Source organism: Kitasatospora sp. NPDC048540 (assembly GCF_040651175.1).
Lineage (GTDB): Bacteria > Actinomycetota > Actinomycetes > Streptomycetales > Streptomycetaceae > Kitasatospora.
In genome coordinates, this window is the sequence record NZ_JBEZIR010000025.1 from 1 (window position 1) to 57,671 (window position 57,671).

Here is a 57,671-nt window from a genome sequence, read left to right on the forward strand (position 1 = left end):
TCTGCGGGGAGCCCTCGACGACCTGCCGGGTCGCCTCGATCCCGTCGGTCCCGGCGGTCCCGCGCCCTCAGGCGGTCAGCCGCTCCACCGCCGCGGCCACCCGCTCGTCGGTGGCGGTGAACGCCACCCGCACGAAGCGGTCCCCGGCCGGACCGTAGAAGTCGCCGGGCGCCACCAGGATGCCGAGCGCCGCCAGCTCCGCGACGCTCTCCCAGCACGGCCGGTCCTGGGTCGCCCACAGGTACAGGCTGGCCTCCGAGTGCTCGATCCGGAAGCCGTACGCCTCCAGTGCGGCCCGCAGCGCGGAGCGCCGGGCCGCGTAGCGGGCCCGCTGCTCGGCCACGTGCGCGTCGTCCGCCAGCGCGGCGACGGTGGCCGCCTGCACCGGGGCCGGCACGATCATGCCGCCGTGCTTGCGGATCTCCAGCAGCTCCTTGACCACCACCGGGTCACCGGCCACGAAGGAGGCCCGGTAGCCGGCCAGGTTGGACCGCTTGGACAGCGAGTGGACCACCAGCAGGCCCTCGTGGTCGTCGCCGCACACCTCGGGGTGCAGCACCGACACCGGCTCGGCCTCCCAGCCGAGCTCCAGGTAGCACTCGTCGCTGACCAGCAGCACCCGGTGCTCGCGCGCCCACGCCACGGCGTGGCGCAGCTCGGCGGCGGGCAGCACCCGGCCGGTCGGGTTGGACGGCGAGTTCAGCCACAGCAGCCGGACCCTGGCCGGGTCCAGCTCGTCGACCGACTCGTACGCCACCGGCTCGGCCCCGCACAGCCGGGCGCCGACCTCGTAGGTCGGGTAGGCCAGCCGCGGGTACGCCACCTGGTCGCCGGGGCCGAGGCCGAGCTGCCCGGGCAGCCAGGCCACCAGCTCCTTGGAGCCGATGGTCGGCAGGACCGCCTGCGGGCCGATCCTGGCGCCCAGCCGGCGGCCGAGCCAGCCGGCGATCGCCTCGCGCAGCTCCAGCGGTCCCCAGACGGTCGGGTAGCCGGGCGTGTCGGTGCTGGCGGCCAGCGCCTTCTGGATCAGCTCGGGGACCGGGTCCACCGGGGTGCCCACGGAGAAGTCGCACAGGCCGCCGGGGTGGGCGAGCGCCGTCTGCTTGTACGGCTCCAGCCGGTCCCAGGGGAAGACCGGCAGCAGGTCGGACACGCGGCGCGCCGCCCCCGGGTGGCCCGGGAGCGGCGCGCGCTTGCTGTTCTCGATGCTCACAGCTGTGCTGCCACCGATCAGTGCTCGGCGTTCTGCGGCGGCAGAGCGGCGATGAACGGGTGGTCAGAGTCGATCACACCGAGCTTCGAGGCCCCGCCCGGCGAGCCGAGGTCGTCGAAGAACTCGACGTTCGCCTTGTAGTAGTCCTTCCACTCCTCCGGAGTGTCGTCCTCGTAGAAGATCGCCTCGACCGGGCAGACCGGCTCGCACGCACCACAGTCGACACACTCATCCGGGTGGATGTAAAGAGAGCGCTTGCCCTCGTAGATGCAGTCAACCGGGCACTCTTCGATGCACGCCTTGTCCTTGACGTCGACACAAGGCTGCGCGATGACGTAGGTCACGCTGTCGTTCCTCCTCGGAAGGGCTGCCGCCCTACTGTTTACTCGGTCGCGCGGGTGAGCGCGGCGTCGTCGATGCCCGCACCTAGTATCGCGGGTCAGAGACCACAAATGCACAGGAGGTGCCCCTGATGACAGGTGGAATCCCGGCCACGGACCGTCCGGAGGTCCGGATAGACCGTTCTGACGTGGGCCGACGGGTGTCCGTCCGCCGCCTGTCGGAGCCGGTCGGCGGCCGTCCGGTGTTCCGCGATGTGATCGGGGTGCTCGAATCCTGGAACGATCATGGACTGACCGTGGTTCCGCGCAGCGGCGACCCGGTGGGCTTCCCGGAGGACCTGCTGGTCGCGGGCAGGACCGTGCCGCCGTTCCCGGCCCGCCGGACCCCGCTGCCCGAGGCCACGCCCGTCGAGCTGCAGCGGATCGCCGCGGCCGGCTGGCCCGCCGTCGAGCAGGAGGCGCTCGGGGAGTGGACGCTACGCGCGTCGGCCGGCTTCACCCGCCGGGCCAACTCGGTCCAGGCGCTCGGCGACCCGGGGCTGCCGCTGCCGGACGCCCTGGAGCGGGTGGGCGCCTGGTACGCCGCCCGCGGTCTGCCCGCGTACGTCGAGGTGGTCGACCCCGGTTCGCCGCCGGAGCTGGCGGCGGAACTCGGTCGTGCCGGCGCCGCACTGGCGGCCACCGAGGTCCGGGTCGCGCCGCTCGGTGAGCTGGCCCGCCTCGCCCGCGAGCCGCAGGCCGTCCGGCTGGCACGGACCGCCGATTCCGGCTGGATGTCGCTCTACCGGCGAGTGACGGCCGACCCCGCGGTGGAGCGTGCCGCCCGGCAGGTGATCCACGGCGGGCCGTCGGTCTGGTTCGCCACCGTCCCCGGCCCCGGGCCGGACGCGCCGCCGCTCGCCATCGGGCGGCTCGCCGTGGACGGCGACTGGGCCTGCTTCAGCGCGATCGAGGTCGCCCCCGACGCCCGCCGGCGCGGGCTGGCGACCACGGTGACCGGCGTACTCGCCGCCCGGGCCGCCGAGGAGGGCGCGCGCGGCGGCTACCTCCAGGTCGAGGCCGACAACCACGGCGCCCTGGCGCTCTACGACCGGCTGGGCTTCGCGACCAGTCACACTTACCACTACGCCCGCCTCTCCCCGCGGGGGCACAGCTGAGTTCCGCCCCGACCATCCCGTACCGACGAAGGCTGCTGTGACCGAGCAGAGCAGATCCCGCTTCCGTGCCGCGGCCAGGGCCGAGCACCCCGACCCGGTGCTGCTCTGCCTGCTGGCCGCCGCCGAGCACACCCTGGGCGACCTCGGCCGCCCCGACGGCCCCGAGGAACCGCCGACCCTGGACGAGCTGCTCTCGGCCTGCCACGCTGCGCTCGACCGGCACGCCGCGGCGATCCGCCGCGCCGTCGCCGAGCGCTGCCCCGGCGGGCCGGAGGAGACCGCGGCGCTGCTGGCCGCCGTCCTCGGCGGGCGCGAGCGCTTCCACGGACGGCAGGCGGACTACCGGCGGCTGGAGTCCTCGCTGCTGCCGGACGTGCTGCGGCGCCGGCGCGGACTGCCGATCATGCTGTCGCTGGTCTGGACGGCGGTCGCCGACCGGGCCGGCCTCACCGTCCACGGGATCGCCCTGCCGGGGCACTTCATCGTCGCGGTGGGCGGTCCGGGCGGCGGCGACGACTTCGTCCTGGCCGATCCGTTCCACGGCGGGCGGCTGCTCGACCTGGCCGACGCGGCCAAGCTGGTGCACGCCGCCGGCCAGCGGTTCAGCACCGAACTGCTCACCCCGGCCCAGCCGTTGGACCTGGTGCTGCGGGTACTCGGGAACATCCGCAGCTGGGCCGCGGAGCGTCCCGAGCACGCCCGTACCCAGCTGTGGGCCACCGAGCTCGCCCTGCTGCTCCCCCGGCACCCGGCCCAGCTGCGCCTGGAACGCGCCGAACTCCTGGTCCGCACCGGCGACTTCCTGGCCGGCGCGGGTGAGATGGACGCCTACGCGCAGATCCTGGACGCCTTCGACCCGGACGCCGCCGCCCGGGCCCGCCAGGAGGCCAGGTCGGCCCGGCACCGGCTCAACTGACCTGCGGGAGAAGGGCTTCCGGGTCAGCGGAAGCGGTCAGAGCCAGCCCTTCTCACGGGCGACCCGGACCGCCTCGGTGCGGTTGCGGGCGGCGGTCTTCTGGATCGCCATCGACAGGTAGTTGCGCACGGTGCCCTCCGACAGGTGCAGCCGCCTGGCGATGTCCGCGTTGACCGAGCCGTCGGCGGCCGCCGCCAGCACGTCGCGCTCGCGCCCGGTCAGCGGGTTGGCGCCCTCGGCCAGCGCGGCCGCGGCCAGCGTCGGGTCGATCACCCGCTCGCCGCGCAGCACCCGGCGGATCGCCTCGGCCAGTTCGGCCGCGGGCGCGTCCTTGACCAGGAAGGCGTCCGCGCCGGACTCCATCGCGCGGCGCAGGTAGCCCGGCCGGCCGAAGGTGGTGGCGATCACGATCTTGGTGGCGGGCCGCTGCCGGCGCAGCTCGGCGGCGGCCTCGATGCCGGTCATCCCGGGCATCTCGATGTCGAGCACGGCCACCTCGACCTCGTGCGCGACGGCCGCGGCCACCACCTCGTCGCCGCGGGACACCTGGGCGACCACGTCGATGTCACCCTCGAGCCCGAGCAGCGCGGCGAGCGCCTCCCGGACCATCCCCTGATCCTCCGCCAGCAGAACTCTGATCATTTCGGCAGACTATCGGCCGTGCCCGCCGCCACGGTGCGCAACGGCACCAGCGCCCGCAGCCTGAATCCCCTGCCCCGCTCCCCGGCACCGCTCTCCAGCCGGCCGCCGACCAGCTGCAGCCGCTCGCCGAGCCCCGAAAGCCCGTTCCCGGGACCGGACTTGCCGGGACCGCGGCCGTCGTCGGTGATCTCCAGGACGACGAAGCGCTCGCCGTCCCCCTCCCACACCTCGTCCAGCGTCACGGTGCAGCGGCTCGCCCCGGCGCCGTGCCGGACGATGTTGGTCACCGACTCGCGCAGCGCCCAGGCCAGTGCCCCCGCCTCCTCGGCGCCCAGCGCCGGATGGCCCTCGGCCACCGCCGGGGCCGCCTCCAGGGTGATCTGCGAGGTCGCCAGCGCCGTCCGGGCGGCGGCCAGTTCGACCGCCAGGGTGGGCCGCCGGAAACCGCTGACCGCCTCCCGGACGTCGATCAGCGACTGCCGGGCGACCTTCTCGATGTCGGCGACCTGGGTCCGCGCCTCCTCCTGCTTGTCCTGGTCCATGAAGCGGCCCGCCAGCTCGCTCTTGATGGTGATCAGCGAGAGCGAGTGCCCGAGCAGGTCGTGCAGGTCACGGGCGAGCCGCAGCCGCTCCTCGGAGGCCGCCAGATGGGCCACGGTCGCCCGCGCCTCCCGCAGCTCCTTCATCGTGGACACCAGCCGCTGCAGGCCGGTCATCGCCAGACCGCTGAGGAAGCAGGGCAGCAGGATCGCAAACAGGGTGTCGCCGTCGGCGTGCGTCAGCAGCGCGATCACCAGCGCCAGCACGGTCACGCCGGCCACCCCGCGCAGCGCCAGCGGGGTCGGCAGCACGACCGCCACGCACACCGAGGCGTACGTGAACAGCGTCAGCCACGCCTGCCCCAGCGTGATCGAGGTCACCACCGCGATCACCAGCATCGCCGCGACCACCCCGTACTTGCCGGACCACTCGTCGGGCTTGGTGGTGCGGATCGCCACCAGCGCCAGGTACGAGGTGACGAAGGCCGCCAGCGCCACCGAGCCGGCCACCACGGCCGCGGTGCCGTGGCCGCCCCGGACGAGGTCCTGGACCGGGTAGACCAGGTAGACCATCCACAGCGACATCCAGCTGAGCTTGACCACCAGCTGGCGCCGGCCGTCCACCGGCGCCCCGGGCATGGTCGCGAACGCACCGCCGCCCCGCCCCTCCTCCCCGTGCTCGACGGGACGGTGGGACGGGATCGGCTTCGGCATGGTGGCCATCATGCCGCCTTGCTGTCCCTGCGGTACAGGACGGCCGCGGCGGCCACGAACACCACCAGGAACCCGGCCAGCCCCGCCACCGCCCCGGTGTCCAGCGACTGCCCGGGCCGGGTGAAGCCCGCCAGCTGGTTGTACAGGTACACCGGGTTGAACCGGGCGAAGGCCTTCAGCGAGTCGGAGACCGGGAACCAGGTGCCGCCGAACAGCGCCATCAGCATGTAGACGATCATCACCGCCGGCTGCACCGCGTCCGGCTCGGCCGCGTACCCGAGCGCCACGCCCAGCGCCGCGAAGACGAAGCTGCCGAGCCACAGCGCCAGCGCCAGCCCCAGCCACTGGGCGGCCGGCAGCCGGACGCCCTCGACCGCGCCGATCGCGAAGACCACCGCGATGGCCGGCAGCGTGGTCACCGCGCAGGAGGCGATCTTGCCCAGGGTGTACGCCCGCCCGGGCAGCGCGGTCAGCCGCAGCTGGCGGACCCAGCCGCTCTTGCGCTCCAGCGAGATCCGCTGGGCGGAGCCGGTCAGAACCGCGCCGACCGCGCCGAAGGTGGCCATCGAGACCATGAAGTACGACTTCGCCGGGACCCCGCCCGCCACCGTGCCGCCGCTGTAGGCGCTGATGAAGAAGACGTACAGCAGCGCCGGGTAGAGCAGCGTGAACATCAGGTACCGCTTGTTGCGCAGGGTGCGCAGGATCTCCAGCCGGATCAGGGTGGTCATCGCGCGCTCTCCTTCGCGAACTCGCTGCGCCCGGCGGCGTCGTGCTCGCCGGTGATGGTCAGGAAGGCCTGCTCCAGGCCCAGGCCGGTGACCTCCAGGCCGCGCGGGTACAGCCCCGCCCGGTAGAGGGCGGCGACGTCGGCGTCCGCGTCGGTGGAGCGGATCCGCACCGTCCGCACGCCGTCCGGCCGGCCGGTGACGTCCAGGCCCACGGTGCCCGGCAGGGAGCGCAGCAGGCGCTCCTCGACCGGGCCGTCCGAGGGGTGCAGCTCGAACGCGATCCGGCGGGCGCCCGCCTTGGCCTTGATCTCGGCGGAGGTGCCGTCTGCGATCAGCCGCCCCTTGTGCAGCACCAGCACCCGGTCGGCGATGGAGTCCGCCTCCTCCAGGTAGTGGGTGGCGAACAGCACCGTGCGCCCGGCGTCCGCCTGGGCCCGCATGGTGGCCCAGAAGGCCTGCCGCACCGAGACGTCCATCCCGGTGGTGGGCTCGTCCAGCACGATCAGGTCGTTGGCCCCGGCCACCGCCAGCGCGAACCGGACCCGCTGTTCCTGGCCGCCGGAGAGCCGGTCGACCCGGCGGCCGGCCAGTTCGGTGATGCCCGCATCGGCCAGCACCTGCTCCGGGCGGTGGCCGCGCGGGTGGATCGCGCAGGCGAAGGCCACCAGCTCGGCCACCTTGACGTCGTTCATCAGCCCGCCGCTCTGCAGCATCGCGCCGACCCGGCCGGCCTCGATCGCGGCCCGCGGCGGACCGCCGAACAGCTCGACGCTGCCCCGGTCGGGCTCGCGCAGCCCGAGCAGCAGGTCGAGGCTGCTGGACTTGCCCGCCCCGTTCGGGCCGAGCAGCGCGACCGTCTCGCCGGGCCGCAGCACCAGGTCGAGCCCGCTGACCGCGTCGACCGTGCCGTAGCTCTTGCTGACGCCCCGGAAGGCGGCCACCTCGTCCGTGCCTGTCCTCGTCCTCATCCCACCCGCGTCCTCTCCACCGTGCTTGCGACCACTCCAGGGTCCCCGGCGGGGCGGGTGGCCCGGCAGTGTCCGCGCTCGTGCGTGCGGCATGACGGATGTCACGGGTACGGCCGGGACCCGGGCGGGTCCCGGCCGTGGGAGGGCGGCGGCCGGTCAGCCGGCCAGCGCGCTCCTGAGGAAGTCCACCTGGAGCAGCAGCAGGTTCTCGGCGACCTGCTCCTGCGGCGTCATGTGGGTGACCCCGGACAGCGGCAGCACGGTGTGCTGGCGCCCGGCGGCCAGCAGCGCCGAGGAGAGCCGCAGGGTGTGCGCGGCCACCACGTTGTCGTCGGCCAGGCCGTGCACGAGCATCAGCGGGCGCTCCAGCTTCGCCGCGTCCTCGATCAGCGAGTTGGACCGGTACACCTCGGGCCGCTCGCCCGGGTGGCCGAGGTAGCGCTCGGTGTAGTGGGTGTCGTACAGCTCCCAGTCCGTCACCGGCGCGCCCGAGACGGCCGCGTGGAAGACGTCGGGACGGCGCAGTACCGCCAGCGCCGCCAGGTAGCCGCCGTACGACCAGCCGCGGATCGCCACCCGCCCGAGGTCGAGCGGGAACTCCTCGGCCAGCGCCTGCACCGCCGCCACCTGGTCGTCCAGGGTGACGGTGGCGACGTCGAAGGCGATCGCCTTCTCCCAGGCGGGGCTGCGCCCGGGGGTGCCGCGCCCGTCGGCGACCACCACGGCGAAGCCCTGGTCGGCGAACCACTGCGAGGTCAGGTGCGGGTTGTGCGCCCGGACCACCCGCTGGCCGTGCGGGCCGCCGTACGGGTCCATCAGGACCGGCAGCGGACCGTCGCGTCCGGCGTCGTAGCCGGTGGGCAGGAACACCGCCGCCGGGATCCGCCGCTCGCCCGCGAAGCGGAACAGCGGCCGCGCGGTGAGCAGCGGCGTCTCGGCGTACGAGGCGATGGTGGCGAGCTCGGTGTCGCCGCGCAGCACCCGGACGGTGGTGCCGGGGCGCTCGGTGGAGGCGGTGGCGAGCACGGTCACGCCGCCGGCGTGCACGGCGCTGGCCGCGCCGTCGGCGCCCGCGACGAGCGGGCGCACGCCGTCGGCGCCGGCCCGGAACAGGCCCTGCCAGCCGGGCGGCAGCTCCTGGTCGGCGGCCCCGGCCGAGGCGCTGAACAGCACCGACTCCTCGGTGACCGAGACGACCGAGCGCAGGTGCAGCGCGGCGTCGGTGACCGGCTGGTCGCCGACCAGCAGCGCCCGAACGCCGTCCTGGTCGGCGATCCGCACCAGCCGGCCGTCCGGGGTCCAGGCGGGGACGCCGGGGAACAGGTCGAGCCAGACCTCGTCCTGCTCCGCGACCAGCAGCTCGGTGGCGCCGGTCGCGGGGTCCACCGTGCGGATCTGCTGGCTGCGCTGGTCCCGGGCCTGGACCAGGAGCAGCGGCGGGCTGCCGGCCGACCAGTGCACCCGGGCGAGGTACGGGAAGGCCTCGCGGTCCCAGCCCACCTCGGTGCGGGTGCCGTCCAGGCCGACCAGCCAGAGGGTGACCTCGGCGTTGGCGGTGCCGGCGGCGGGGTACGCGACCTCGGCGGGGGTGCTGGCGGGGTTGGCCGGGTCGGCGATCCACCAGCGCTGGACGGGCGCGTCGTCGGCCCGGGCGACCAGCAGCCGGTCGCTGCCCGGGGACCACCAGAAGCCGCGGTCGCGGTCCATCTCCTCCTGCGCGATGAACTCGGCCTGGCCCCAGGTCACACCGGGCCGCTCGGGGGTGGCCAGCGCCCGGTCGCCGCTGCCGTCGGTCCGGGTGATCCGCAGCTCGCCTGCGGTGTTGGCGTACGCGACGTGGCTGCCGTCCGGCGCGGGGCGGGGGTCGAGCAGCGGGCCCGCGGCGGGCAGTTCGCGGGCGGTGCCGGCCGCCAGGTCGGCGGCGAACAGCCGTCCGGAGAGCGCGAAGGCGGCGAGCGCGGCGGCGCCGTCCAGGGCGTAGCCGACGATTCCGGCCGAGCCCTCGCGGCTGCGCTCGCGGCGGGCCTTCTCGGCGGCCGAGAGGTGCTCCTCGCCGCCGCCGAGCAGCGCGGCCGGGTCGGCCGCAACCCGCTCCTCACCGGTGGCGGTGTCCAGCGTCCAGAGCAGGTTGGCCCGGCCGGAGCCGGGGCCGGACCGGAGGAAGGCGACCCGGGAACCGTCGGGTGCGACGGTGAAGGAGCGGGGCGCGCCGACGGTGTAGCGCAGGGTGCGCGCGTACTGCCGGGGGAAGGTGTCCGCGGGGTTCTCGGTGGTCATGGCACCAGACCCTATGCGGTACGTCCCCGGTGATCACTCGTTCGGAGCAGCGCGCCGAAACCTCGGCGGGAGGGTGCCCGGCCCCGGTGCCACCGGGCCGAACGCCCCGCCCGGGCGGCTCCGCCACGCCCGGCGCGCCTCACGGAGCGTGATGCGGCACTCACCGATCGGGTATGAGTTGTCCCATCGGCCCGGAGCCGGAACGTCCCGTTCCTCCCGGCACCGGGCCGGACGCAGGTCCCCGCAGGTCCCGACCGCCGCCCCGCCCGCGGGCGGCGCACCCGAGAAGGGGTGTGAGCCGCAATGGCTTTGTCCATCTCCGCCGCCGTCCTGATGCTCGTCATCGTCTGGCTGTTGATCCGCCGGTCCGGTCTGAAGCTCGCGCACGCGATCATCTGCTCGCTGCTCGGCTTCTACCTCGCGTCCAGCTCGATCGCGCCTTCGATCCAGCAGGTGACCAGCAACGTCGCAGGGATGATCAATGACCTGAAACTCTGACCCCGCCCCGCTCGATAGGCTGCCGGGCATGACCGCTGCCGACGACCAGCCGCTCCGGCGCCTGCTGCTGGTGCACGCCCACCCCGACGACGAGTCGATCGTCTCGGGTGCCACCATGGCGCGCTACGCCGCCGAGGGTGCCCGCGTCACGCTGGTGACCTGCACCCTCGGCGAGGGCGGTGAGGTGATCGGGCCCGAGCTGGCCCACCTCACCGCCGACCGGGACGACTCCCTCGGCGAGTACCGGATCGGGGAGCTGGCCGCGGCGATGGCCGAGCTCGGCGTCACCGACTTCCGCTTCCTCGGCGGCCCGGGCCGCTACCGCGACTCCGGGATGATGGGGGTCGCCGAGAACGACGTCCCCGGCTGCTTCTGGCGGGCCGAGGTCGACGAGGCCGCCGGCCGGCTGGCCGCGGTGGTCCGCGAGGTCCGCCCGCAGGTGCTGGTCACCTACGACGAGAACGGCGGCTACGGCCACCCGGACCACATCCAGGCCCACCGGGTCGCGCTGCGCGCCCACGAGCTGGCGGCCGACCCGGAGTTCCGGCCCGGGCTCGGCCCGGCCTGGCGGATCGCCAAGGTCTACTACTGCCGGATGCCCCGCTCGGTGATCGAGCAGGGCCTGCGGGAGACCGCCGCCAAGGCGCCCTTCCCCGGGGTCGCCGAGCCCGCGGACGTCCCGGGCGTGGTGGACGACGCGGTGGTGACCACCGTGCTGGACGGGACGGCGTACGCGGGCGCGAAGGCCGCCGCGATGCGGGCGCACGCCACGCAGATCACCGTCGACGGCCCGTTCTTCGCCCTCAGCAACGGCCTCGGCCAGCCGCTGATCGCGACCGAGTACTACCAGCTGGCGCGCGGTGAGGCCGGGCCGGGCCGGCCCGAGACCGACCTGTTCGCCGGCCTCGACCTGGAGGAGCTGCGGTGATCAGGCGTTTCGTACGGGCCCTGCTCGGGAGCCGGGCCGAGCGGCTGGCCGAGCCGCAGCCGCCGCGGGGCGGACGGATCGCCCTCTACCTGCTGTTCTTCGTCCTGGGCGCCCTGGTGTCGCTGTGCGGAGCATTTGTGCAGGCATTGTGGGCGCCCGCCGGGCTGCTGCTGGCGCTGGCCGGCACCTTCGCGGTCTTCTACGCGGGCCTGCGGGTGACCGGGACGAAGCTGGGCGCGGGCATCCCGCTGGCGGGCTGGTTCGCGGTGCTGCTGGTCCTGATGACTCCCCGCCCGGAGGGGGATCTGGTCATCTCCACCGCGGTGACCTCCTATCTCTACCTGTTCTTCGGCTCGGTCGGCGGTGTGGTCTGCGCGACCCTGCCGACCTCGTCGGGGTACGGCTTCGGGGTGCCCCCGGTGGAGCGGCGACAGCCGGTCAGAACGCCCCGGCCGTAGTCCCATACCGGAGCATTCGGGCGTATCGGGTTCATTCCGATCCAGGTCGCCGGGGATCGCTTCCCAGTAAGGTGGTGCCGCACGGCGGCCCCGGTGGCCTCGGGAGCAGGGCGGAAAGGTACCTTCGAGCTCATTCCTGCGGTGGCCGAGCGCCGCTGCCGCAGCCAACACGTGAAGAAGCTGGTGTCGGAGGGGTCACTCCACTCCATCGCGCGGCGGCAGTCGCCGTTCGGCAGGGCGGACACCCCACAACCCGCGATCGGCGCCCCGGCCCGAGCGCGAACCCGGAGCAGAGCAGCATTGAGCAGCCGCGAATCTGACAGCGCCAACCCGCAGCCCCGTCGCCCGGGCCCGGACGCCTACCCGTCGGGCACCCCGCCGTACGGCGTCGGGGTTCCCGGCGGCTTCGGTGCCGACCAGTTCGGTCCGCCCGGGCGGAGCGCCGCCGCGGCCGAGGTCCCGGCCGACGACGACGTTCCGAAGACCGAGACCACGCTGACCACCCGGGTGCGGATCAACATCCCCGGTTCCCGGCCGATCCCCCCGGTCGTGGTGCGCTCGCCCATGAAGAACGAGGACTCCCCTGCCGAGCCGCCCGCGGGCCCGCCCGGGCCCCGGCACCGCTCCGACGCGGGCGGATCGCCGGTGCTCGGTGTGATGGACCAGGGCGCCCGGTCCGCTCCCCCGGCCAACCTGCCGCCCGAGTGGCAGGACGACCCGCAGGCCCCTGCCGCGGCCGCTCCGGCCCCCGCCCCGGCGGCCAGCGAGTCCGAGTCGACCGGTGAGTGGTTCAGGCCCCGGCAGAAGGGCCGTCAGGAGCCCGCCACGCCGGTGCCGGCGGGTGCGGGTGCGCCCGCCCAGGCCGCGGGCCGTCCGCAGGCCGGTGCCGCGCCGGGTGCGCGCCCGGCGCCCGCGCCGGCTCAGGAGTCCGCTCCGCGGCCGACCGGTACCCCGGCCTCGCCGTTCGCCGCCGCCCGGCCGGCCCCCGGCCCGCAGGAACCGTTCGCCGCCGGCCCGGGCCGGGCCGCGCCCCACGGCAACGACCCCTACGGCAACGACCCGTTCGCGGCCCCTTCGTTCCCGGAGCCCGCGGCCGAGGCGCCGGCCGCGCCCGCCGACCCGTTCGCCCCGGCGGACCGGTTCGGCACCGCCGGCGGCGCCCGGCGGGGACCGTTCCCCGGACCCGATCAGGGCGGGCCGCGGGCCGCGCAGGGCCGGCCCGGGCAGCCGCCCCAGGGCGGGCAGCCCCGTCCCGGCGCGGAGCACGAGGACACCCAGATCGGTGGTTTCGAGCCGTTCCGGGACGAGCCGCAGGCCGCCGGCATACCGGGCCCGCCGGCCGCCGAGCGCCCCGGCGCGGCCCGCCCCGCCGACCCGTTCGCCCCGTCCGACCCCTTCGGGCCCACCGACCCGTTCGCGCCGTCGGACCCGTTCGCCCCCGCGGACCCGTTCGCGACCCAGCGTCCGGGCCTGCTGCCCTCGGACGCCCGGCGCCCCGGTCCGGGCCGGCCGAACCAGGCCCAGCAGAACGGCGCCCAGCCGTTCCCCGGCCGGCCGGACACCGGTCTGCCGCAGGACCCCGCGGGCGGTGCCCGCACCGCCGACGGCCAGCAGCCGAGCGGCCGCTTCGCCGATGTGCCGTTCGAGCCCGCCAAGCCGTTCCCCGGCTCGCCCCGGGCGGCCTCGCCGGCCGGTGCCCAGCGCCCGCCGGCGCCGGGCGCGGCCCGTCCGCAGTTCGACCCCGAGGCGGGCGGCGCCGCCGAGGGCGCGGCCGAGCAGCCGGCGCCCGCCGCGGCGAAGCCCGCCAAGGCCCGTGGCAAGGGCGGCAAGCTCGCCGTGTACGCGGTGGGCGGTCTGCTGTTCGCCGGCGCCGCGGCGTACGGCACCGGCCTGATGATGAACCAGGCGGACATCCCCGAGGGCACCACGGTGCTCGGCACCGACATCGGCGGCGACACCCGTGACCAGGCGGTGAGCGCCCTGGACGGGGCGATCGGCGCCACCGCGCAGCGGCCGATCCAGCTGAAGGTCGGCGGCCAGGGCGTCACCCTCGACCCCGCCAGCGCCGGGCTGAGCTTCGACTCCACCGCGACGGTGGACGCGCTCACCAAGCACAGTTACAACCCGGTCGTGGTGATCGGGTCACTGGCGGGCGGCAGCAAGGCCGTCGCGCCGGAGGTCAAGGTCGACCGGGCCAAGCTCAAGGCGGCGCTGGACGGTCTGGCCTCCTCGTCCGGGCAGGGCCTGCAGGAGGGCTTCGTCCGCTTCACCGAGGCCGGGCAGACCGAGGTGGTGCCGGGCAAGGCCGGGCAGACGCTGAACGCCTCCGGCGCGGTGGACCAGGTCGAGCAGGCCTTCCGCAACCGGGCGGCCGGTCAGCCGGACGGCGAGATCAGCCTGGACCTGACGGCCGCTCAGCCGAAGGTCGGTCAGGACGCCCTGCAGGCGGCCGCGGACAGCCTCGGCAAGCAGGTGCTGGCCGGACAGATCACGGTCTCCGCCGGGGCCAGGAAGTGGGACTTCGGCAAGGTCACCGCGTCGAAGGCGCTCACCCTGGCGCCGGACGACACGGGCAAGATCGTGCCCAAGTGGGACCTGGACAAGCTGAACGCCGCGGTCGGCTCGGCGTTCGCCAACACCAAGATCCGCAAGAACGGCGCCCTGGTGGCGATCACCCCGCAGGACGTCGCCGACGCGATCACCGCCACGCTCGACAAGACGGGCAAGGACCGGGTCTTCAAGTTCACCGTCTGACCCGACGTCACTCCCCCGCGAGGGCCGGGACCGAGCCATCGGTCCCGGCCCTCGTGCCTTGGGTGCCACGCCTTTCGACCACCGACGTCCGGATATCGGACATATGGCTGTGAGTTCAAGCCATTGTTGTGGCCGGTGGGAACACGAGAGGTTCAATCGTCAATCAAGCCGCTCACCAGCGGTCCTTTGTTGGCGAATCCTCGCCATTGGCGGTATATAACCGGACATAAGCGCTCAAGTGTTGCGCGCCAGTGGAACCGCACGTTCCGGGGCGGTGCAGACCTGGAAAACCCCTTGTGGCCTGCGGGTCATGCCGAAGAACCCATGGTCAAAACCGGTCCCCACCTCAAGGATTGGATCCGGCGTTACCAATCTTTGATCCAGCGCCGGTCGACAAGTCTTCACCAGGTCAGCAAGATGTGGCAGCGAGCCGTTCCACAGCGGCGACCGACTTTCTGACCAAACGTCCGACATTCGAGACGCCCCAAGGCACTCTGTGCAGAGGCCGCCATCCTCACGGATCGCGCAGACGGGGGCCTTGTTCCGTCGGTGAGCGCGGGTCCGCACGAGGGAGAGAACCACCTTGGGTCGCTATATGCTTCGCAAGCTGGCCAATTATCTGATTCTGGTCACGCTCGCGGCTTCTCTCTCCTATTTCATCGCGGGGCTCAGCCTGCACCCGCAGGCGAACTACGAGGGCCGCAACCCGCCACTGGCGAAGAGCACCATCAGCAAGACGCTCGACGACGTCAACATGAACCCTGACACCCCCATCGTCAGCCGGTTCGCGACCTGGGCCAACGGCGTCGTCCACGGCGACCTCGGCAAGTCGATCGACGGTTCGCCCGTCAACGACGAGGTCGGCCGCCGGATCGGCGTCTCCACCCGGCTGCTGCTGCTGGCCACCCTGATCGGCTCGGTCGGCGGTGTCGCGCTCGGCACGATCGGCGCGATCAAGCAGTACAAGTTCTTCGACCGGTTCACGACCCTGGCGTCGTTCTTCATCCTGGCGATGCCGGTCTTCGTGCTCGGTCTGTTCCTGAAGCTGCTGACCATGAAGTTCCTGGGCGCGGGCACCATCCACTTCACCGGCGAGACGGACGCGGAGTTCGCCGGCCGGTGGGACTTCGCCGCACTGGGCAACCGGGCCGAGCACATGCTGCTCCCCGGCCTGACCCTGATCCTCCTTCAGGTCGCCCTGTACAGCCGCTACCAGCGGAGCACCATGCTCGACGTGCTCGGCAGCGACTTCCTGCGCACCGCCCGGGCCAAGGGCCTCAAGCGGCGTGCGGCGCTGGTCAAGCACGGCCTGCGGACCGCGATCCTGCCGGTGGTCCCGCTGCTGGTGTTCAACATCGTGCTGCTGTTCATCGGCGCGACCTTCACCGAGAAGACCTTCGGCTGGCACGGCATGGGCGAGCTGCTGATCAACTCGATCACCCGCAACGACGTCAACACCACGTCGGCGGTCGCCCTGTTCACCGCCGGCCTGGTGCTGATCGCCGGTCTGCTGTCCGACCTGCTCTACGCGGCGCTCGATCCCCGGGTCCGAGTGCGCTGACGCACTCCCGTCCCGACCGAGCACCCGAACACCCGTAGAGGAGAGATCATGAGCGCCAACCAGCCCGCCCCGTCGAACACCTCCGCCGCCGGCGGCGAGGCGGTCGCCGCCCTGGCAACCGCCACGGCCGGCGCCCCGCAGCCCCCGGCCGCCGTCAGGAAGCGGACCAGCCGGGGCAAGCTGACCGCTCGCCGGTTCGCCCGCAACAAGCTCGCCCTGGTCGGCCTGGGCATCCTGGCCCTGCTGTTCCTGGCCGCGTACGTCGGCCCGTCGTTCACCAAGTACGACTACAAGTTCCACGACTACATGGCCTTCAACGCCCCGCCCGGCGGGGACCACTGGTGGGGCACCAACCAGGGCGGCCAGGACCTCTTCGCGCTGACCATGCGCGGTCTGCAGAAGTCCCTGGTGATCGGCCTGCTGGTGGGTGGCATCAGCACCCTGGTGGCCGGCTTCGTCGGCGCCTTCGCCGGCTACTACGGCCGCTGGGTGGACAAGGGCCTGACCTGGTTCGTCGACCTGCTGCTGGTGCTGCCGAGCTTCCTGATCATCGCCGTGCTGTCGCCGATCTTCCGCAACGCCAGCTGGCTGATCTTCGTGGTGCTGCTGGCGGCGTTCAGCTGGATGATCACCGCGCGGGTGGTCCGCAGCATGACGCTGACCCTGAAGGACCGTGAGTTCGTCAAGGCCGCCAAGTACATGGGCGTCCCCGGACCCGTGATCATCTTCCGGCACATCCTGCCGAACATGGCCTCCCTGCTGATCATCGACACGGTGATCCAGGTCGGCGCGGCGGTCATCGGCGAGAGCGGCCTGTCCTTCTTCGGCTTCGGCGTGCAGGCACCCGACGTCTCGCTCGGCACGATCATCGCCGACAACACCACCAACGCGCCCACCTTCCAGTGGCTGTTCTACTTCCCTGCCACCTGCCTGGTGCTGATCGGTGTCGCGGTGGCGTTCATCGGCGACGGCCTGCGGGACGCGTTCGACCCGAACTCCAGCGGTGCGAAGTCCAAGGGCCGCCGCCGCAAGGCCCTGGCCGAGCGCAACGAGGCCCACCGCAAGGCCACCGTGGCCGGCGGCTCCCGCGACGTGCTGGGCACGTCATGACCGGCGCGGCCGTCCCCTCGCAGCCCGCCGACAGCACCCCCCGAAGCAAGGAAGGACTCCGACCGGTGACCGACACCCGGCTGGACAAGTCGCAGCCCGTTCTCGAAGTGACGGACCTTGAGGTCTCCTTCCCCAGCGAGGCCGGCGAGGTGCGCGCGGTGCGCGGCGTCTCGTACGCCGTCCGCCCGGGCGAGGTGCTCGGCATCGTCGGCGAGTCCGGCTCCGGCAAGTCGGTCTCCTCGATGGCCGTGCTCGGCCTGCTGCCCGACTCCGCCGAGGTCTCCGGCTCGGTCAAGCTCGCCGGGCGCGAGCTGCTGGGGCTGTCGGACAACGAGCTGTCGAAGATCCGCGGCAAGGACATCGGCATGGTCTTCCAGGACCCGCTGTCCGCGCTCACGCCGGTCTACTCCGTCGGCGCCCAGATCGTCGAGGCGCTGCAGATCCACCAGGAGATGACCAAGGAGCAGGCCCGCACCCGGGCGATCGAGCTGCTCGACGTGGTCGGCATCCCGGACCCCCGCCGCCGGGTGGACAACTTCCCGCACGAGTTCTCCGGCGGTATGCGCCAGCGCGCGATGATCGCCATGGCGATCGCCAACGACCCCAAGGTGATCATCGCCGACGAGCCGACCACGGCGCTCGACGTGACCATCCAGGCCCAGGTGCTCGAGGTCCTGAAGAAGGCCCAGGACGTCACCGGCGCGGCGATCGTGATGATCACTCACGACCTCGGCGTGATCGCCGGCTTCGCCGACCGCGTCCAGGTGATGTACGCCGGCAAGCCGGTCGAGTCCGGCTCCGTCGACGAGGTGTACTACCACCCGCGGATGCCCTACACGATCGGCCTGCTCGGTTCGATCCCGCGCCTGGACAACACCGAGCGCCGGGCGCTGACGCCGATCGAGGGCACCCCGCCGTCGATGGTGGAGCTGCCGAAGGGCTGCCCGTTCGCCGCCCGCTGCCCGATCGCGATCGACCGCTGCCGCGAGGTGGAGCCGGTGCTCTCGGTCAAGGAGGGCAACACCCACCCGACCGCCTGCCACCGCAGCCACGAGCTGGCCGGCGCGCTGGACCCGGCCACCATCTACCCGGTGCCCGAGATCCCGGCCGCGGTCGAGCTGACGAGCGTGCCGCGCGAGCAGCGCGAGAAGGTGCTGGAGCTCGACAACCTGACCAAGCACTTCCCGCTCACCCAGGGCGCCGTGATCAAGCGCAAGGTCGGCGTGGTCAAGGCGGTGGACGGCATCACGCTGGACATCCGCGAGGGCGAGACGCTCGGTCTGGTCGGCGAGTCCGGCTGCGGCAAGACCACCACCCTGCTGGAGATCCTGGACCTGCCCAGCGGTCAGGCCGGCACCGTCACGGTGTTCGGCAAGGACGTGCGCGGCCTCGGCCGGGCCGACCGCAAGGCGCTGCGCCGGGACATGCAGATCGTCTTCCAGGACCCCATGGCGGCCCTGGACGCCCGGATGCCGATCGGCGACATCCTGGCCGAGCCGCTGAAGACACACAACTGGGACAAGGACCGGATCGCCGCCCGGGTGCCCGAGCTGCTGGAGATGGTCGGCCTCAACCCCGACCACGCCGACCGCTACCCGCAGGAGTTCTCCGGCGGCCAGCGCCAGCGCATCTCGATCGCCCGCGCCCTCGCCCTGGAGCCCAAGCTGGTCATCCTGGACGAGCCGGTCTCCGCGCTCGACGTCTCCATCCAGGCCGGCGTGCTCAACCTGCTCGACGAGCTCAAGGTGAAGCTCGGCCTGAGCTACCTGTTCGTCGCCCACGACCTCTCGGTGGTCCGGCACATCGCCGACCGGATCGCCGTGATGTACCTCGGCCGGATCGTCGAGCTCGGGGACTCCGCGTCGATCTTCGACGCACCGTCCCACCCCTATACCCAGGCCCTGCTGTCCGCCGTCCCGCTCCCGGACCCGCGCCGGGAGCGCGAGCGGACCAGGATCCTGCTCACCGGTGACCTGCCCAGCCCGGCCAACGTGCCGAGCGGATGCCGGTTCCGCAACCGCTGCCCGAAGTTCCTGACCCTCTCCGAGGGCGAGCAGCAGCGCTGCCACGACGAGGACCCCGCGAACAGCCGGCTGGCCGCCGACCACGTGGCCGCCTGCCACTTCGCGACGGCCCTCGAAGTGATCTGACACCCCCACGAAACAAAGCCGCGCCGCCCATCAGGCGCTTCCTGCCCCACCCGCAAGGCCGCATTGCCAACCCTCCAGCACCATCCGCTCCGGCGGCACCGCTGGGCTCCAATCACCCGTTCCGTAACCACAGGGGGATTCCCTTGAAGCACACCCGGATTCCGGTCGCGCTGGTCGCCACCATCGCCGCCGCCTCGCTCTCCCTCACCGCCTGCTCCAGCAGCAAGTCGGGCGGGGACGCCGCCGCGCCTGCCAAGTCCGAGGCCCCGAAGATGACCCAGCGGGCCATCAACGAGAAGGACCGCAGCGAGCTGAAGCAGGGCGGCACCCTCAACTGGGCGATCGACCAGCTCCCCAGCCAGTGGAGCCCGCTGGAGGCGGACGGCAACGAGGTCTCCACCACCGATGTCATGAAGGCGCTCATGCCGACCTTCTGGCGTTCGGACGCCGGTGGCACGCAGACCCCGAACAAGGACTACCTGCTCGACGCCAAGGCCGAGACCAAGGACGGCAAGCAGGTCGTCACCTGGACCCTCAACCCGAAGGCCAAGTGGAACGACGGCACGCCGATCACCTGGCAGGACATCGAGGCCAACTGGAAGTCCCAGAACGGCTCGAACGAGGCGTTCAAGGCCACCTCGACCACCGGTTTCGACCAGGTCGAGAGCGTCGTCAAGGGTGTTGACGACTACCAGGCCGTCATGACCTTCAAGACGCCGTTCTCCGAGTGGCAGGCGCTGTTCAACAACGCCGCCAACGCGCCGCTCTTCCCGGCCAAGTACGTCTCGACCCCGGACGCCTTCAACACCGCGTACGTGGACAAGATCCCGGTCTCGGCCGGCCCGTACAAGCTGGACAAGATCGACCAGACCGCCAAGACCGCCACCGTCGTGCCGGACCCCAACTGGTGGGGCCAGAAGCCGATGCTGGACAAGATCGTCTTCAAGGCCATGGAAACCAACACCATGCCGCAGGCGTTCCAGAACGGCGAGATCGACTTCTACAACAACGGCCCGGACGCCTCCGGCTTCAAGCAGATCCAGGCGACCGCGGACGGCGAGGTCCGTGAGGCCGGCGGCCCGAACTTCCGCCACTTCATGCTCAACGGCAAGTCGCCGATGCTGACCGACGTCAAGGTCCGCCAGGCCATCTTCAAGGCCATCGACCGCGACACCATCGCCAAGTCGGACCTGAACGGCCTCGGCTGGCCGGCCGTCGCGATGAACAACCACTTCCTGGTGCCGAACCAGAACGGTTACAAGGACAACTCGGACGGTCTGAGCAAGTTCGACCCCGAGGCCGCCAAGAAGATGCTGGACGAGGCGGGCTGGAAGCTCGAGGGCGACGTCCGCAAGAAGGACGGCAAGGAGCTCAACCTCAAGTTCGTCATCCCGGCCGGCGTGACCGTGGCGACCAACGAGGGCTCCATGCTCACCCAGATGCTGCAGCAGGTCGGCGTCAAGGTGACCATCTTCACCGCTCCGTCGAACGAGTTCTTCGACAAGTACATCTACAAGTTCGACTTCGACATGACGGCGTTCTCGCTGATCGGCACCCCGTTCCCGGCGAGCTCCTCGACCGCGAACTTCAAGACCGACGGTGGCGCCAACTACAGCCAGGTCGGCAGCCCCGAGCTGGACAAGGCGATGGCGGACGCGGCTTCGGCCCAGACCACCGACGCCGAGTTCGAGGCCATCAACAAGGCCGACGCGGAGGCCTGGAAGGTCGCCGGTCTGATCACCCTGTACCAGCGCCCCGCCATCTTCGGTGTGAAGAAGACGGTCGCCAACCTGGGTGCCCCGGGCCTGTCGGACTACATCTACGAGAACATCGGCTTCAGCAAGTGATGATCTCTCGGCACTGATCGGGCGCAGGCCGCCCGGCAACCGACGGGGCGGGCCCCGGGGAACACTCCCCGGGGCCCGCCCCGTTTCCCGCTCCCGGGCCGCCCCTGCGCGCCCCCGGCGGCTCCGCACCGCCCGCACCGCCCGCACAGGGCCACGCGGCCCGTACCCGGCCCGCCCGGCGACCGCACTCCCCCCAGGTGACCCCGCAGCCCCACCCGGCCCCGCACGGCCCCCCACGGCCCCGTCACCGCGCACGGCGACGGGCCCCGGGGAAGGTTCCCCGGGGCCCGCTCCTGGCTGCCGTACGCGCCCGCTCAGGCCGCCGCGGTCGGCTGCCTCACCTCGGCGAAGTGACAGGCCGACTCGTGCGCGGCCGGGCCGCTGAGCACCTGCGGCACCGCCAGCAGCGGCACCTCGGTCGAGCAGCGCTCCTCCGCCTTCCAGCAGCGGGTACGGAAGCGGCAGCCCGACGGCGGGTTGGCCGGCGAGGGCACGTCGCCCACCAGCACGATCCGGTCGCGGGTCTCACGGCCCGTCGGGTCCGGCACCGGCACCGCGGACAGCAGCGCCTGGGTGTACGGGTGGGTGGCGTGGTCGTAGATCTGCTCCTCGGTGCCGATCTCGACCAGCTTGCCGAGGTACATCACGCCGACCCGGTCGGAGATGTGCCGGACGATCGAGAGGTCGTGCGCGATGAACATGTACGACAGGTCGAAATCGCTCTGCAGCTGGTCCAGCAGGTTGATCACCTGGGCCTGGACCGAGACGTCGAGCGCGGAGACCGGCTCGTCGCAGATGATGATCTCCGGCTTGAGCGCCAGGCCGCGGGCGATGCCGATGCGCTGGCGCTGACCGCCGGAGAACTGGTGCGGATACCGGTTGATGTACTCCGGGTTCAGCCCCACCACGTCCAGCAGGTCCTGCACCGCCTTGCGGCGGTCACCCTTCGGCGCCACCTCCGGGTGGATCTCGTACGGCTCGCCGATGATGTCACCCACCGTCATCCGGGGGTTCAGCGAGGTGTACGGGTCCTGGAACACCATCTGGATGTTGCGGCGCACCGCGCGCAGCGCCCGGCCGCTCAGCCGGCTGATGTCCTCGCCCTTGTACAGCACCTCGCCGGCGGTGGCCCGCTCCAGGTTCATCAGGACCTTGGCCAGCGTCGACTTGCCGCAGCCCGACTCGCCGACGATGCCCAGCGTCTCGCCCTTGTGCAGGGTGAGGGTGACCCCGTCGACCGCCCGCACCGCGCCGATCTGCTTCTTGAACAGGATGCCCTGGGTCAGCGGGAAGTGCTTGACCAGGTCCCGGACCTCCAGGATGGGCTCAGCCATGGAGGGTCTCCTTCCAGAAGTGGCAGGCGCTGCGCCGGCCTTCGAGCTCGGCGCCGTCCACGTCCAGGACGGGCTGCAGGAGCGGCCGGTCGGACCGGCAGAGATCCGTGGCCGCGTCGCAGCGCGGGTTGAAGGAACATCCCGTGGGCAGGTGCAGCAGGCTCGGCGGCAGGCCCTTGATCGCGTACAGGTCCTGGCCCTTCTGGTCCAGGCGCGGGATCGAGCGGAGCAGGCCCTTGGTGTACGGGTGCGCCGGGTTGGCGTACAGCTCGTGCACGGGGGCCGTCTCCACGATCCGGCCGGCGTACATCACCGCGATCTTGTCCGCCACGTCCGCGACCACACCGAGGTCGTGGGTGATCAGGATCAGACCCATGCGGTACTCGGCCTGCAGCTCCGCCAGCAGGTCCATCACCTGCGCCTGCACCGTCACGTCCAGCGCCGTGGTCGGCTCGTCCGCAATGATCAGGTCCGGCTGCAGCGCCAGCGCCATCGCGATCATGATCCGCTGGCGCATACCGCCGGAGAACTGGTGCGGGTAGTCGGTGACCCGCTGCTTGGCGGCCGGGATCCGCACCCGGTCCATCAGCTCGACGGCCTTGGCGAAGGAGTCCTTCTTCGACATGCCCTCGTGCACCCGGAAGACCTCGCCGAGCTGCCAGCCCACCGAGAAGACCGGGTTGAGCGCCGACAGCGCGTCCTGGAAGATCATCGCGATCTTCCGGCCGCGGATCTTCCGGCGCTCCTCCTCCGGCATGGTGAGCAGGTCCTCACCCCGGTAGAGCACCCGCCCGCCGCTGATCCGGCCGGGCGGGGTGTCCAGGATGCCCATGATCGCCTGCGCGGTCACCGACTTGCCCGAACCGGACTCGCCCAGCACCGCCAGGGTCTCCCCCGAGGCGACGCTGTAGCTGACCCCGTTCACCGCCCGGGCGACCCCGTCCCGGGTCACGAACTCCACCTGCAGGTCGTCGACCTGCAGCAGCGCCGGTTCGGCGCCGTCCGGCCGCAGTTCCACGGCCGGACCGTCCTGCACTGCCTTGTCCATACCCTTGCCGCTCCCGCTCCGCGTCGCGTCCGTGCTCGTCATGCCGCTCACCGCAACTTCGGGTCGAGAGCGTCGCGGACCCCGTCGCCGACGAAGATGAAGCCCAGCGAGGTGAGCACCACCGCGAGCGAGGGCAGGGTCCACATGTAGTCGTACACACCGATGAAGCCCCGGCCGGAGGCGAGCATGTTGCCCCACTCCGGGACCTCGGGGCTGACACCCACGCCGAGGTAGGACAGCGCGGCCTCGGCGACCACCGCGAGTCCGACGTTGAAGGTGCCGAAGATGATCACCGGCGCGATCGAGTTGGGCAGGATGTGCCGCAGGATCACCCGCAGGTGCCCGGCGCCCAGCGCGCGGGCGGCGTGCACGTAGTCCATCTCCCGGGCGGACAGCACCGAGCTGCGCAGCAGTCGCGCGACGGTGGCCCAGCCGAAGATGGCCAGCGACAGCACCACCGGCCACACCCCGCGGCCGGTCACGGTGATGATGATGATCGAGCCGATCAGCAGCGGGAAGGCGAAGAAGACGTCCGCCGCGCGCATCACCAGGGTGTCGTAGAACCGGCCGAAGTAGCCGGCTATCGCGCCCAGCACGATGCCGATCAGCAGCGTCAGGATGATCGACACCAGGCCCACGAACACCGCGATCCGGGAGCCGTAGATCACCCGGGAGAGTTGGTCGCGGCCCAGGATGTCGGTGCCGAACAGGTGCTCCCCGGTCGGCGGCTGGAGGGTGTTCATCAGGTTCTGCTTGAGCGGGTCGTACGGCGAGATCCAGGGCGCGAAGGCCGCCGTGAACAGCAGGCCGGCCACCAGCACCAGGCCGACCAGCGCCAGCTTGTTGGCGGCGAAGCGGTGCCAGACCTCCTGCCACTCGCGGACCACCTTGACGGCCGGCTCACCGGATCCGTCGGATCCGCGCTGGGCGGGAATGTCCTTGTCCAGCGGGACAGTTGTCGTTTCGTCAGTCATTTCGGCGCCCTCAGCTCAGCCGGATGCGGGGGTCGAGCATGGCGTACAGCAGGTCCACGACCAGGTTGAGCACCACGAAGATCGCGACCGTCCAGGTGGCCACCGCGACCACGACGGGGTTGTTCTGCTGCTGGATCGCGGTGGACATCGCCATGCCGATGCCGTCCCAGTTGAAGATGGTCTCGGTGATGATCGCGCCGCCCATCAGGCCGCCGAACGAGATGCCGAGGTACGTGACCACCGGGATCACCGAGTTGCGCATCACGTGCTTGAGCAGCACCTGCCGCTTGGGGACGCCCTTGGCGATCGCCGTCTTGACGTAGTCGGCGCGCAGGACCTCCAGCATGGTGCCGCGCATCAGCCGGGCGACCAGCGCCGCGTCGATGATGGCCAGCGTGAAGGCGGGCAGGATGAGCTGCACCGGATCGCTCGGGTCGCCGATCACCGGCACCCACTTGAGCTGCACGGCGAAGAGGTTGAGCATCAGCATGCCGATCACGAAGGTCGGGAAGCCGACCAGCAGGGTGGTGATCAGCGTGACCACGGTGTCCAGCAGCGAGTACCGCTTGAGCGCCGCGAGGATGCCGACGGCCGCGCCCAGCAGCACGTCGATCGCCATCGCGGCGACGGCCAGCTTGGAGGTGTTGATCAGCTTCGGCATCAGGATCTCGGTGACCTGGCGGCGCTGGGTGTAGTCCTCACCCATGTCGCCCTGGACCAGCTTGCCGACGTAGGTGCCGTACTGGACGATCAGCGGCTTGTCGAGTCCGTACTGCTCGCGCAGCTGCTTGACGACGGCGGGGTCACGGGCGCGCTCGCTGCCGCCCAGCGAACCGACCGGGTCACCCGGGATGACGAACAGGCAGGCGAACAGGATGAGGGTCGCGCCGAGCAGCACGATCACCATCTGGCCGAGCCTTCGCAGGACGTATCTGCCCATGGAATTGCCTCTCTGTGTGGTTGCGGCAGATCGGCGTCGCCCACCCCTGCGCTCCGCCGGGTCGGGCGGGCACGGTGGACCGCCGGCCCTGCCTGGTCGAGGCAGGGCCGACGGCGGTGGGATTCCGTACGGATCGAGGAACGGGCTGCGCCTGGTGCGAAGGGCCGGTTACTTCTGCGAGACCTTCGACAGGGTCGGGTTCTCGTTGAAGTCGTAGGACAGGTTGACCCACTTCTCGGTGTTGGCGACGCGCTGCTGGGTGCGGTTCCACAGCGGGATCAGCGCCAGGTCGTCACCGATCGCGAGCTTCTCGGCCTGCTGGTACAGCTTGGTGCGCTCGGCCTGGTCCTTGGAGGCGGTGGCCTTCTGGAGCAGGGCGTCGAACGCCGGGTTGCTGTAGCGGCCGCGGTTGTCGCCCTGCACCTCGTGGGTGGCCGGGTCCTCGTTGATCGCCGAGGTGGACAGCAGCGGGTTCAGGAAGTTGCCGGGGGTCGGGTAGTCGGCGCCCCAGGCCGCGCGGTACAGGCCGGTGGCGTCCGGGCCCTGCTCCTTCTTCAGCAGCTCCTTGAACGGGATGCCGTCGATCTGGACGTCGAGGCCGAGGACCTCCTTCAGCTGCTGGGCGACGGCCTGCACCCAGGCGTCGTGGCCGCCACCGGTGTTGTAGCCGAAGTACAGCTTGGTGCCGGGGGTCAGGCCGGCCTTGGCCGCGAGCTCCTTGGCCTTGTCCTTGTCCTGCTTGCCGCAGCTGGTGCAGACGCCGGGCTGGTAGGCGTCCTTGAAGGCCGGCGGGACCAGCGTGGTGGCCTTGTTGCGGAAGCCCTTGAACACACCGGCGACGATCGCGTCACGGTCGATCGCGTAGGAGACCGCCTCGCGGGCCTCCTTGCTCTTCAGCGGACCGTTGAAGGTGATCGGCAGGATGTAGTTCATGCCGTTGGCGTCCCAGTTGAGGAACTCGCCCTTGGGCTCGTAGACGGCCTTGGCCGCGCCGAGCTGCTCGGTGGGCATCCGGGCCCAGTCGAACTGGCCGGCCTGGAAGCCCTGGTACTCCAGCTGGTCGGCGTTGGCCGAGTTCAGGATGGAGATCTCGACCTTGTCCAGGTGCGCCTTCGTCAGCCCGTAGCTGTCGTTGCGGACCAGGGTGATCTTGCTGTTGTGCTGCCAGGGGCCGTCCAGCTTGAACGGGCCGTTGCCGATCGGCTGGTCGTTGTAGGTCTTGTTGGTGGCCGGACCGGCGTCCTTGGTCACCGGGCTGAACACGGTGTGGAAGGTCCGCAGGTCGAACTCGCAGTCCTTGATGGCGAGCTTGACGACCAGGGTGTTCGGGTCCGGCGCGGTCAGGCCGGAGAAGGTGGTCGCGGAGCCGTCCTGGAGCTTGTCGAAGCCGTCGATCTCGGCCATGTGGTACGCGACGTCGGAGGCGGCGTCCTTGGCGGCGGCGCGGGTCCAGCCGCGGATGAAGGACTCGGCGTCGACGGCCTCACCGTTGCTGAAGGTGGTGCCGCTCTTGATCTTGAACGTCCACTGGCTGCAGTCGTCGTTCGGGGTGCGGCTCTCGGCGAGCGCGTTGGACAGCTTGCCGTCGGCGTCGACGCTGGTCAGGCCGGTGAACAGGGCCTGGGTGACCAGGGTGCCCTCGGACTCCTGCGTGTTGTAGGGGTCGATCGCGGTCGGCTCGACAATGCCCAGCCGGAACGTGCCGCCGTCCTTGGCGGGAGCGTTGTTGTTCTGGGACGGCTTGGCCCCGTTGCTGCTGGTGCTCCCGCCATTGCTGCAGGCGGCCACAGCCAGGACGGTGGAGGCCGCCACCACTGTCCATCGCATTGCCTTGGTGAGCCTCATTCAACTGCCTCTCGAGTCAGGGCGGGGAACGAAGTAGCTCCTTCGCCGCCCGGTGTTCCAGGCAGGCTGAAGGCCAACATTGGGGAGCCGTCGCCAAGTTGGCGACGCGCCCGCTGATCCGCGTGGAGCAACTATCGATCACCCCTCCCCCCGCGCGGAATCGCTGGCACATCTCTTTTCTGTTACATGGCCCTGCCAAGACGATGTATTCCGCCGTAATCTCTCGCATATCGTTCACAGAGTTTCACAGATTGAACACCGCATATCGGACGATCAAGTCCGTTTTATGCAAAGAGAGTTGACGATCCGTTGACCTGTCACCCGGGAGCCCTGCCGGACAGCAGCGAGGCCCGCCCCCGGTGACCGGGGACGGGCCGTGGTACGGGCGGGCCGGGTCAGTCGGCGCCGGGCGTCCCGCTGCCGGTTCCGGGCGCAGCCGGACCCGGTCCGTCACCGCCCCGCTCGCCGACCGCCCCCGCGCCGCTCTCCCGCTCGCCGGCGAAGTGGCAGGCCGAGTCGTGTGCCGCCAGCCCCTGCAGCCAGGCGCGCGAGCCGAGTTCGGGCAGCTCGACGGCGCAGCGCTCCTGCGCCTTCCAGCAGCGGGTGCGGAAGCGGCAGCCCGACGGCGGGTTGGCCGGCGAGGGCACGTCGCCCACCAGCACGATCCGGTCCCGCTCCGAGCGGGCCTTCGGGTCCGGCACCGGTACGGCGGAGAGCAGCGCCTGGGTGTAGGGGTGGGTGGCGTGCTCGTAGATCTCGGCGTCGGACCCGACCTCCACGATCTTCCCGAGGTACATCACGCCGACCCGGTCGGAGATGTGCCGGACGATCGAGAGGTCGTGCGCGATGAACATGTAGGAGAGGTTGAACTCGTCCTGCAGCTTCTCCAGCAGGTTGATCACCTGGGCCTGGACCGAGACGTCGAGCGCGGAGACCGGCTCGTCGCAGATGATGACCTCGGGCTTGAGCGCCAGGCCGCGGGCGATGCCGATGCGCTGGCGCTGACCGCCGGAGAACTGGTGCGGGTACCGGTTGATGTACTCCGGGTTGAGACCGACCACGTCCAGCAGGTCCTGGACGGCCTTGCGGCGGTCGCCCTTCGGCGCCACCTCCGGGTGGATCTCGTACGGCTCGCCGATGATGTCGCCGACCGTCATCCGGGGGTTCAGCGAGGTGTACGGGTCCTGGAACACCATCTGGATGTTGCGGCGCACCGCCTTCAGCGCGGCGCCCGACAGCCGGGAGATCTCCTCCCCCTTGTAGCGCACCGAGCCGGCGGTGGCGGGCTCCAGGTTCATCAGGACCTTGGCCAGCGTCGACTTGCCGCAGCCCGACTCGCCGACGATGCCCAGCGTCTCGCCCTGCATCAGGTCGAAGCTGACCCCGTCGACCGCCTTGACCGCGCCGACCTGCTTCTTGAACACCGCCCCCTTGGTCAGCGGGAAGTGCTTGACCAGGTCGCGGACCTCCAGGATCGGCTCGCCCTTGGGCACCCGGTGCCGGAACGCGATCTCCTCCGGTGCGGCCGCGCTGATCGGACTGGCCCCACTAGGCGTCATCGAGGGTCTCCTTCCAGAAGAAGCAGGCGCTGCCCCGGCCGGGGGCGGGCGTGCCGTCGGCCGCGGTGACGTCGAAGAGCCTGGGCACCTCCTGGCGGCAGATCTCCTGCGCCCGGGGGCAGCGCGGGTTGAAGGCGCAGCCCGGGGGGATCCGCAGCAGGTTGGGCGGCAGGCCCTTGATCGCGTAGAGCTCCTGGCCCTTCTGGTCCAGGCGCGGGATCGAGTCGAGCAGGCCGCGGGTGTAGGGGTGCGCGGGGCTGGCGTACAGCTCGTGCACGGGGGCGGTCTCCACGATCCGGCCGGCGTACATCACCGCGATCTTGTCCGCCACGTCGGCGACCACACCGAGGTCGTGGGTGATCAGGATCAGACCCATGTGGTACTCGGCCTGCAGCTCCGCCAGCAGGTCCATCACCTGCGCCTGCACCGTGACGTCCAGCGCGGTGGTGGGCTCGTCCGCGATGATCAGGTCCGGTTCCAGGGCCAGCGCCATCGCGATCATGATCCGCTGGCGCATACCGCCGGAGAACTGGTGCGGGTAGTCCGACACCCGGTCCTTGGCGGCCGGGATCCGCACCCGGTCCATCAGCTCGATCGACCTGGCCTTGGCCTCGGCCCGCGAGGCGCCGCGGTGCGCGCGGAACATCTCGCCGAGCTGGTGGCCGACGCTGAGCACCGGGTTGAGGGAGGAGAGCGCGTCCTGGAAGATCATCGCGATCCGCTGGCCGCGGATCCTGCGGCGCTCCTCGCGGCCCATCTTCAGCAGGTCCTGGCCGCGGTAGAGGATCTCGCCCTGCGGGATCCGGGCCGGCGGCATGTCCAGGATGCCCATGATGGCCTGGGCGGTGACGGACTTGCCGGACCCGGACTCTCCGAGCACGGCGAGCGTCTCCCCGGCGCTGACGGTGTAGTTGACGCCGTTGACGGCCTTGGCGACCCCGTCCCGGGTCTTGAACTCGACGTGCAGGTCGCGGACTTCGAGCAGCGGGCCGGGGTACGGCTCCTGCCGCTCGGAGCGGCCGAACTCGACAGCGGTAGTCACGGGGCGTCCCCTCGCTCAGCGCAGCTTCGGGTCGAGGGCGTCGCGCACCGCGTCGCCCATCATGATGAAGGCCAGCACGGTGACGGAGAGCGCCGCGGCCGGGAAGAACAGCACGTACGGCGCCTGCCGGATCACCTTCTGGGCCGAGGAGATGTCCACGCCCCAGGAGATGGTCGGGTCCTGCAGGCCGATGCCGAGGAAGCTCAGTGTCGCCTCGGCGGTGATGTAGCCGCCGAGCGCGATGGTGGCGACCACGATCACGGGGGCCAGCGCGTTCGGCAGGATGTGCCGGAACATCAGCCGGTTGGTGCCGGCGCCGAGCGCCTTCCCGGCCACCACGTAGTCGGCCTGCTTGACCGTGATGACCGCACCGCGCATCACGCGGGCGATCTGGGTCCAGCCGAGCACGGCCAGCGCCAGCACCACGGTCCAGACCGTGCGGGTGGTGAAGGCGTTCAGCAGCACCAGGCAGCCGAGCAGCAGCGGGATGCCGAAGAAGATGTCGATCACCCGGGAGAGCACGCTGTCCACCCAGCCGCCGAAGAAGCCGGCGGCCATCCCGGCCAGCCCGCCGAGGACGGTGACCGCCAGGGTGACGCAGATGCCCACCGTGATCGAGGCCCGGGCCCCGTACAGCACCCGGGCGTAGACTGAGCGGCCCTGGCCGTCGTAGCCCCACCAGCCGGCGCCGAAGAAGTCCGTCCAGTCGGGCGGCCGCAGGAAGTCCTTGGCCAGGTTGGCCTGGCGCGGGTTGGCGTTGGTGAACAGGCCGGGGAAGATCGCGATGATCACCAGCAGCACGATCAGCAGCGCCGAGAGGATGAAGATCGGCTGACGGCGCAGGTCCCGCCAGGCGTCGCCCCAGAGGCTGCGGGCCTCCTCGCGCTTGGCCGGGTCGGGTTCGATCAGGGTGTCCTGCTCGACCAGCAGCCCCTGGTTGCCGACGTAGTCGAGGTGGCCGCTGCCGGGCGGGGGGAGCGGCTTGGGGTCGTTCTCGTCGTGCACGTCAGGCATAGCGGATCCTCGGGTCCAGAACGGCGTAGAGCAGGTCGACGAGCAGGCTGGCGACCAGGTAGACCACGACCAGCACGGTGACGATGCCGACCACCGTCGGGCCCTCCTTCTGGCCGATCGCCCGGTAGAGGATGTTGCCGACGCCCTTGATGTTGAAGATGCCTTCGGTGACGATCGCGCCGCCCATCAGCGCGCCCAGGTCGGTACCGAGGAAGGTGACCACCGGGATCAGCGAGTTGCGCAGCAGGTGGCGGGTGACGATGGTGCGGCGCGGCAGGCCCTTGGCGGTGGCGGTGCGGATGTAGTCGGCCCGCAGGTTCTCGCCGATCGAGGTCCGGGTGAGCCGGGCGACGTACGCGAGCGAGAGGGCGGCCAGCACGGCGCCGGGCAGGATCAGCTGGGTGATGTCCTCGGAGTCCTGCACGGTCGGGGTGACCCAGCCCAGGTCGGTGGCGAACACCGTCTGGGCGATGTAGCCGAGCACGAAGACCGGGATCGAGATCACCAGCAGGGTGATGATCAGGACCAGGGTGTCCCAGATGGTGCCGCGCTTGAGGCCGGAGAGCACGCCGAGCGGCAGGCCGACCACGATCTCGAAGAAGAAGGCGACCAGGGCCAGCCGGATGGTGACCGGGAAGGCGTCCGCCATGATGTCGGCGACCGAGCGGCCGGTGAAGCTGGTGCCGAAGTCGAGGTGGAAGAGGTTGTTCATGTAGTGCAGGTACTGCTTCCACAGCGGCTGGTCGAGGTAGTACTTGTGCCGCAGGCTGGCCACCTGCGCGGGGTCGGCCGCCTTGTCGCCGAACATCGCCGCGATCGGGTCGCCCGGGAGGGCGTAGACCATCACGAAGATCAGGAACGTCGCGCCGAGGAACACCGGGATCATCTGCAGCACGCGCCGGATAATGTAGCTGCCCATCGTGCCTCCTTCCGGGAGGTGACCTGGGGCGCGCCCGGGAGCGGGGGACGGGCCCTAGAGCCGGGGCCCCGCCCTCCGTGCGGGGAGGACGGGGCCGGTACGGGCGGGATCAGCCCTTGACCTCGACCTGGGTCCAGGCCGGGTTGCCGAAGGAGTCGAACGTGACGTTCTGGACGTTGTTGGAGTAGCCCGAGTTGGTCCGGTAGTACCAGAGCGGGATGGCGGGCATGTCCTGCGGCAGGACGGCCTCGGCCTGCTGGTAGCCGGTCGCCGAGTCCTGGATGGTGGGCGCCGCGTCGGCCTGGGCGGCGAGCTGGTCGAACTGCGGGCTGGAGTAGCCGAAGTCGTTGGCGGCCGCGCCGGTGCGGTACACGTCGGACAGGAAGTTGGCGTTCAGCGGGTAGTCCTGCTGCCAGCCGGTGCGGAACGCGCCGCTGATCTGGTGGCCGGTGATCGCCGCCCGGGCGGTCTTGAAGTCGGTCTTGGGGTCGCCGGCGCAGTCCACCCCGGTGTTCTGCCGGATCGAGTTGCAGACCGCGTCCACCCACTCCTTGTGGCCGCCGTCGGCGTTGTAGGTGATGGTCAGCCGGCCGCCGGGCACGCCGCCGCCCTCGGCGATCAGCTGCTTGGCCTTGGCCGGGTCGAAGTTGCAGAAGTCGCCGCAGGTACCGGCCTTGTAGCCTTCGACGCCCTGGGCGACCCAGGAGGAGGCCGGCGCCCGGGAGCCCTGCAGCACCGTCTTGGTGATGGTGTCGCGGTCGATCGCCATCGACAGCCCCTGGCGGACCTTGGCGGTGTTGGCGCCCTGCCACTCGGGCTGGTACAGCGTGAAGCCGATGTTCTGGATCGAGCCCTGGGGCTCGTCGATCGCCCGGTTGCCGAGGTCGCTCTTGTAGCTGGACAGCGCGGACGGCGGCACCTGGTCCATCACGTCCAGGTTGTCCGACTGCAGGTCCGCGTAGGCGGCCTCGGCGGTGGTGTACATCTTGAAGACGACGCCGCCGTTCTTCGGCTTGTCGACGCCCATGTAGCCCGGGTAGGTCTTGGTCACCACCTGGGAGTTGTGGTCCCAGCTGACGAACTGGTACGGACCGTCGCCGACCGGCTTCTGGCCGTACCCCGCCGGGTCGTTGAAGAAGGCGTCGGGCAGCGGGGAGAAGGCGATGTAGCCGAGCTTGTAGGGGAAGTACGAGACCTTGCTGCTCAGCTTGATGGTGAAGTGGGTGTCGTCCACCACCGTCAGCCCGGACATGGTGGTCTTGGTGGCGGGGGCGCCGCCCGCCGGGTGGACGTCCTGGTAGCCCTCGATGTCGGAGAACCAGGAGCTGTTGATCTGGTTGTTGGCGGTGGTCGCCGCCCAGTTCCAGGCGTTCACGAAGTTGGCGGCCTTGACCGGGGTGCCGTCGTGGAAGGTCCAGCCGGACTTCATGGTGACGTTGAAGGTCTGCGAGTCGCTGGTGTCGATGGAGTCCGCGACCTGCATCCGCAGCGTGGCGTTGCTCGGGTCGTAGTCGGCCAGGCCCTTGAAGAGGTTCTGCAGGATGCGTCCACCGCCGACCTCGTTGGCGTTGGCCGGCTGCAGCGGGTTCTGCGGTTCGCTGCTCTGGTAGCTGAACGTCTTGCCGGTGTCCGAGGAACCGCTGCTGCTGCCTCCGCCGCCACTGCTGCCACAGCCGGTGGCCACCAGGGCCACGGATGTCGCAGCGATGACGGCCCGGCGCACTCGGGTGGCTGCGGGCATGGAGCTTCCTCCTAGGGGTGTGGAACGCATCACACCCCATGAGAAGCGCGGCCCGGCGGCGGCGCGACCGTAGTACCGCCGGATGGGTGCGTGCTCATGGGCCGTCAGGAGACGCCGAAGGGCCCGGGGTGCGGTAGTGCACCCCGGGCCCTTCGGACGGGCTGTCAGGCCGTGGTCGCGGCGGCCTCGCGGACCTCGGCGAAGTGGCAGGCCGACTCGTGCGCGGCCGGGCCGCTGAGCACCTGCGGCACCGCCAGCAGCGGCACCTCGGTCGAGCAGCGCTCCTCCGCCTTCCAGCAGCGGGTGCGGAAGCGGCAGCCCGACGGCGGGTTGGCCGGCGAGGGGATGTCCCCGGAGAGCACGATCCGGTCGCGGGTCTCACGGCCCGTCGGGTCCGGCACCGGCACCGCGGACAGCAGCGCCTGGGTGTACGGGTGGGTGGCGTGGTCGTAGATCTGCTCGTCGGAGCCGATCTCGACCAGCTTGCCCAGGTACATCACGCCGACCCGGTCCGAGATGTGCCGGACGATCGAGAGGTCGTGGGCGATGAACATGTAGGAGAGCTCGAAGTCCTTCTGGAGCTGCTCCAGCAGGTTGATCACCTGGGCCTGGACCGACACGTCGAGCGCGGAGACCGGCTCGTCGCAGATGATGATCTCCGGCTTGAGCGCCAGGCCGCGGGCGATGCCGATGCGCTGGCGCTGACCGCCGGAGAACTGGTGCGGGTACCGGTTGATGTACTCCGGGTTCAGCCCCACCACGTCCAGCAGATCCTGCACCGCCTTGCGGCGGTCGCCCTTCGGCGCCACCTCCGGGTGGATCTCGTACGGCTCGCCGATGATGTCACCCACCGTCATCCGCGGGTTGAGCGAGGTGTACGGGTCCTGGAACACCATCTGGATGTTGCGGCGCACGGCCTTCAGCGCGGCGCCCGACAGCCGGGAGATGTCCTCGCCCTTGTACAGCACCTGGCCGGCGGTGGCCCGCTCCAGGTTCATCAGGACCTTGGCCAGCGTCGACTTGCCGCAGCCCGACTCGCCGACGATGCCGAGCGTCTCGCCCTTCTGGAGCGAGAACGAGATGCCGTCCACGGCCTTGACCGCGCCGACCTGCTTCTTGAAGAGGATGCCCTGGGTCAGCGGGTAGTGCTTGACCAGGTCGCGGACCTCCAGGATGGGCTCAGCCATGGAGGGTCTCCTTCCAGAGGTGGCAGGCGCTCTTGCGGCCGGCGAGCTCGGCGCCGTCCTTGTCGAGCACCTGGTGCAGCGCCGGGATCTCGGTGCGGCAGAGGTCGGTGGCGGCGTCGCAGCGCGGGTTGAAGGCGCAGCCGGCCGGGACCTTGAGCAGGTTCGGCGGCAGGCCCTTGATCGCGTACAGGTCCTGGCCCTTCTGGTCCAGGCGCGGGATCGAGCGGAGCAGGCCCTTGGTGTACGGGTGCGCCGGGTTGGCGTACAGCTCGTGCACGGGGGCGGTCTCCACGATCCGGCCGGCGTACATCACCGCGATCTTGTCCGCGACGTCGGCGACCACACCGAGGTCGTGGGTGATCAGGATCAGACCCATGTGGTACTCGGCCTGCAGCTCCGCCAGCAGGTCCATCACCTGCGCCTGGACGGTGACGTCCAGGGCCGTGGTCGGCTCGTCCGCAATGATCAGGTCCGGCTCCAGGGCCAGCGCCATCGCGATCATGATCCGCTGGCGCATACCGCCGGAGAACTGGTGCGGGTAGTCGCCGACGCGCTGGGCGGCGGCGGGGATGCGCACCCGGTCCATCAGCTCGATGGCCTTGGCCTTGGCCTCCTTGCGGGAGGCACCCTGGTGGACCCGGAACATCTCGCCGAGCTGGTAACCGACGCTGAGCACCGGGTTCAGCGAGGAGAGCGCGTCCTGGAAGATCATCGCGATCTTCCGGCCGCGGATCTTCCGGCGCTCCTCGTTGGACATCTTGAGCATGTCCTGGCCGCGGAAGAGGATCTCACCCGAGGTGATCCGGCCGGGCGGCATGTCGAGGATGCCCATGATGGTCTGGGCGGTGACGGACTTGCCGGAGCCGGACTCGCCGAGGACGGCGAGCGTCTCGCCGGCGGCGACGCTGTAGTTGACGCCGTTGACGGCCTTGGCGACGCCGTCCCGGGTCTTGAACTCCACGTGCAGGTCGCGGACGTCGAGCAGGGGGGTGCCGGGGGCGAGCCGCTCGGCGGCCGCGGTGGGCTTGTTCTCGGTCGCAGTGGTCATGGTGCGTGCCACCTCTCTCAGCGCAGCTTGGGGTCGAGGGCGTCACGCACCGCGTCGCCGAGCATGATGAACGCCAGCACCGTGATGCTGAGCATGCCCGCGGGGAAGAACAGTGCGAACGGGGCGGTGCGGATCACCTTCTGGGCCGAGTTGATGTCGATGCCCCAGGAGATGGTCGGGTCCTGCAGACCGATGCCGAGGAAGCTCAGCGTCGCCTCGGTGGCGATGTAGCCGCCGAGCGCGATGGTGGCGACCACGATCACGGGGGCGATCGCGTTCGGCAGGATGTGCTTGACCATGATCCGCGTGGTGCCGGCACCGAGCGCCTTGGCGGCGGTGACGTAGTCGGCCTGCTTGACCGTGATGACCGAGCCGCGCATGACGCGGGTCATCTGGGTCCAGCCGAGGGCGACCAGCGCGAAGACCACGCTCCAGATGGTGCGCGAGGTGAAGGCGTTGAGCACGACGAGGGCGCCGAGCAGCAGCGGGATGCCGAAGAAGATGTCGGTGACCCGGGAGACGATGGTGTCGACCCAGCCGCCGAAGTAGCCGGCGATCATGCCGGTGATGCCGCCGAGGACGGTGACACCGGCGGTGACGCAGATGCCCACGACCACCGACGCACGGGCGCCGTAGATCACCCGGGCGTAGATCGAGCGGCCCTGGCCGTCGTAGCCGAACCAGTCCGGCTGGAACAGGTGGCCGTAGTTCGGCTTGGTCAGGAAGTGCGTGCGCAGGTCACCGGCGCGCGGGTCCACCGAGGTGAACAGGCCCGGGGCGATGGCGATCACGATCAGCAGCACGATCAGCAGCGCGGAGATCACGAAGATCGGGCGGCGGCGCAGGTCGTGCCAGGCGTCCAGACCGAGGCTGCGGGCCTTCTCCGGCTTGGCCTCGGGGACCTCGGCCGCGCGCTGCGCGGGGATCTCGGTCTTGGTGTCGGTCAGGTCAGGCATACCGGATCCTCGGGTCCAGGACCGCGTAGAGCAGGTCGACGATCAGGCTGGCGGCGAGGTAGACCAGCACCAGGACGACCACGAATCCGGAGACCGTGGCGCCTTCCTTCAGGTTGATGGCGTGGTAGAGCTCGAAACCGACGCCCTTGACGTTGAAGATGCCCTCGGTGACGATCGCGCCGCCCATCAGGGCGCCCAGGTCGGTGCCGAGGAAGGTGACGACCGGGATCATCGAGTTGCGCAGCAGGTGGGTACCGATGACCTTGCGCTTGGGCAGGCCCTTGGCGACCGCGGTGCGCATGTAGTCGGCCTTGATGTTCTCGGCTATCGAGGTCCGGGTCAGCCGGGCCACGTACGCCAGCGACAGCGAGCCCAGGACGATGGCGGGCAGCAGCAGCTGGCCGAGGTTCATCGAGTCCTGGACGGTCGGCGTCACCCAGCCGAGCTGGGTGGAGAAGATGTTCTGGAAGATGAAGCCCAGCACCGGCACCGGAATGGAGATCAGCAGCAGGGTGAGGACCAGGGTGCCCTTGTCGAAGGCCTTGCCGCGGCGCAGACCGGCGAACAGGCCGATCGTCACACCGAGCACGATCTCGATGGCGAACGCCAGCAGCGCGAGGCGCAGGGTGACCGGGAAGGCGCCGCTGATCTTGTCGATCACCGGGCGGCCGTCCATCGCCATGCCGAAGTCGCCCCGGAACAGCTTGCCCAGGTAATCGAGGTACTGCTGGATCAGTGGCTGGTCCAGGCCCCTCGCGTGCTTGAACGCGGCGAGCTGGGCCGGGTCCACCGCCTTGTCGCCCCACATCGCGGCGACCGGGTCTCCCGGAAGGATGTGCACCATGAAGAAGATCAGGGTGACCGTACCCAGGAAGACCGGGATCATTTGGAGCAGTCGCCTCGCGACAAAGCGCCCCATCATGCCTCCATCCAATGCTCTGCCGGGCCGTCATCCCGTCACAGAGGTTCTATGGCGTGACAAGGCCGGTGCCGGTCCGCCCTTGTGGGGCGGAGGGCACCGGCCGTGTCGGTTCAAGCCGTGCGGTGCCGGCCTGATTACTTCTGCTTGACCTCGACCTGGGTGAAGACCGGGTCACCGAACGAGTCGAACTTCACGTTCTGGACGTTGTTCGAGTAGCCCGAGGTGGTCTTGTAGTACCAGAGCGGGATCGCCGGCATGTCCTTGGCCAGCTGGGCCTCGGCCTGCTGGTACAGCTCGGCGGTCTTCTCGACCGTGGTGGCCTTGTCGGCCTCGGCGGCGAGCTTGTCGAACTCCGGGTTGGAGTAGCTGCCGTCGTTGGCCGCGGCACCCGTGCCGTAGACGTCACGCAGGAAGTTGGCGTTCAGGGGGTAGTCCTGCACCCAGCCGGTCCGCATCATGCTCTGGACCTGCTTCTTCTTGATGATGTCGCGCGAGGTCTTGAAGTCCGGCTTCGGGTCGCCGACGCACTCGACGCCGGTGGCCTGGCGGATGGAGTTGCAGACCGCGTCCACCCACTCCTTGTGGCCGCCGTCGGAGTTGTAGACGATGGTGATCTTGTTGTCCGGGACGCCGCCGCCCTCGGTGATCAGCTGCTTGGCCTTGGCCGGGTCGTACTTGCAGGCGTCGCCGCAGGTGTTGTCCTTGTAACCCATGGCGCCGGGGGCGACCCAGCTGTTGGCGGGCTGGCGCGAGCCGTTCAGGACGGTCTTGGTGATGGTGTCACGGTCGATCGCCATCGACAGGCCCTGGCGGACCTTGGCCTTGTCGACCGGCTTCCAGGCGTCCTGGTACATCGCGAACGAGATGTTCTGGATGGCGCCCTGGGCCTGGTCCACGGCACGGCTGCCGAGGTCGGTCTTGTAGGAGGCGAGGTCGCTCGGGTCGACCTGGTCCAGCACGTCGACGTTGTCGGACACCAGGTCCTTGTACGCCGCCTCGGGCTGGGTGTAGTTCTTGAAGACGATGCCGCCGTTCTTCGGCTTGTCGAGGCCCGCGTACTTGTCGTACGCGGCGACGGTGATCGCCTTGTTGTGCTCCCACGAGACGAACTTGTAGGGGCCGTTGCCGATCGGGTTCTGGCCGTACTTCGCCGGGTCGGTGAAGAACGCCTTCGGCAGCGGCGAGAAGGCCGTGTAGCCGAGCTTGTACTGGAAGTACGAGACCGGGCCGGTCAGCTGGATGGTGAAGTGGGTGTCGTCGACGACCTTCAGACCGGACATGGTCTCGGCCTTCGGGTCACCGGCGTCCGGGTGGACGTCGGTGTAGCCGGCGATGTCGGAGAACCAGTCCGAGTTGATCTGGTTGTTCTTGGTGTTCGCCGACCAGTTCCAGGCGTCCACGAAGGAGGACGCGGTCACCGGGGTGCCGTCGTGGAAGGTCCAGCCGGACTTCAGGGTGACGGTGTAGTTGGTGGCGTCGGTGGTCTCGATCTTCTCGGCCACCTGGTTGCGCAGCTTGCCGTCGGCGGGGTCGTAGTCGACGAGGCCCTTGAAGAGCTGCTTGATGATGCGACCGCCACCGACCTCCATGGCGTTGGCCGGCTGGAGCGGGTTCTGCGGCTCGCTGCTCTGGTAGCTGAACGTGCCCTGGGCGTTGACCGCACCGGTGGACGAACCGCCGCCGCTGGACGCGCCGTTGCTGCCGCAAGCGGTAGCTGCGAGGGCGACCGCGACTGCTGCGACGACCCACTTGGCCTGGCTGGCACCGCGCATGGGTGTGCCTCCTGAATCCGTGTTTCAAACGAGAGCGCACCGCGGGGGTCGGCCGGCATCACTGCCACTGCCGAACGGTGCTTTCCTCGCCCGAGGTTCGGCGCGCACCCCTGCGCGTAACCCTTGACCCGAGCTCGACTGAACCCACTATCGGTCACACACGGATACGAACATGACCACTAGGGATCTCAATTTGGTCACATGGGTGGCGAGTTGGTTTTGAGAAACGGACATTCAGGACATACACAGACAGGGTCGAAACGGACAGTTGTCATGAACGACGGTCTGTCACGTCCGATTAACGAACTACTGAATGGTCATCTTCCGCTCCACTCCTACGCGCGTCGACCACGGAGCGTAAGAAAGGCGCCGGCCGGCCACCCCGCCCCGAAGGGCGGAGGGCCGGCCGGCGCCGCTACCGCGTCAGTTCTTCTTGGCGCGCGAGGCCGTGCGGCCGCGCTCCTTCTGGTCCAGGACGACCTTGCGGATGCGCACGGTCTCCGGGGTCACCTCGATGCACTCGTCCTCGCGGCAGAACTCCAGGGACTGCTCCAGCGAGAGCTTGCGCGGCGGCACCAGGTTCTCGGTGGTGTCCGAGGACGCCGCACGCATGTTGGTGAGCTTCTTCTCCTTGGTGATGTTGATGTCCATGTCGTCCTGGCGCGAGTTCTCGCCGACGATCATGCCCTCGTACACCTCGGTGGTGGGCTCCACGAACAGGGTGCCGCGCTCCTGGATGCCCATCATCGCGAACGGCGTCACGACGCCCGCGCGGTCGGCCACCAGGGAGCCGTTGTTGCGCATCCGCAGCTCGCCGAACCACGGCTCGTGGCCCTCGAAGATGGAGTGCGCGATACCGGTACCGCGGGTGTCGGTGAGGAACTGGGTCCGGAAGCCGATCAGGCCGCGCGACGGGACGATGAACTCCATGCGCACCCAGCCGGAGCCGTGGTTGGTCATGGTCTCCATGCGGCCCTTGCGGGTCGCCATCAGCTGGGTGATGGCACCGAGGTACTCCTCGGGGCTGTCGATGGTCATCCGCTCGACCGGCTCGTGCACCTTGCCGTTGACGAGCTTGGTGACCACCTGCGGCTTGCCGACGGTCAGCTCGAACAGCTCCCGGCGCATGGTCTCGACCAGGATGGCCAGCGCCAGCTCGCCACGGCCCTGGACCTCCCAGGCGTCGGGGCGGTCGGTCGGCAGCACGCGCAGCGAGACGTTACCGATCAGCTCGCGGTCCAGGCGGTCCTTGACCATGCGGGCGGTGACCTTGTGGCCCTTGCCGCCCTTGCCGACCAGCGGCGAGGTGTTGGTGCCGATGACCATCGAGATGGCCGGCTCGTCGACCGTGATCAGCGGCAGCGCGATCGGGTTCTCCAGGTCGGCCAGGGTCTCGCCGATCATGATGTCCGGGATGCCCGCGACGGCGCAGATGTCGCCGGGGCCGGCCACCTCGGCCGGCTTGCGGGTGAGCGCCTCGGTCATCAGCAGCTCGGTGATCTTGACCTGCTGGATCGAGCCGTCCCGCTTGATCCACGCGACCTGCTGGCCCTTGCGCAGCTCGCCCTGCTCGACGCGGCAGAGCGCGATGCGGCCGAGGAAGTTGTCCGCGTCCAGGTTGGTGACGTGGGCCTGCAGCGGCGCGTCCTCGTCGTAGGACGGGGCCGGGACGTGCTCCAGGATGGTCGAGAAGAACGGCTCGAGGGAGTCGCTGTCGGCCGGGACGGTGCCGTCCTCCGGCTTGGTCATCGAGGCGACGCCGTCACGCGCACAGGCGTAGACGATCGGGAACTCGATCTGGTCCTCGGTGGCGTCGAGGTCCAGGAAGAGGTCGTAGGTCTCGTTGATGACCTCGGCGATCCGGGCGTCCGGACGGTCGGTCTTGTTGATGCAGAGGATGACCGGGAGCTTGGCGGTCAGCGCCTTGCGGAGCACGAAGCGGGTCTGCGGAAGCGGACCCTCAGACGCGTCGACCAGCAGCACGACCGCGTCGACCATCGACAGGCCGCGCTCGACCTCGCCACCGAAGTCGGCGTGGCCGGGGGTGTCGATGATGTTGATCGTGATCGGCGCGCCACCCTCCTTGGGGTGGTACTTGACGGCGGTGTTCTTCGCGAGAATCGTGATGCCCTTCTCGCGCTCCAGGTCGTTCGAGTCCATCATCCGGTCGTCGAGGTGCTGGTGGGCGGCGAAGGCGCCGGCCTGCTTCAGCATGGCGTCGACCAGCGTGGTCTTGCCGTGGTCGACGTGGGCGACGATGGCAACGTTGCGGATGTCATTGCGCGTGGGCATGCGGAGCGAACTCTCCCGAAATCGTGGGTTACGGCGCCCCGGCTGCGACCCTGCGACCTGACGACCCCTGTTGATCGCTGCCGCCGTACCGCCTGCTACTACCGGTCCACCTGCCGGGCACGACATGCCACGGCTTGTTCCTATCGTACGGGGAACCACCCACCGGGGCCGAAACGGAGGGCCCCGAGGGGGTCAAGATCACAACTGGGTCACCGCTCTTCCACCCCCTGAGCCCGCTGCCCCAACCTGGCGGGATGAAGAATTCACCCCGTGCCGGGAGGCCCGGAAACACCCGGTCCGGCTTCCGCTGGCCCTTCTACCTGGTGATCGGCGCAGCCATCGCCTTCACCCTGCTCACCCGGCAGGACGGCGGCTCCGGCGGACCCGACCCGCTGCTGGACGGCCTCGGCGCCGGGCTCGGCGCCCTGCTCGGCCTGCAGTTCACCCTCGCCCTCCAACTGCTGCTCGGCGGTGCCGGCGGCGTGGCCCCCACCGCTCTCGCCCTCGGCTTCGGCGCCCGGGTGACCACCCTGCGGGTCGGCGGGATGGCACTCACCGTGCGCCGGATCCCCGTCCCGTTCGTGTCGGCCGACAGCACCGTGGTGGCCGGGCCCCGGCTGCGGGTACGGCTGTGGCTGACCACCCTGGTCTCCGTCGCGGTCCCGATCACCACCGCCGGCCTGCTGATCATCGGCACCTCCGGCTTCCCCAGGGCGCTCGGTTTCGGCCTGCTGATGCTGCCCGCGATGTCGCTGACCGTGCTCGCCCGGATACCGCTCACGGCCGGCTGGATCCTGTTCCTGATGCCGCTGCGTCCCGGCGCGCTGGAAGCCCTCGCGACGAGCCCGGACGAGCTGGCGGGCGGCCGGGCGATGCGCCTGGGCCGGCTCGGCGAGGCCCGCGCCGCGCTCGACCGGGCGCCGGCCGACGGCCCGCCGCGCCTCGCGTCGGCCCAGCTGCGGGCCCAGGTCGCGCTCGGCGAGGGCAGGTACCAGGAGGCCGCCGCCGCGGCCTACCAGGCGGCGACGCTGGCCCCGCACGCCAGGATGTCGGGCCTCGCCCACCACCTGCGGGCCGCCGCGCTGGTCGGCGCCGCGGAGACCGGCGAACTGCCGCCGGCCGAGTACCTGCCCCGCCTCGCCGAGTCGCTCGGCCTCGCGCACGCCGCGGTCCCCGTGCTGACCCGCTACCTGGGCACCCGCGCCGACCAGGCCCTGCTGGAGGGCCACCGCGACGCCGCGCTCGCGCACGCGCGGACCGCCGCCAAACTCGCCGTCGACGCCTTCTGGCAGGCCAACGCCGAGTGCTCGACCGCCGCCGCGCTGGCCGCCCTCGGCCGCCCCGACGAGGCCCGCACCGCCCTGGACCGGGCCCGGCAGGCGATGCCGGAGCTGGCCCGGATCGAGATCGTGGCCGGCCGGATCGGGCTGATGGAGGTCACCCCGGCCGGTGCGTGACACCGGCCGGGCCCGGACGGCTCCCGGTCAGCCCTTGAGGAAGCCGACGTCCTGGAAGCGCGGCGAGCCGAAGCCGTACGCGCCGGCGCCCGCCACCGTGTTGCGGACCGCCACCAGGTCGGGCCGCTGGTAGAGCGGCACCGAGTGGGCGAGCTGCCAGATCCGGGCGTCGGCCTCCTGCACCAGGTCGCGCTGGACGCCCGGGTCCAGCTCGCCGGCGGCCTTGTCGAAGAGCTGGTCGATCTCCTCGCTGCCGGTGCGCGCGTAGTTCAGGCCCACCACCGGGACCCCGTCCGCGCCCGGCCTGGGCTTGGCGTACAGCGCCCGCTCGTCGCCCGGGTAGCCGGTGGACGGCCAGGAGAACAGCGCCAGGTCGAAGTCGCCGGTGGCCAGGTGCTGCGGCACGAAGGTGTCGGGGGCGACGGGCTGCGGCTTGACCGCGATCCCGGCCGCGGTGAGCTCCGCCGCCAGCTCGTCCGCCGTACGGCGGGCGGTGGCGGAGCCGTCCGGGAGCAGCAGGGTGAGGCTCAGCTCCTTGCCGTCCTTGCTGCGGGTGGCGCCGTTCAGCGGCCAGCCCGCCTGGTCCAGCAGTTCGGCGGCGGGGGTGGTGCCGAGGGCGGCGCTGTTGTCCCGGTAGCCGTCCTGGTCGTTCATCAGCAGGTGGTTGCCGAGCGCCGCGGCCTTCACCCCGAGCGGGCCGAGCGCGGCGGTGGCGGTCTTCTGCCGGTCCACGGCGCGTGCGATCGCCCGGCGGACCACCGGATCGGCCAGCGGGCCGCGGGTGGAGTTCAGCGTCAGCTGGGTGAAGGCCGGGGCGGCGGCCCGGTGCAGGGTCAGGCCGGGCAGTGCCTCGGCCCGCTTCAGCGCCTGCGCGGAGGCCTCCGCGGCGGCGGCCGCGTCCGGCGGGGCGGCGCCGGCGCTGTCCGCCGGGACGGCGCGGTCGACCGAGGAGGTCAGCGCGGCGATGTCCAGCTTGTCCTGGTCCAGCGCGTCCAGCCGGTCGGCGGCCGGGACGGCGACGAAGTCCAGCTCGTCCGCCTTGACCGGGTCGCCCCACCAGTGCGGGTTGCGGGCCAGCACCACCTTGCCGGCGGCCTCGTCGTACGAGGTGACCGTGAACGGTCCCGCCGAGGTGCGGAAGGTGTCCGCCAGCGGCTGGTTGAAGGCCTGCGCGGTGCCGGTCACGGCGGCCGGGTAGAGCGGGCTGAACAGCTCCCGCCAGGCCGCGTACGGCTGCTTGAGCACCACCCGCACCTCGTGCGGGTCCGCGCCCTGGGTGACCGAGTCGATCTGGGCGTAGCCGCCCGGGTGGTCGGTGAGGTACGCCGGGTCGGCGCCGGAGAGCGCCTTCCACTGGGCGGTGAAGTCGGCGGCGGACAGCGGGGTGCCGTCGCTCCAGGTGGCGTTGGGGTTCAGCCGGTAGGTCACCGTCTGCGGGCTCTGGCCCGGCGGGGTGGACTCGGCGCCGGCCAGGTAGTCGGGGTCGGCGACCGGGCGGGCCCGGGTGTCCAGCCGGAACAGGCTGGGCAGCAGGGCCCCGGCCAGCAGCGCGGAGTCGGCGGTGGCCTCCGGCTGGTGGACGTTGAGGGTGGCCGGGACGGCGTCCACGGCCCAGCGGAGCGTGCCGCCGTCGCGGACCGTCGAGCGGTCGGTGCCGCCCAGGTCGGCGGCGCCGGGGGCGGGCGCGGGGTCGTCCGAGCAGCCTGCTGCCGTCGTGGCGAGCAGGGCCGCGAGGGCTGCCGCGGCGAGCTGGGTGGCGCGCATGCGTTCCTCCGTCCGAACACACAGGTGGATCACCACTGAAGGCCACCCCCCGCGGCCCGCCCCGCCGCCACGACGGACACACCCCCACGAACCACCCACCCGGCCGAAGGCTGGGGGCGGAACTGCGCGAGACGGAAGACCGAGGACCTGCAACTGAACGCCGCCGGCAGGTGGCACGCACGAGGCCTCCCGCCCTCGCGCAGTTCCCCGCGCCCCCAAGAGAAACCCCGCGCCCCCGAAGGAGAACGCCCGCGCCCCCGAAGGAGAACCCCTGTGCCCCTGGCGAGACCGGCGGGGGCCTCAGAGGGCCAGTTCGAACCAGACGATCTTGCCCTTGGGGGTGCGGCGGCTGCCCCAGCGTTCGGCGAGGAGGCTGACCAGCTGGAGGCCGCGGCCGCCCTCGTCGGTCTCCTGGGCGCGGCGCTGGCGGGGCTGGGCGTAGCCGTCGTCCCAGACCTCGCAGACCATGGTGCGGTCCTTGAGCAGCCGCAGCCTGATGTCGCCGCGGCCGTGCCGCAGCGCGTTGGTGACCAGTTCGCTGACCAGCAGCTCGGTGGTGTCGACGAGTTCGTCGAGGCCGCGGGTGAGCAGCCAGCCGCAGGCGAGTTCGCGGGCCTTGGCGACGGAGGTGAGGTGGGGCGGCAGCTTCCAGTCGCCGACCGAGTCCTCGGCGAGCGGGACGACCTTGGCCATCAGCAGGGCGATGTCGTCCTCCCCGTGGTGCGGGTTGAGTTCGTCGAGGACCTCGTCGCAGAGCTGCTCCAGTGCGCGGGAGCCGTTCTCGAGCGCCTCGCGGAAGGCCCGCAGCCCCTCGTCGAGCTGGTGCTTGCGGGACTCGACCAGGCCGTCGGTGTAGAGGCCGAGGATGGCGCCCTCGGTGAGGGTGACCTCGACCTCCTCGAAGGGTTCGCCGCCGACGCCCAGCGGCAGGCCCGGCGGGACCTCGAGCATGCGGGCCGGCTCGCCGGGGCTGAGCAGGGCGGGCGGCAGGTGGCCGGCGTTGGCGAAGACGCAGCGCTGCTTGACCGCGTCGTAGACGGCGTACACGCAGGTGGCGAGGTAGACCTCGGAGATCTCCTCGCCGAGCTGGGTGTCGTCGCCGAGGCCGCGGGCGATCTCGTCGAGGGCGGAGAGCACCTCGGCGGGGTCGAGGTCGAGCATGGCGAGGGTGCGGACGGCGGTGCGCAGCTGGCCCATCGCGACGGCGGCGCGCAGGCCGCGGCCCATCACGTCGCCGATGACCAGGGCGGTGCGGCTGCCGGGCAGCGGGATGACGTCGAACCAGTCGCCGCCGACCTCGGTGTTGTTGTTGCTGGGCAGGTAGCGGCGGGCGATCTCCAGGCCGCTGGCGGCGGGCTTGCCGGGGGGCAGCAGGCTGCGCTGGAGGATCAGGGCGCGTTCGTGCTCGCGGCGGTAGAGGCGGGCGTTGTCGACGCAGACGGCGGCGCGGGCGACCAGTTCCTCGGCGATGGCGACGTCGCGGGCGTCGAAGGGTTCGCTGCCGATCGCGCGGGAGAGCTGGACCAGTCCGAGGACCTGGTTGCGGGCGACCAGCGGGACCACCAGCGTGGAGCGCAGCAGCGGGTCGGGGCCGGGCTGGGGCACGGTGGAGCGGCCGGTGCGCAGGGCGCGGGCGTGCGGGGAGCGGGGCGGGTAACAGAGGGTGCCGCCGGCCTCGGCGACCTGGACGGTGCCGCCCTGGTTGCCGAACACCGAGGAGGCGTTGCCGACGCTGCTGCGGACGGCGACCCGGCGCAGTTCGCCGCAGCCGTCGAGGACGCCGGGGCGGCCGGTGAGCGGGCCGGCGTCGCCGGTGAGCAGGGCGGTGTACAGGTCGACGTTGGCGACGTCGCAGAACTGCGGGACGATCACGTCGAGCAGTTCGTTGGCGGTGGTCTCCAGGTCGAGGGTGGAGCCGATGTGGCTGCTGGCCTCGTTGAGGAGGGCGAGGTTGCGGCGGACGCCGGCGGCCTCGCGTTCGGCGATGTGCCGGCTCGTGACGTCCTGGACCTGGCCGGCCACGCCCATGGGGTGGCCGGCGGCGCTGTTGAGCCGGTAGAGCGAGATCGACCAGGCGCGGTTCTCGTCGCGGCGGCCGTGCTCGCGGCCGTCGGTGACGGAGCGGGCGACCTGGACGGAGCCGCTGAACCGCAGGTCGAGGATGGGGGCACCGCTGGCGAGGACCTTGCGCAGGGCGGCGGTGAGGCGTTCGGCGTCGCCGGCCGGGAAGAGGTCGGCCGGGCCGAGGCCCTGGAGGGCGGGCGGGGCGAGGCCGACGGCGGCGGCGAAGGCGTCGTTGACGCGTTGCAGGGTGAGCTGCGGGTCGAACAGGAAGAAGCCGGTGGGGGTCTGTCCGAAGACGGCCTCGGAGGCGGCGAGCTCGGTCTCGACGGTGCGCAGCCGGCCGAGGTCGACGGCCAGGCAGGTGGCGCCGGGGGCGTCGCAGCCGGTGCTGGCGGGCATCACGTACAGCTCGGCGAGGCCCTCGCCGCCGGCGGTGTCGCGGTAGGGGGCGGTGCCGACCCACTCCTCGCCGCCGAGGATCCGCTCCAGCCGGGCCCGGCCGCGCTGCCAGAGCTCGCGCGGGACGAAGGTGGTGATCGGGTCGGCGCCGACCGCGTCGGTGGCGGGGACGCCGAAGAACTCCGCGGCGCGGTCGCTCCACTGGCTGATCCGGCCGTCGGGGCCGATCGCAAAGGTGGCGACCCGGATGTAGTCGTAGATCGATCCGGCCGGGCCGTGGCCCCAGCCTGCGGGCGCGGGTGAGGGGACCGGGCGCCGTGCCCCGATCGGGGCGCCCGGCTGCCCGGGCACGGCGGCATGACCGCTGCCACTCGTGGCGTTCCGCGCCGGAAGACTGTTCAACGGACCGACCCCTCCAACCCGTGCCCATCCGGATGTCGAGAAGACCGAATATTCGAAGTCCGAGTATTCATCATCCGGGCACGGGCGCACACGTCCCTGACATCACAACATCGAATCGGGCAGTTGAACCCCGGTGTCCGGGTCAAAGTGGTAAGGCTCGTCCGGGTGTTCGACCAGCGGGAGTTCGAACCAGACCGCCTTGCCCATGCCCTCGGAGCGGGCGCCCCAGTGCAGGGCGAGCCGGCGGACCAGTTCGAGGCCGCGGCCGCCCTCGTCGGCCTCGGCGGCGTGCCGCTCGCGGGGCGGGTCGGGCAGCGGGTCGGAGATCTCCACGAGGAGCGTCTCGCCGAGGGTGAGCCGGACCCCGATCGGGGCGCTGGCGTACCGGACGGAGTTGGTGACCAGCTCGCTGACCAGCAGCTCGGCGGTGTCGGTGAGGTGCTCGACGCTCCATTCGGCGAGCGCGCCGCGGACCAGCCGGCGGGCCCGGGAGACGGCGGTGGGCTCGGCGGGCAGCGTCCAGCCGGCGGTGGGGACGCCGGCCTGTCCGCGGCCGAGCCGGGCCAGCAGCAGGGCCACGTCGTCCGGCTCGCGGCCCTGCTCCATGGTGTCCAGCACCGCCTCGCAGGCCTGCTGGATCGAGGCGTACGGCTGTTCGAGGACGCTGAGCAGCCGGCCGAGGCCGACGTCGAGGTCCTTGTCGCGGGACTCCACCAGGCCGTCGGTGCACATCGCCAGCAGGCTCCCCTCGGGGATCTCCACCTCGATCGACTCGAACGGCACCCCGCCCACGCCCAGCGGCGCACCCGAGGGCAGGTCCAGCACTTGGCCGACCCCGCCGGGCAGCGGACCGCCGCTGCGGGCCGGCACCTCGGTGCCGTCGTCCTTCGGGACGATCAGCACCGGCGGGATGTGGCCCGCCTTGGTGGCCACCAGCCGGCCGGTGGCCGGGTCGAAGACGGCGTACACGCAGGTCGCCAGGAGCGCCTCGTCCGGGCCCTGGGCGAGGTCGTCGGCGAGCTCGTGGACGTGCCGCAGCAGGACGTCCGGCGGGAGGTCCAGCCCGGCCAGGGTGCGCACCGCGGTGCGCAGCCGGCCCATCGTGGCGGCGGCCCGCAGGCCGTGGCCCATCACGTCGCCGACCACCAGCGCGGTGCGGTCGCCCGGCAGCGGGATGACGTCGAACCAGTCGCCGCCGACCTCGGTGCCGCTGCTGCCGGGGACGTAGCGGTAGGCCACCTCGACGCCGGTGGGCTGCGGCACCTGCTGGGGCAGCAGGGTGCGCTGCAGGGTGAGCGCGGCGGTGCGCTCGCGGGCGTACAGCCGGGCGTTGTCCAGCGAGGAGCCGGCCCGGTCGGCGAGTTCGACGGTGAAGGCCAGGTCGTCCCGGTCGAAGCCCTCGCGGTACCCGGCGCGGCTGACCACCAGCAGCCCGATCACGATGCCGCGGGCGCGCAGCGGGACCACCAGCCGGGAGTGCACCCCGAGCTCGTGGGCGGCCTGCACCTTGGGGTCGCCCGGGTAGCTGAGGTCGCTCAGCTCGTCGCTGCCGGAGAGCAGCTCGGGCACGCCGCTGCGCAGCACCCGCCCGAACGCGGAGTCCTCGGAGAAGGTGATCCGGGCGCCGCGGCGCAGCATCGCCTCGACCTCGGGGCCGTCCTGGACGGAGGCCACCCCGAGCTGGAGCAGCGAGGTCCGGCGGTCGTGGCCGTGCCGGGGCAGGTCGTCCCCGTGGGCGACCGCCTGGAGCAGGATCACGCCTGCGTAGTCGGCCAGCCTGGGCACCACCGCGCCGGCCAGTTCCTGGGCGATCCGGGAGGCGTCGAGCAGGTCGCCGACCCGGGAGCCGAACTCGTTGAGCAGCGAGAGGCGGCGGCGGGCGTGCTCGACCTTGGCGACCGCCCGGTATCGCTCGGTCACGTCCATCACGGTGCCGGAGATGCCGAGCACCCGGCCCGAGCGGTCGGTCATCCGGCTGTAGGAGATCGAACGGAAGCCGGAGCGGGCGGTCAGCGGCGAGGCGAGGGTGACGTCGATCACGGGTTCGCCGGTGGCCAGCACCTGGCGCTGGATCGCGGTGATCTCGTCGGCGGCCCGCTCGGGCAGGGTCTCGCCGGTGGTGCGGCCGACGTGGTCCTCGGCGAGGACGCCGTTCATCTCGGCCAGGGTCTGGTTGACGGCGGTGTAGCGCAGGTCGGTGTCGAGGATCGCGATGCCGAGCGGGGACTGCTCGAACAGGGCGTCGCGGACCGCGAGGTCGCGCTCGACGGCCCGCAGGGTGGCCGCGTCGGCGAGGGCGACCTGGAGGAACGGCGTGCCGTCGCCGTCGACCAGCAGCGAGATCCGGGCCTCCACCGGGACCTGGGCGCCGTCCCGGTCGGCCAGCTCGGTGAAGCCGTGCCAGCGGCCCAGGCGCAGGGTCTCGGCGATCGCGGCGCGGGCCTGGGCGACCAGCTCCGGGTCGCCCATCAGCTCGTCGATCAGCCGGCCGACCAGGACCTCGCTGGGCCAGCCGAGCATCTCCTCGGCGGCGGGGCTCCACAGCACCACCCGCCCGCCGGTGTCCAGGATCGCGATGGCGACCTTCACCACGTCGAACAGGCTGCCGCCGTCGCGCTCGGCGGGCAGCCGGGCCGGGGCGCCCTCGCGGGGGGCGGCGGTGTTGGCGGCGGGCGTACCCGGGTAGGCCAGGGTGGGGCGCCCGCGTCCGGTGACGGCCGCGGGCGCGACGGGGTCGCGCGCGGGCTGCTCGGCCGGCTCGGGCTCCGCGGCGGCGCCGGGAGGCCGGGCGGGTCCGCGCAGCCGGGCCCGGGCGGCCGCGCCACCGGGGAGACGGCCGCCGCGCAGGCCGGGCTGGGAAGCGCGGCGCGAGCCCCGCCCGGGGAGTCCCCGGGCCCGCCGCTCTCCCTCGCCGCTTCCCGTGCTCACCACCTACGGGGCCTCCGGCTTCCGGGCGGCGCACCACGGCGGGACGCCGGGGTGCGGGCAGCCGCCGCGCGGCGTCCGGTCCGGGCCCACCGGGTCCGGGCTCACCGATCGTGACGAATGCTGCCGAACAGTGACATACCCCACTGAAGCCGGGCCTATCCCGGCATACGGGTCGTCTTTACGGCGTGACCTGCCTGGACCAACGCCCGGCGGTGTTCACCGCGCCGAACCGTCCAGCAGGGCGGCGACGTGCGGCAGGACCTCGCGGTCGTGCTCCAGCCAGTCGACGTCCTCCAGCTCGTCGGGGCCGAGCCAGCGCAGCTCCGAGTGGTCCTCCAGCGGGCGCGGCTCGCCGTCGACCAGTTCGGCCGCCCAGATCCGCAGCTCCAGGCCGGCCCGGATCGGCCAGCTGCCCGGCAGCTGCCGCAGCGCCCGCGCGCGGATGCCCAGCTCCTCCTGCAACTCGCGCTCCAGCGCCTGCTCCTGGCTCTCGCCGGGCTCGGCCTTGCCGCCCGGGAACTCCCAGTAGCCCGCCACCTCGGGCGGGGCGCTGCGCCGCGCCGCCAGTACCCGGCCCCGGTGGATGAGGGCCCCACCGACCACGATCCGCGTCTCCATGGCCCACGACCCTATGCGGACTCGCGCTCCACCCAGTACAGCTGCTTGTGGCCGCGGGCCTCGAACTCGGCGGCGAGCTGCTCGGCGGCCGCCCGGGTCAGCCCGCCCGCCACCAGGTACCGGTTGCCGTTGTCGTCCTGGCGCATCACCCGAAAGGTCTCCACAGCGCGACGGTACCGGGCCCGGCCCGGTGGGGGACGGGCCGGGCCCGGAGCAGAACTCCGACCGTAGGCACGGCTTGCTACCGCCGGGTACGGAGGTGATTAACAACAGGTAAGGCGCGCGTCGCGCCTACCGCCCGGAGACGGCTCCGGTGCGGTGCTCCGACGGGCGGCGCGAGACTACCGGAGTGCGCCAGGGTTGGACATACCGTCGGCGAACGCGCGGCAAACTAGCGGCGACACACCGTCCCGCCCCTTGGGACGGCGGGATCCACGCTCGACCGGGCGGGCCGGGCGCGCGGACAATCGCAGCCATGGGAAAGACCTACGAACACATCGACGACCGCCTGCGGAAGTTCATCGAGAGTCAGCCGGTCTTCTTCACCGCCACCGCCCCGCTCGCCGCCGACGGGCACGTCAACGTCTCCCCCAAGGGCCGCTCCGGCACCCTCGTGGTGCTGGACGAACTCACCCTGGCCTACCTGGACTTCGGCGGCAGTACCGCCGAGACCCTGGCGCACCTGCGGGAGAACGGCCGGATCACCCTGATGTGGTGCGCCTTCGAGGGCCCGCCGACCGTGCTGCGGGTGCACGGGCGCGGCGAGCCGGTGTTCCGGGACGACCCGCGGTTCGCCGGGCTGCTCGGGCACTTCCGCCCGGAGGCGGACGGCGCGGGTCTGCGCGCGGTGGTCCTGGTCACCGCGGAGCGGGTGAGCGACTCCTGCGGGTTCGCCGTCCCGTACCTGGACTACCGCAGCGACCGGGAGTTGCACGCCCAGCACTTCGGCCGCAAGAGCGACGAGGAGTTCCGCGCCTACTGCGAGGGCAAGCCGTACGTCGGCACCAGCCTCGACGGGCTGCCCGCGCTGCCCATGCCGCTGCCGCCCCGGCCGGTCTGATCCGGCGGGGGCGGCAGCGGGCGCGCCGGGGCGCTCGTGGCGGTCGTGGCGTCAGCCGATGGTGAACCAGGTGGTGCGGGACTTCTTCCACTCCGGGTGGGTCAGGTCCTTGGCCTCGGTGCCGTCGCCGTAGAGGTCCGCCGAGCCGTCGTCGGTGATCAGCTGGGCACGGGCACCGGGCACCGACAGGTCCGGGACGTCGACCACGGCCTCCCAGCCGCCCGCGTCGCTGGTCGGCAGGTCGAGCACCTTGACCGGGGCGTCCGAGGGCTGCCCGGTCCAGCGGTAGAGCGCGTACGGGTCGGAGTTGTCGTCGGCGGCCCAGGAGCCCGCCACGATCAGGTACTGGCCGGCCGCGTTCTTGCGGATGTCACGGACCGACAGGCCGCCGAGGTCCAGCGTGACCGGGGTGCCGAAGGTGGCGTGCACCGAGCCGCCGGCCAGCCTGTCGAAGTTGGTGACCGGCACCAGCAGCGCCTTGCCGCCGGCCGCCGGCGGCACCAGCGGCGCCCGGAAGCCCACGTAGGCGGTGGTGGTGGAGCCCGGCGCGAACTCCAGGCCCTCCACGTTGAAACCGTCGATCTGCTTGGGGATCTCGCCCGCGGCGGAGCCGGCCGCGAAGCCGAACCGGTTGCCGTTGACCTTGTCCCAGGCGATCAGGTCGGCCCGCAGCCCCTTGTACGAGCCGCCGAGCGCCAGCTGGGTGGCGGCGCCGGAGCCGGTCACCGTGGTGGTGAACAGGGTGGCCCGGTCGGCCTTGATCTCGCCGTCCTTGTTGTTGCCCAGCGAACCCAGCCAGTAGATCGTGTTGCCGACCCGGGTGGCCGCCTCGATGTCGATCTCCTTGGAGACGCCGAGCGACGAGGAGAAGTCCCAGGTGCGCACCGGCGCGCCGGAGGCGTTGCGGTCGTACAGCCGCAGCACGTTGGACTCGTCGTCGGCGACCACGATGTAGCCGCCGCCCGCGTCCACCGCCGCCGAGGCGTCGCTGGAGCCGGTCAGGTAGCGGGCGTCCGCCGAGTGCTGGACGGCGGCGGAGGCCGCGTAGTGCAGCGTCTTGGTGGCGGTCTTGCCACCGAGACCGGTGACCTTGACCGTCAGGTCGGTGTAGCCGACCCCGCGCGCGGCCACCGTCAGGGTGCGGCTGCCGGTGGTGCCGGTCACCGACACGTCGGTGGTCTTCGCCACCGAGGACCTGCTGGTGGCCGACGCGGCGACGGTGAGCGCGGAGACGTCCGCGCCGCTCTGCGCGACCGTCACGGTGACCGTCGGGTCGCCGGTGGCGCCCACGGCGCCGGACAGGTAGGCCGCCGACAGGGAGATGGTGGGGGTGCCGTAGCTCGCCGCGGTGGCGGGAGCGGCGAGCGCGGGTACGGCGGCGAGCACGAGTGCTGCCGCGGCGAGACCGAGCGAGCTGGGACGGGACACCTGATGGCCCTTCGACGGACGGGGGATGCGAGGACCGGACCAGGGTGGGGGCGGCGGGCGAACGGCGGAGATACAACGGCCGGTGGTTCGGCGAACAGCTCACCGCCAGCGGTGGCGTGGAGCGCGGAGCGGGGGGTGAACCGCGGTGTGGAGCGCGAGCCGTAGCGTGGGGGTGAACCACCAGCCCGCACCGACAGATCGGACCGGTCCATGGCCGCCGCCGCACGCCCGTACGTCCTGCTGAGCGCCGCCGTCTCGGTCGACGGCCGCCTCGACGACGCCGGCCCCGAGCGGCTGCTGCTCTCCAACGCCGAGGACTTCGACCGGGTCGACCAGCTGCGGGCCGGCTGCGACGCGATCCTGGTCGGCGGCAACACCCTGCGCCGCGACAACCCCCGGCTGCTGGTCAACTCCCCCGCCCGCCGGGCGGCCCGGGCGGCGGCCGGCCGCAGCGCCTACCCACTGAAGGTCACGCTGAGCGCGAGCGGCGACCTGCCGGCCGGGCTGAACTTCTGGCACACCGGCGGCGCCAAGGTCGCGTACACCACCGACGCCGCCGCCCCCCGGCTGCGGGCCGCGCTGGCGGGACTGGCGGACGTGGTGGCGGCGGGCCCGCAGGTCGGGCTGGGAGCCGTACTGGACGACCTCGGCGCGCGCGGCGTCGAGCGGCTGATGGTCGAGGGCGGCGGCAGCGTGCACACCCAGTTCCTGGCCGAGGGGCTGGCCGACGAGCTCCAGTTGGCGCTCGCCCCGCTGCTGGTCGGCCAGGCGGACGCGCCGCGCTTCCTCGGCACCGCCGACTTCCCGGGCGGACCCGGGCGGCGGATGCGGCTGCTGGAGGCACGTACGGTGGGGGACGTCGTCCTGCTCAGGTACGCCCCGAAGGAGCCCACCCCGTGACCAGCGAGCTGCAGTGGCTGACGCGCGCCGTCGAACTGTCCCGCAACTGCCCGCCGTCCACGACCGCGTTCTCGGTCGGCGCGGTGATCGTCGGCGCCGACGGCGAGCTGCTCAGCGAGGGCTGGAGCCGGGAGAGCGACCCGAACGACCACGCCGAGGAGGCCGCGCTCGCCAAGCTGCCGGCCGGCGACCCGCGTCTGCGCGGCGCGACCGTGTACAGCTCGCTGGAGCCCTGCGGGCAGCGCGCCTCCCGGCCGCTCACCTGCGCGCAGCGGATCATCGCGGCCGGGGTCCCGCGGGTGGTGGTGGCCTGGCGCGAGCCCGACCTGTTCGTGACGGCCTGCCAGGGCACGGCGCTGCTCACCGCCGCCGGGGTCGAGGTCGTCGAGCTGCCCGAGCTGGCGCAGGCGGCCCGGGAGGTCAACGCGCACCTGCTGGGGCGATGAGTTTGTATCCTGGGAGAACAAACTCGCTCCCTGGAGGTACCCGGATGTCCGCCACCACCCCGCCGGCCACGGCCCCGGCCGCCACCGCCTCGACCACCACGGCCCCGACCGCCGCCGCGGGCCGCCCCACGACGCTGCCCGCCCGGGCGCTGCTGCTCGACATGGACGGCACCCTGGTCAACTCCGACACGGTGGTCGAACGCTGCTGGCGCCGCTGGGCCGCCCGGCACGGGCTGGACGGGGACGCCGCGATGAAGGTGGTGCACGGCCGCCAGGGCCACCTCAGCATGGCCATCCTGCTGCCCGACCGCCCGATGGAGGCAAACCTGGCGGAGAACCGGCAGATGCTCGCCGAGGAGACCGCCGACGTCGACGGCGTGATCCCGGTCCCCGGCGCGGAGTCCTTCATGGCCGCGGTGGCCGGCCTCCCGCACGCCCTGGTCACCTCCGCCGACGAGGCACTCGCCCGGGTCCGGATGGGCGCGGCCGGGCTGCCGCTGCCCGCGCTGCTGGTCACCGCCGAGTCGGTCGGCGCCAGCAAGCCCGACCCCGAGGGCTTCCTGAAGGCCGCCGCCGAACTCGGCGTCGACCCGGCCGACTGCATCGTCTTCGAGGACTCCGAGGCCGGGGTGGCGGCCGGCCGCGCGGCCGGCATGCGCGTGGTGGGCGTCGGCCCGCGGGCCGCGGCCCACCGGCCGACCGCGCACGTCGCCGACCTGACCGCCGTCACCGTCCGGGCGGACGGGGACGGCGGGATCCTGCTGCTGCTCGGCTGACGGGGCGCCTGGCGACCCGGTGACCCTGCGGGTGTCAGGGCGGCCCCGCAGGTGTACGGGCGCCCCTGCGGGTGTCAGGGCGTCGCGGGCGGGAGAACGGCGTTGGCGAGCCCCAGCACGTACTTCATGTCCGCGCCGCCGACATCGGTGGGGTTGAACGAGTAGACGATCGTGCGGGCCAGGTCGCGGGTGGCGAACACCCCGCTGGTGTAGCCGGGGCGGGTGCCGGTCTTGCCCCACAGGTCGACGCCGTTGAGCACCGTGTGCTCCAGCCCCATGCTCATGCAGGCCCGCCCGGCGTCGGGACCGGCCGCGCAGTGGCTGCTGCTGCGGTTGGGCACGTCCGGGACGGTGAACAGCAGCCGCTGCTGCGCGGCGGGCAGCAGCCGGCCCCGGAACAGCGCCGTCACGAAGCGGTCCAGGTCGGGCGCGCTGGAGATCAGCCCGCCCTCCGCCCACGGGAACGGGCTCTGCTCGGTGACGTCCACCCGCCGGGTGCCGCCGCTGCCGTCCGGCACGCTCAGGTAGGCCCGGGCGGACGGGCGGGCGAGGAGCGGATCGTCCGCGGCGGGGACGTCGGTGTCGCGCAGGCCCAGCGGGCGGATGATCCGGCTGCGCACCTCGTGCGCGTAACTGTGGCCGGTGACCTTCTCGATCAGCAGGCCGGCCACGAAGGTGTTCATGCCGTTGTACTGCTGCGCGGTGCCCGGCTCGAAGCTCATCGACTGGCCCGCCATCGAGCCGACCACCTGCTGCGGGGTGAGGCTCTGGAACCGGTGCTCGGCGAACCAGGCGTTGGAGCCGTCGCCCCAGCCGTCGCCGGTGCCGTTCGGCAGCCCGCTGGTGTGGTTCAGCAACTGCCCCACCGTGACCGGCGCCAGGCCGGCGGGCAGGACACCCGGCAGGTAGCCCTGTACGGGGGCGTCCAGGTCGATGCGGTGCTCGGCCGCCAGCTGGAGCACCACGGCGGCCGTGAATACCTTGGAGATGCTGCCGATCCGGAACCGCCCGTCGACGTCGACCGGGCGGCCGGTCACCAGGTCACCCTCGCCCCAACTGGTGCTGTACTGCCCGGCGCTGCCGGTCACCCGCAGCAGCGCGCCGGTCAGATCGGCGTTCGGCAGCGCGGGCACCGCCCGCCGGATCGCCGCCCGGTCCAGCGGCGGCAGTTTCGCCCGCGTCCCCTGTCCGTCCGCGGTCGCGGCAGCCACCGCGCCCGTTCCGGCGGGCTCGGCCGCCAGGGCCGGTGCGGCCACCCCCGCGGTGAGCGCCACGAGCAGCGCGCCGGCGGCGGCGATCGTCGACCAACGGGTGCGGTTCACCTTCGAGTTCATGCCTGCGTTCCCCCGATTCCGGTACCTCCGGGCCGGCCGTCCCGGCCCCACCACCCACCCTGCCGGCACCCCACCGCCGAGCCATCGGGGACCGCCCCCGAACCAACCCGGACCAGTCCATGACACGACGTCAGGGTCACCCCGGACGGACCCGCCCGACGACGGGACCACCCCGGGCCGACGCAGACACGCTCGCAACCTTCTCACCGGGCCGGAGATCGGCGTACAATTTCCTGTACCTATCGGAGGAGCTGAGCCATGAAGACGATGACCTACTCGGAGTCCCGGGCGCGCTACGCCGAGGTGCTCAATGCGGTCACGGATGACCGCGAGGAGATAGTCATCACCCGCGCCGGGCACGAGCCAGTGGTGATCGTCTCGCTGGAGGACTACCAGTCCCTCAAAGAGACGGCCTACCTGCTGCGCAGCCCGGCGAACGCACGCCGTCTACTGGCCTCGATCGAGGAGCTGGAGTCCGGCGGCGGCACCGTCCGGGAGCTGGCGGACCCCGAGTGAAGATCATCTTTGCCTCACGCGCCTGGGAGGACTACCTCTGGTGGCAGCTCCAGGACCGAAAGATCCTCAGGCGCATCAACGCACTCATCGCCGACGTCGCCCGCACCGGCAATGAAGGCATCGGAAAGCCCGAACCGCTCAAGCACGGCTTCCAGGGCTACTGGTCGCGCCGGATCAACGAC

General features: G+C 71.7%; 45 protein-coding genes and 1 pseudogene (1 of these 46 running past the window's edge). 16 read left to right on the forward strand and 30 right to left on the reverse strand.

Annotation, left to right across the window (positions count from 1 at the left end):
- Window positions 1–67: 67 nt before the first annotated feature.
- Complete coding sequence (gene dapC / locus AB0D08_RS12790; protein WP_359888315.1) at window positions 68–1,213, reverse strand: succinyldiaminopimelate transaminase; 1,146 nt, start codon at window positions 1,211–1,213, stop codon at window positions 68–70.
- A gap of 17 nt (window positions 1,214–1,230) precedes the next feature.
- Window positions 1,231–1,557 (reverse strand): ferredoxin, encoded by a 327-nt coding sequence (gene fdxA, locus AB0D08_RS12795; protein ID WP_033820761.1) that lies wholly within the window; start codon window positions 1,555–1,557, stop codon window positions 1,231–1,233.
- 128 nt (window positions 1,558–1,685) lie between these two features.
- Between fdxA and AB0D08_RS12800 the strand changes: the two genes are divergently transcribed.
- Window positions 1,686–2,711 (forward strand): GNAT family N-acetyltransferase, encoded by a 1,026-nt coding sequence (locus AB0D08_RS12800; RefSeq protein ID WP_033820762.1) that lies wholly within the window; start codon window positions 1,686–1,688, stop codon window positions 2,709–2,711.
- Window positions 2,712–2,748: 37 nt separating this feature from the next.
- On the forward strand, window positions 2,749–3,627 hold the full coding sequence (locus AB0D08_RS12805) for a transglutaminase-like domain-containing protein (RefSeq protein WP_033820763.1): 879 nt from the start codon (window positions 2,749–2,751) through the stop codon (window positions 3,625–3,627).
- A gap of 36 nt (window positions 3,628–3,663) precedes the next feature.
- On the opposite strand, the gene AB0D08_RS12810 is transcribed toward AB0D08_RS12805, so the two are convergent.
- The 5 genes from AB0D08_RS12810 to AB0D08_RS12830 form a co-directional block, all read right to left on the reverse strand.
- Complete coding sequence (locus tag AB0D08_RS12810) at window positions 3,664–4,269, reverse strand: response regulator transcription factor (protein WP_033820764.1); 606 nt, start codon at window positions 4,267–4,269, stop codon at window positions 3,664–3,666.
- Window positions 4,266–5,522: a histidine kinase gene (locus AB0D08_RS12815; RefSeq protein ID WP_158515510.1), complete on the reverse strand. Its 1,257-nt coding sequence runs from the start codon at window positions 5,520–5,522 to the stop codon at window positions 4,266–4,268. The genes AB0D08_RS12810 and AB0D08_RS12815 overlap by 4 nt, the downstream gene beginning before the upstream one ends.
- A gap of 8 nt (window positions 5,523–5,530) precedes the next feature.
- The gene (locus AB0D08_RS12820) at window positions 5,531–6,253 is read right to left on the reverse strand and encodes an ABC transporter permease (protein WP_033820765.1); all 723 of its coding nucleotides are present in this window, start codon (window positions 6,251–6,253) and stop codon (window positions 5,531–5,533) included.
- On the reverse strand, window positions 6,250–7,221 hold the full coding sequence (locus AB0D08_RS12825) for an ABC transporter ATP-binding protein (protein ID WP_359888320.1): 972 nt from the start codon (window positions 7,219–7,221) through the stop codon (window positions 6,250–6,252). Before AB0D08_RS12825 ends, AB0D08_RS12820 begins: the two co-directional genes overlap by 4 nt.
- A 156-nt stretch (window positions 7,222–7,377) precedes the next feature.
- Entirely contained in the window at window positions 7,378–9,498 is a 2,121-nt protein-coding gene (locus AB0D08_RS12830; RefSeq protein WP_359888323.1) for an alpha/beta fold hydrolase, read from the reverse strand.
- 303 nt (window positions 9,499–9,801) lie between these two features.
- Between AB0D08_RS12830 and AB0D08_RS12835 the strand changes: the two genes are divergently transcribed.
- The 8 genes from AB0D08_RS12835 to AB0D08_RS12870 all read left to right on the forward strand — a co-directional run bounded on the left by AB0D08_RS12835 (window position 9,802) and on the right by AB0D08_RS12870 (window position 20,804).
- The gene (locus AB0D08_RS12835) at window positions 9,802–9,996 is read left to right on the forward strand and encodes a hypothetical protein (protein WP_033820767.1); all 195 of its coding nucleotides are present in this window, start codon (window positions 9,802–9,804) and stop codon (window positions 9,994–9,996) included.
- 28 nt (window positions 9,997–10,024) lie between these two features.
- Window positions 10,025–10,924: an N-acetyl-1-D-myo-inositol-2-amino-2-deoxy-alpha-D-glucopyranoside deacetylase gene (gene mshB, locus AB0D08_RS12840; protein ID WP_359888325.1), complete on the forward strand. Its 900-nt coding sequence runs from the start codon at window positions 10,025–10,027 to the stop codon at window positions 10,922–10,924.
- Window positions 10,921–11,382, forward strand: coding sequence for a DUF6113 family protein (locus AB0D08_RS12845; protein WP_359888327.1), 462 nt, complete (start codon window positions 10,921–10,923; stop codon window positions 11,380–11,382). Before mshB ends, AB0D08_RS12845 begins: the two co-directional genes overlap by 4 nt.
- A 300-nt stretch (window positions 11,383–11,682) precedes the next feature.
- On the forward strand, window positions 11,683–14,136 hold the full coding sequence (locus AB0D08_RS12850) for a hypothetical protein (protein ID WP_359888330.1): 2,454 nt from the start codon (window positions 11,683–11,685) through the stop codon (window positions 14,134–14,136).
- 595 nt (window positions 14,137–14,731) lie between these two features.
- Window positions 14,732–15,697 carry an ABC transporter permease gene (locus AB0D08_RS12855; RefSeq protein ID WP_033826228.1) on the forward strand — a complete coding sequence of 322 codons (966 nt, stop codon included), beginning with the start codon at window positions 14,732–14,734 and terminating at the stop codon, window positions 15,695–15,697.
- A 48-nt stretch (window positions 15,698–15,745) separates the two neighbouring features.
- Entirely contained in the window at window positions 15,746–16,807 is a 1,062-nt protein-coding gene (locus tag AB0D08_RS12860) for an ABC transporter permease (protein ID WP_082527300.1), read from the forward strand.
- A gap of 65 nt (window positions 16,808–16,872) precedes the next feature.
- Window positions 16,873–18,957 carry an ABC transporter ATP-binding protein gene (locus AB0D08_RS12865; RefSeq protein ID WP_033826229.1) on the forward strand — a complete coding sequence of 695 codons (2,085 nt, stop codon included), beginning with the start codon at window positions 16,873–16,875 and terminating at the stop codon, window positions 18,955–18,957.
- A gap of 143 nt (window positions 18,958–19,100) precedes the next feature.
- Window positions 19,101–20,804 (forward strand): ABC transporter family substrate-binding protein, encoded by a 1,704-nt coding sequence (locus tag AB0D08_RS12870; RefSeq protein WP_051814476.1) that lies wholly within the window; start codon window positions 19,101–19,103, stop codon window positions 20,802–20,804.
- Between the two features lie 314 nt (window positions 20,805–21,118).
- On the opposite strand, the gene AB0D08_RS12875 is transcribed toward AB0D08_RS12870, so the two are convergent.
- From AB0D08_RS12875 to typA, 16 genes are all read right to left on the reverse strand, one after another.
- The gene (locus tag AB0D08_RS12875) at window positions 21,119–22,138 is read right to left on the reverse strand and encodes a dipeptide ABC transporter ATP-binding protein (RefSeq protein WP_359888334.1); all 1,020 of its coding nucleotides are present in this window, start codon (window positions 22,136–22,138) and stop codon (window positions 21,119–21,121) included.
- Window positions 22,131–23,186 carry an ABC transporter ATP-binding protein gene (locus AB0D08_RS12880; RefSeq protein WP_359888337.1) on the reverse strand — a complete coding sequence of 352 codons (1,056 nt, stop codon included), beginning with the start codon at window positions 23,184–23,186 and terminating at the stop codon, window positions 22,131–22,133. The genes AB0D08_RS12875 and AB0D08_RS12880 overlap by 8 nt, the downstream gene beginning before the upstream one ends.
- Window positions 23,187–23,233: 47 nt before the next feature.
- Entirely contained in the window at window positions 23,234–24,160 is a 927-nt protein-coding gene (locus AB0D08_RS12885; protein ID WP_359888340.1) for an ABC transporter permease, read from the reverse strand.
- Between the two features lie 10 nt (window positions 24,161–24,170).
- Window positions 24,171–25,100, reverse strand: coding sequence for an ABC transporter permease (locus AB0D08_RS12890; protein WP_033826231.1), 930 nt, complete (start codon window positions 25,098–25,100; stop codon window positions 24,171–24,173).
- A 168-nt stretch (window positions 25,101–25,268) separates the two neighbouring features.
- The gene (locus tag AB0D08_RS12895) at window positions 25,269–26,927 is read right to left on the reverse strand and encodes an ABC transporter substrate-binding protein (RefSeq protein WP_233289471.1); all 1,659 of its coding nucleotides are present in this window, start codon (window positions 26,925–26,927) and stop codon (window positions 25,269–25,271) included.
- 413 nt (window positions 26,928–27,340) lie between these two features.
- Window positions 27,341–28,504: a dipeptide ABC transporter ATP-binding protein gene (locus AB0D08_RS12900; protein WP_359888344.1), complete on the reverse strand. Its 1,164-nt coding sequence runs from the start codon at window positions 28,502–28,504 to the stop codon at window positions 27,341–27,343.
- A complete protein-coding gene (locus tag AB0D08_RS12905) occupies window positions 28,494–29,546 on the reverse strand; it encodes an ABC transporter ATP-binding protein (RefSeq protein ID WP_033824777.1) in 1,053 nt (350 codons plus the stop codon). The genes AB0D08_RS12900 and AB0D08_RS12905 overlap by 11 nt, the downstream gene beginning before the upstream one ends.
- Before the next feature lie 15 nt (window positions 29,547–29,561).
- A complete protein-coding gene (locus AB0D08_RS12910; protein WP_033824778.1) occupies window positions 29,562–30,560 on the reverse strand; it encodes an ABC transporter permease in 999 nt (332 codons plus the stop codon).
- The gene (locus AB0D08_RS12915) at window positions 30,553–31,479 is read right to left on the reverse strand and encodes an ABC transporter permease (RefSeq protein WP_033824779.1); all 927 of its coding nucleotides are present in this window, start codon (window positions 31,477–31,479) and stop codon (window positions 30,553–30,555) included. Before AB0D08_RS12915 ends, AB0D08_RS12910 begins: the two co-directional genes overlap by 8 nt.
- Before the next feature lie 109 nt (window positions 31,480–31,588).
- Complete coding sequence (locus tag AB0D08_RS12920; protein ID WP_033824780.1) at window positions 31,589–33,220, reverse strand: ABC transporter substrate-binding protein; 1,632 nt, start codon at window positions 33,218–33,220, stop codon at window positions 31,589–31,591.
- Window positions 33,221–33,384: 164 nt separating this feature from the next.
- Window positions 33,385–34,407, reverse strand: coding sequence for a dipeptide ABC transporter ATP-binding protein (locus tag AB0D08_RS12925; RefSeq protein WP_359888348.1), 1,023 nt, complete (start codon window positions 34,405–34,407; stop codon window positions 33,385–33,387).
- Complete coding sequence (locus tag AB0D08_RS12930; RefSeq protein ID WP_033825750.1) at window positions 34,400–35,455, reverse strand: ABC transporter ATP-binding protein; 1,056 nt, start codon at window positions 35,453–35,455, stop codon at window positions 34,400–34,402. Before AB0D08_RS12930 ends, AB0D08_RS12925 begins: the two co-directional genes overlap by 8 nt.
- Before the next feature lie 17 nt (window positions 35,456–35,472).
- Window positions 35,473–36,411 carry an ABC transporter permease gene (locus tag AB0D08_RS12935; protein WP_033825751.1) on the reverse strand — a complete coding sequence of 313 codons (939 nt, stop codon included), beginning with the start codon at window positions 36,409–36,411 and terminating at the stop codon, window positions 35,473–35,475.
- Window positions 36,404–37,330, reverse strand: coding sequence for an ABC transporter permease (locus AB0D08_RS12940; protein WP_033825752.1), 927 nt, complete (start codon window positions 37,328–37,330; stop codon window positions 36,404–36,406). Before AB0D08_RS12940 ends, AB0D08_RS12935 begins: the two co-directional genes overlap by 8 nt.
- Window positions 37,331–37,467: 137 nt before the next feature.
- Window positions 37,468–39,105 carry an ABC transporter substrate-binding protein gene (locus AB0D08_RS12945; protein WP_033825753.1) on the reverse strand — a complete coding sequence of 546 codons (1,638 nt, stop codon included), beginning with the start codon at window positions 39,103–39,105 and terminating at the stop codon, window positions 37,468–37,470.
- A 423-nt stretch (window positions 39,106–39,528) separates the two neighbouring features.
- Window positions 39,529–41,397 carry a translational GTPase TypA gene (gene typA / locus AB0D08_RS12950; protein WP_033825754.1) on the reverse strand — a complete coding sequence of 623 codons (1,869 nt, stop codon included), beginning with the start codon at window positions 41,395–41,397 and terminating at the stop codon, window positions 39,529–39,531.
- 254 nt (window positions 41,398–41,651) lie between these two features.
- Between typA and AB0D08_RS12955 the strand changes: the two genes are divergently transcribed.
- A complete protein-coding gene (locus tag AB0D08_RS12955; RefSeq protein ID WP_359888352.1) occupies window positions 41,652–42,854 on the forward strand; it encodes a hypothetical protein in 1,203 nt (400 codons plus the stop codon).
- A gap of 27 nt (window positions 42,855–42,881) precedes the next feature.
- Here AB0D08_RS12955 and AB0D08_RS12960 read toward each other — a convergent pair whose 3' ends face one another.
- The 5 genes from AB0D08_RS12960 to AB0D08_RS12980 all read right to left on the reverse strand — a co-directional run bounded on the left by AB0D08_RS12960 (window position 42,882) and on the right by AB0D08_RS12980 (window position 51,193).
- A complete protein-coding gene (locus AB0D08_RS12960; protein ID WP_359888355.1) occupies window positions 42,882–44,618 on the reverse strand; it encodes an ABC transporter family substrate-binding protein in 1,737 nt (578 codons plus the stop codon).
- A gap of 300 nt (window positions 44,619–44,918) precedes the next feature.
- Complete coding sequence (locus AB0D08_RS12965) at window positions 44,919–47,408, reverse strand: SpoIIE family protein phosphatase (RefSeq protein WP_051814349.1); 2,490 nt, start codon at window positions 47,406–47,408, stop codon at window positions 44,919–44,921.
- Window positions 47,409–47,585: 177 nt separating this feature from the next.
- Window positions 47,586–50,414 carry a SpoIIE family protein phosphatase gene (locus tag AB0D08_RS12970; RefSeq protein ID WP_359888356.1) on the reverse strand — a complete coding sequence of 943 codons (2,829 nt, stop codon included), beginning with the start codon at window positions 50,412–50,414 and terminating at the stop codon, window positions 47,586–47,588.
- Window positions 50,415–50,627: 213 nt separating this feature from the next.
- On the reverse strand, window positions 50,628–51,029 hold the full coding sequence (locus AB0D08_RS12975; protein WP_051812225.1) for a (deoxy)nucleoside triphosphate pyrophosphohydrolase: 402 nt from the start codon (window positions 51,027–51,029) through the stop codon (window positions 50,628–50,630).
- A gap of 11 nt (window positions 51,030–51,040) precedes the next feature.
- On the reverse strand, window positions 51,041–51,193 hold the full coding sequence (locus AB0D08_RS12980; RefSeq protein ID WP_158515489.1) for a hypothetical protein: 153 nt from the start codon (window positions 51,191–51,193) through the stop codon (window positions 51,041–51,043).
- A gap of 311 nt (window positions 51,194–51,504) precedes the next feature.
- Here AB0D08_RS12980 and AB0D08_RS12985 point away from each other — a divergent pair, with 311 nt between their 5' ends.
- A complete protein-coding gene (locus AB0D08_RS12985; RefSeq protein ID WP_359888361.1) occupies window positions 51,505–52,089 on the forward strand; it encodes a pyridoxamine 5'-phosphate oxidase family protein in 585 nt (194 codons plus the stop codon).
- Window positions 52,090–52,140: 51 nt separating this feature from the next.
- Here AB0D08_RS12985 and AB0D08_RS12990 read toward each other — a convergent pair whose 3' ends face one another.
- Window positions 52,141–53,475 carry a hypothetical protein gene (locus tag AB0D08_RS12990; protein ID WP_359888392.1) on the reverse strand — a complete coding sequence of 445 codons (1,335 nt, stop codon included), beginning with the start codon at window positions 53,473–53,475 and terminating at the stop codon, window positions 52,141–52,143.
- 252 nt (window positions 53,476–53,727) lie between these two features.
- Between AB0D08_RS12990 and AB0D08_RS12995 the strand changes: the two are divergent.
- Together AB0D08_RS12995 and AB0D08_RS13000 are read left to right on the forward strand one after the other, a co-directional pair.
- A pseudogene (locus AB0D08_RS12995) lies at window positions 53,728–54,863 on the forward strand (dihydrofolate reductase family protein).
- A gap of 44 nt (window positions 54,864–54,907) precedes the next feature.
- Window positions 54,908–55,639, forward strand: a complete 732-nt coding sequence (locus AB0D08_RS13000; protein WP_359888364.1) for an HAD-IA family hydrolase — start codon at window positions 54,908–54,910, stop codon at window positions 55,637–55,639.
- A 74-nt stretch (window positions 55,640–55,713) separates the two neighbouring features.
- Here the strand turns inward: AB0D08_RS13000 and AB0D08_RS13005 are convergent, their stop codons facing one another.
- The gene (locus AB0D08_RS13005; RefSeq protein ID WP_359888367.1) at window positions 55,714–56,973 is read right to left on the reverse strand and encodes a serine hydrolase domain-containing protein; all 1,260 of its coding nucleotides are present in this window, start codon (window positions 56,971–56,973) and stop codon (window positions 55,714–55,716) included.
- A 258-nt stretch (window positions 56,974–57,231) separates the two neighbouring features.
- Between AB0D08_RS13005 and AB0D08_RS13010 the strand changes: the two genes are divergently transcribed.
- Window positions 57,232–57,489, forward strand: coding sequence for a type II toxin-antitoxin system prevent-host-death family antitoxin (locus tag AB0D08_RS13010; RefSeq protein ID WP_280687778.1), 258 nt, complete (start codon window positions 57,232–57,234; stop codon window positions 57,487–57,489).
- Window positions 57,486–57,671: the 5' portion of a Txe/YoeB family addiction module toxin gene (locus tag AB0D08_RS13015; protein ID WP_359888370.1), read on the forward strand. Its footprint extends 75 nt past the window's final position; 186 of the gene's 261 nt are visible here — the first part of the coding sequence; it begins with the start codon at window positions 57,486–57,488; its stop codon lies beyond the right edge, outside the window. The genes AB0D08_RS13010 and AB0D08_RS13015 overlap by 4 nt, the downstream gene beginning before the upstream one ends.

Excerpts from the sequence above, each read along its gene's own strand:
- AB0D08_RS12930 (WP_033825750.1), bottom strand. The coding sequence starts at position 35,455 with ATGACCACTGCGACCGAGAACAAGCCCACCGCGGCCGCCGAGCGGCTC.
- AB0D08_RS12855 (WP_033826228.1), top strand. The coding sequence starts at position 14,732 with ATGCTTCGCAAGCTGGCCAATTATCTGATTCTGGTCACGCTCGCGGCT.
- AB0D08_RS12955 (WP_359888352.1), top strand. The coding sequence starts at position 41,652 with ATGAAGAATTCACCCCGTGCCGGGAGGCCCGGAAACACCCGGTCCGGC.
- AB0D08_RS13000 (WP_359888364.1), top strand. The coding sequence starts at position 54,908 with ATGTCCGCCACCACCCCGCCGGCCACGGCCCCGGCCGCCACCGCCTCG.
- AB0D08_RS12975 (WP_051812225.1), bottom strand. The coding sequence starts at position 51,029 with ATGGAGACGCGGATCGTGGTCGGTGGGGCCCTCATCCACCGGGGCCGG.
- AB0D08_RS12820 (WP_033820765.1), bottom strand. The coding sequence starts at position 6,253 with ATGACCACCCTGATCCGGCTGGAGATCCTGCGCACCCTGCGCAACAAG.
- AB0D08_RS12910 (WP_033824778.1), bottom strand. The coding sequence starts at position 30,560 with ATGCCTGACGTGCACGACGAGAACGACCCCAAGCCGCTCCCCCCGCCC.
- AB0D08_RS12935 (WP_033825751.1), bottom strand. The coding sequence starts at position 36,411 with ATGCCTGACCTGACCGACACCAAGACCGAGATCCCCGCGCAGCGCGCG.
- AB0D08_RS12945 (WP_033825753.1), bottom strand. The coding sequence starts at position 39,105 with ATGCGCGGTGCCAGCCAGGCCAAGTGGGTCGTCGCAGCAGTCGCGGTC.
- AB0D08_RS12810 (WP_033820764.1), bottom strand. The coding sequence starts at position 4,269 with ATGATCAGAGTTCTGCTGGCGGAGGATCAGGGGATGGTCCGGGAGGCG.
- AB0D08_RS12800 (WP_033820762.1), top strand. The coding sequence starts at position 1,686 with ATGACAGGTGGAATCCCGGCCACGGACCGTCCGGAGGTCCGGATAGAC.
- typA (WP_033825754.1), bottom strand. The coding sequence starts at position 41,397 with ATGCCCACGCGCAATGACATCCGCAACGTTGCCATCGTCGCCCACGTC.
- AB0D08_RS12940 (WP_033825752.1), bottom strand. The coding sequence starts at position 37,330 with ATGGGGCGCTTTGTCGCGAGGCGACTGCTCCAAATGATCCCGGTCTTC.
- AB0D08_RS12875 (WP_359888334.1), bottom strand. The coding sequence starts at position 22,138 with ATGGCTGAGCCCATCCTGGAGGTCCGGGACCTGGTCAAGCACTTCCCG.
- AB0D08_RS12960 (WP_359888355.1), bottom strand. The coding sequence starts at position 44,618 with ATGCGCGCCACCCAGCTCGCCGCGGCAGCCCTCGCGGCCCTGCTCGCC.
- AB0D08_RS12825 (WP_359888320.1), bottom strand. The coding sequence starts at position 7,221 with ATGAGGACGAGGACAGGCACGGACGAGGTGGCCGCCTTCCGGGGCGTC.
- AB0D08_RS12985 (WP_359888361.1), top strand. The coding sequence starts at position 51,505 with ATGGGAAAGACCTACGAACACATCGACGACCGCCTGCGGAAGTTCATC.
- AB0D08_RS12830 (WP_359888323.1), bottom strand. The coding sequence starts at position 9,498 with ATGACCACCGAGAACCCCGCGGACACCTTCCCCCGGCAGTACGCGCGC.
- AB0D08_RS12915 (WP_033824779.1), bottom strand. The coding sequence starts at position 31,479 with ATGGGCAGCTACATTATCCGGCGCGTGCTGCAGATGATCCCGGTGTTC.
- AB0D08_RS12900 (WP_359888344.1), bottom strand. The coding sequence starts at position 28,504 with ATGACGCCTAGTGGGGCCAGTCCGATCAGCGCGGCCGCACCGGAGGAG.
- AB0D08_RS12860 (WP_082527300.1), top strand. The coding sequence starts at position 15,746 with ATGAGCGCCAACCAGCCCGCCCCGTCGAACACCTCCGCCGCCGGCGGC.
- AB0D08_RS12895 (WP_233289471.1), bottom strand. The coding sequence starts at position 26,927 with ATGCGATGGACAGTGGTGGCGGCCTCCACCGTCCTGGCTGTGGCCGCC.
- AB0D08_RS12920 (WP_033824780.1), bottom strand. The coding sequence starts at position 33,220 with ATGCCCGCAGCCACCCGAGTGCGCCGGGCCGTCATCGCTGCGACATCC.
- AB0D08_RS12835 (WP_033820767.1), top strand. The coding sequence starts at position 9,802 with ATGGCTTTGTCCATCTCCGCCGCCGTCCTGATGCTCGTCATCGTCTGG.
- AB0D08_RS12880 (WP_359888337.1), bottom strand. The coding sequence starts at position 23,186 with ATGGACAAGGCAGTGCAGGACGGTCCGGCCGTGGAACTGCGGCCGGAC.
- mshB (WP_359888325.1), top strand. The coding sequence starts at position 10,025 with ATGACCGCTGCCGACGACCAGCCGCTCCGGCGCCTGCTGCTGGTGCAC.
- AB0D08_RS12815 (WP_158515510.1), bottom strand. The coding sequence starts at position 5,522 with ATGCCGAAGCCGATCCCGTCCCACCGTCCCGTCGAGCACGGGGAGGAG.
- AB0D08_RS12890 (WP_033826231.1), bottom strand. The coding sequence starts at position 25,100 with ATGGGCAGATACGTCCTGCGAAGGCTCGGCCAGATGGTGATCGTGCTG.
- AB0D08_RS13010 (WP_280687778.1), top strand. The coding sequence starts at position 57,232 with ATGAAGACGATGACCTACTCGGAGTCCCGGGCGCGCTACGCCGAGGTG.
- AB0D08_RS12925 (WP_359888348.1), bottom strand. The coding sequence starts at position 34,407 with ATGGCTGAGCCCATCCTGGAGGTCCGCGACCTGGTCAAGCACTACCCG.
- AB0D08_RS13005 (WP_359888367.1), bottom strand. The coding sequence starts at position 56,973 with ATGAACTCGAAGGTGAACCGCACCCGTTGGTCGACGATCGCCGCCGCC.
- AB0D08_RS12885 (WP_359888340.1), bottom strand. The coding sequence starts at position 24,160 with ATGACTGACGAAACGACAACTGTCCCGCTGGACAAGGACATTCCCGCC.